Below are 55986 nucleotides of genomic sequence, written 5' to 3'. Positions count from 1 at the left end.
GGCCCTTCAACCACCGGGCGACGGCGGTGTGTTCGTAGCGCAGGGCGAGACCCCGGGCGCGGCCCGCCCGGTTCACCTGGGCGGCCAGGCCGGCGTGGGACATGCCGGCCTCGTCCAGGACGGCGTCGAGCAGGGTGTTGGGCAGCATGGGCCCCTCCGGTGGCTCAGTGGCGCTCAGATTAGTGGAGGGCGGTTTCGCACGGGGTGTGAATGAAGTGCCCGTTTCTCCCGTCCGCGTACTCTGCCGCCGTACGTCCCGGACCGGTTGACTGATCGTCTCGCCGCAAGGCGACCGGGCCGCCGACTCCCCCTCTGGCAAGTGCGGCGGCCCGCCCGCGCCGCCCGCCCCGCCGATCTGCCCGACACTCCGTGGCGGGGCGGGTGGCGCCGGCCCACCGAACCCTCCTCCCGCCGGGTGCTCACCGGTGGGAGGTGGGCGCGGGCCGGGTACGGCGCAGCCCGGGTTCGGCGGGCTGCGCCGGCACCCGGGCACGGTCGTCGCGGACGACCGACAGGACCATGTCGTCGACGAGTCGGCCGCGGGTGCGCCGGAGCAGGGCGCTCCCCGCACGCCGGAGGGGGCCGCCCCCGTGCGTGGTGCACCGGGGCGGCCCCCTCCGGGGGTGGTTCACCGTCAGGCGCCGCGCAGGGTGGCGCCCGTGCGTTCGGCGGCGAGGGAGACCGCCGCGTCGCGGGCGGCGGTGGCCTCCTCGACGGTGAGGGTGCGGTCCGTGGCGCGGAACTTCAGGGCGTACGCCAGGGACTTGCGGCCCTCGCCGAGCTGGTCGCCGGTGTAGACGTCGAACAGGCGGATGGCCTCCAGGAGTTCACCGGCGCCCTCGCGCAGCGCGGTCTCGACCGTGGCGGCCGGGACGGCGGTGTCGACGACCAGGGCGACGTCCTGGGTGGCGACCGGGAAGGAGGAGATCCGGGGGGCCTTCAGCGGGCCCTCGGACGCCCGCTCCAGCAGGTCCAGGTCGATCTCCATCGCGCAGCTGCGCGCCGGCAGACCGAACGCCTTCACCACGCGCGGGTGGAGCTCGCCGGCGTGGCCGACGAGGACCTTCTCGCCGTCCACCTCGACGTGGAACGCGGCGCAGCGGCCCGGGTGCCACGGGGCGTGCCGGTCGGCGCTGATGATCAGCTCGACCCCTGCCTCGGCGGCCACGGTCCGGCCGGCCTCGACCGCGTCGGCCCAGTCGGACGGACGGCCCTTGCCCCACCAGCCGGCCTGCTCGCGCGCGCCGGTGAGGACGACGGCGGCGCGGCGCGGCTGCGCGGGCAGCGCGGCGTTGACCTCGGCGATCTCCTCCTCGGTGGGGCGGCGGTCGACGGGCAGCCGGACGGCGACGCCGGGCTCACCCTCGGGGCGGAAGACCGTACCGGTCTCGAAGAGCGCCAGGTCGTGGCTGCCCCGGCTGTCGTTCCGGCGGAGCGCGGCGAGCAGACCCGGGAGCAGGGTCGTGCGGAGCGCGGGCTCCTCGTCCGAGATCGGGTTCACCAGCTTCACGAGGCGGCGACGGGCGTCGTCCGCGTCGAGACCGAGGTGGTCGAGGGCCTGCTCCCCGATGAAGGGGTAGTTCAGCGCCTCGACGTAGCCGGCGCCGGCCAGGGCGCGGCCCACCCGGCGGTGGGTGCGCTGGCGCTCGGTGAGCCCGCGGCCGGCCGGCGGCTTGGGCAGCGTGGAGGGCAGGTTCTCGTACCCCTCCAGGCGGATGACCTCTTCGGCGAGGTCGTTCGGCTCGTTCAGGTCGGGGCGCCACGTCGGGACGGTGACGACCAGCTCGTCCTGGCCGTAGACGTCGCAGCCGATCTCCTGGAGGCGGCGGACGACGGTCTCGCGGCCGTAGCCCACGCCCGCCACCCGGTCCGGGTGGTCCGCCGGCATGGTGACCGTGCGGGGCGCGGACGGTGCCAGGATCTCCGTGACGCCGGCCTCGGCGGTGCCGCCCGCGAGGAGCACGAGCAGGTCGACGGTCCGCTGCGCGGCGGCGGCCGCCGCCTGCGGGTCGACGCCGCGCTCGAAGCGCTTGGATGCCTCGGAGGCCAGCTTGTGGCGGCGGGCCGTGCGGGCGATGGAGATCGGGTCGAAGTGCGCGGCCTCGATGACGACCTCGGTGGTGGCGCCCGCCTCGTCCGCGTGGTCGGCGATCTCGGTGTCGGCGCCGCCCATGACGCCCGCGATGCCGATCGGCCCGCGGCTGTCGGTGATGACCAGGTCGGCGCCGTCGAGGACGCGCACGGCGCCGTCGAGGGTGGTGATCTTCTCGCCGTGCTCGGCGCGGCGGACCCCGATGGGCCCGTCGAGCCGGGTGCGGTCGTAGGCGTGCAGGGGCTGGCCGAGCTCGAGCATCACGTAGTTGGTGATGTCGACGGCGAGCGAGATCGGACGCATGCCGGCCTTTTGCAGACGACGCTGCATCCAGATCGGCGTACGCGCCTCCGGCTCCAGGCCGACGACGGTGCGCGCGGTGAAGCGGTCGCAGCCGATCGGGTCGGCGATCTGCACGGGGTAGCCGTACGAGTTCGGCGCGGGCACGTCGAGGAGCGCCGGGTCGCGCAGCGGCAGGCCGTAGGCGATGGCGGCCTCGCGGGCGACACCGCGCATCGAGAGGCAGTAGCCGCGGTCGGGAGTGACGGCGATGTCGAGGACCTCGTCGTACAGCTCCAGGAGGACGGTGGCGTCGATGCCGATCTCGTGCTCCGGCGGCAGCACGATGATGCCGTGGGTGCCGTCGTCGCCCATGCCCAGCTCGTCGCCGGAGCAGATCATGCCGCGGGAGACCCGGCCGTACGTCTTGCGCTCGGCGATCCGGAAGTCACCGGGGAGCACGGCGCCGGGCAGGGCCACGACGACCTTGTCGCCCTCGGCGAAGTTCCGGGCGCCGCAGATGATCTCCTGCGGCTCGCCGGTTCCGTTGGCCTGGCCGACGTCGACGGTGCAGAAGCGGATGGGCTTCTTGAACTCCGTCAGCTCCTCGATGGTGAGGACCTTGCCGACCACCAGCGGGCCGGTCAGTCCGTCGCCGAGCCGCTCGACGGTCTCGACCTCGAGTCCTGCCGAGATGAGCTTGGCCTGGACGTCACGTCCGGTCTCCGTCGCCGGCAGGTCGACGTACTCCCGCAGCCAAGAAAGCGGGACCCGCATCAGATCTCCATCCCGAACGGCCGGGTGAACCGGACGTCACCCTCGACCATGTCTCGCATGTCATCGACGTTGTGGCGGAACATCAGCATCCGCTCGATTCCGAACCCGAAGGCGAAGCCGCTGTACTTCTCCGGGTCGACACCGCAGGCGACGAGCACCTTGGGGTTGACCATCCCGCAGCCGCCCAGCTCGATCCAGCCCTCGCTGCCGCAGGTGCGGCAGGGCCGGTCGGCGTTGCCGACGGACTCGCCGCGGCAGACGTAGCAGAGCATGTCCATCTCGGCGGACGGCTCGGTGAACGGGAAGAAGTTCGGGCGGAGCCGGGTCTTCATGTCGGGCCCGAAGAGCGCCTGGACCATGTGGTCGAGGGTGCCCTTGAGGTCGGCCATGGTCAGGCCCTCGTCCACGGCGAGCAGCTCGATCTGGTGGAAGACCGGGGTGTGCGTGGCGTCCAGCTCGTCGGTGCGGTAGACCCGGCCGGGGCAGACGACGTAGACCGGGGGCTCCCGGTCGATGAGCGTGCGGGCCTGCACCGGGGAGGTGTGAGTGCGCAGCACGACACCGGACTCGTCGCCGGTGGTCCCCTCGGGGCCCTGGACGAAGAAGGTGTCCTGCATCTGGCGCGCCGGGTGGTCCGGCACGAAGTTGAGGGCGTCGAAGTTGAACCACTCCGCCTCGGCCTCGGGGCCTTCGGCGACCTCGTACCCCATGGAGACGAAGACGTCGGCGACCCGCTCCATGAGCGTGGTCAGGGGGTGGCGGGCGCCGGCCGGGGTGCGGTCGTACGGCAGGGTGACGTCGACGGCCTCCTCGACGAGGACGCGGGCGTCGCGCTCGGCCTCGAGCTCCGCCTGGCGGGCGGCGAGGGCCTTGGAGACGACGCCGCGGGCCTGGCCCACGAGCTTGCCGGCCGCGGCCTTGGCCTGCGGCGGCAGGGCGCCGATCTCACGGTTGGCCAGCGCGAGCGGCGAGGTGCCACCGGTGTGCGCGGTCTTCGCGTGTGCGAGCGCGTCGAGGTCACCCGCGGCGGCGAAGGCGGCGAGCGCCTCGTCCCGCATGCGCTCGATCTCTTCCGGTTTCAAGGCCTCGACCTCGACCGGGTCGTACGACTTATTGGGTGCGGACATCTCTTCCCGTGCTTCCGTTTGGCTGGCTGGGCGGCCCCGCTCGACGACAAGGGCGCAAACGTGCCAAAGGTCGAGTCTAACGGGGTGCGAGGACGCGGATGAGCCCGTGGGCGGGCCGGGCGGCCGATGATCTCGTCAGGCGAGATAGGCCGGGGCACCCACGGGCAGGATAAATCGGAACTCGGCGCCGCCCCGGGGGCCGCGCCCGACGGTGATGGTGCCGCCGTGGGCCTCGACGATGCCCTTGACGATGTAGAGGCCCAGGCCGGTGCCCCCGCGCTTGCTCCCCCGCCAGAAGCGGGTGAAGACGCGTCCCATCGACTCTTCGGGGATGCCGGGGCCTTCGTCGCTCACGGTGACCGCCGTTCCCTTCTCTCCGTCGGTGGTGGCGCGGGTGGGTGCCACCTCGATGGTGACGGTTCCCTCGCCGTGGCGCACCGCATTTTCGAGGAGGTTGCCGAGGACCTGGTCGACCTTGTCGGGGTCGGCCCACAAATCGGGCAGCTGCGGCCGTACGCGGACGAAGAAGCGGTCGGGCGACTGGCCGCCGGCGGTGAGGGCCTGGATGTGGCGGCCGACGGCGGCGGCGATGTCGACGGGCTGGCGGCGGACCTCCAGGCGGCCGGAGTCGATCCGGGAGATGTCGAGGAGTTCGGCGATGAGCCGGGTGACGCGGTTGGCGTCGGCGTCGACGGTCTCCAGCATGAGCCGCTTCTGGTCGTCGGTGAACCGCTCCCACTTGGCGAGCAGGGTCGCCGTGAAGCCCTTGACGGAGGTCAGGGGCGAGCGCAGCTCGTGGGCGACCGTGGCGATCAGCTCGGCGTGGCTGAGTTCGGTGCGCCGCCGGGCCTCGGTGCCGCGCAGCGAGACGACGACGCGGCGCACGGGCCCGGTGGGGTGCTCGCGGACGTAGCGGGCGGAGACGAGGATCTCGCGGCCGCCGGGGAGGAGCAGGTTGCGCTCGGGCTGGCCGCGGCGGGTGGCGAGTCCGCCGTACGGGTCGGTGAGGGTCCACCAGCGGCGGCCCTTGAGGTCCTCCAGGGGCAGGACCTGCTCCAGGGGGGCGCCGATGGCCTCGTCACGGGGGACGGAGGTGAGGCGGGCGGCGGCGGCGTTGAAGCAGACGACGCGGCCGGTGGCGTCGGCGACGACGAGACCGTCGGGCAGATCGTCGGGGTCGACGCAGGTCCGGGCGCCGTGCTCGGAGGCACGCGGGCCGGAGCCCCGCCCGTCTGTGGACCTGTCCGTGCCGACCGTCATCCCCGTCCCCCACCCCTCCGTGTTGCGCAGTGGGCCCCCCGAGCCCGTCACCCTACTAGGTGGAGGTGACGGAGTGGACCCCCTCAGGCGGTGGTTCGGGGCCGCTGGGCCCGTGCGGAGGCGTACAGGCACACCGCGGCGGCGGTCGCGAGGTTGAGGCTCTCGGCCTTGCCGTGGATCGGGACGCGGACGACGGCGTCGGCGAGGGCGCGGGTCTCCTCGGGCAGACCCCAGGCCTCGTTGCCGAAGATCCAGGCGGTGGGCCCGCCCATGGTGCCGGCGTCCAGTTCGTCGTCGAGGTCGTCCTCACCGGCCCCGTCGGCGGCCAGGATGCGGACGCCCGCGCTCTTCAGACCGGCGACGGCCTGCTCGACCGGGACGCCGACGGCGACCGGGAGGTGGAAGAGGGAGCCGACGGAGGCGCGGACGGACTTGGGGTTGTAGAGGTCGACGGAGGCGTCGGTGAGGACGACCGCGTCGGCTCCGGCGGCGTCGGCGCAGCGCAGGACGGTGCCGGCGTTCCCGGGGTCGCGGACGTGGGCGAGGACGGCGACCAGCTTGGGCCTGGCGGCCAGGATCTCCTCGAACGGCGAGTCGAGGAAGCGGCATACGCCGACCAGGCCCTGGGGGGTGACGGTCTGGGAGACCTCGGCGAGGACCGCGTCGGAGGCGTGGTGGACGCGGGCTCCGGCCTCGCGGGCCGCGTCGACGATGCCGGCGTACCGCTCGGCGGCCTCGACGGTGGTGAAGAGCTCGACGAGGGTGGGCTCGCCCGCGCCGCCGCGGTGTTCGACGGCCTCGCGGACGGCCTGCGGGCCCTCGGCGATGAAGAGGCGGTCCTTGCCCCGGAAGTTGCGCTTGGCGAGCCGCCGGGCGGCGACGACGCGCGGCGAACGCGGGGAGATCAGCTCGGGGGTGCCCATGGGGTCGGCGGCTCTCTTTTCGTCCGTACGAGAGGGGTGCGAGGCGGGGTGCGGCGGCCGGCGGCGGTCCGGGACGCGGGCTCAGCGGGCCCGGGCGGGCCCGGCGCTCCCGGAACGCGCCGGACCCGCAGGCGCGGGGCCTGCGGGTCCGGGCGGAAGTACTGCGGCCTGGAAGATCAGGCGGCGGCCTTCGGGGCGTTGACGTCGGCCGGCAGAGCCTTCTGCGCGACCTCGACCAGCGCGGCGAACGCGTTGGCGTCGTTGACGGCCAGCTCGGCGAGGATCTTGCGGTCCACCTCGATGTTGGCGGCCTTCAGACCCTGGATGAGGCGGTTGTACGTCATGCCGTTCTGGCGGGCAGCGGCGTTGATGCGCTGGATCCACAGCTGACGGAAGTCGCCCTTGCGCTTCTTGCGGTCGTTGTAGTTGTAGACCAGCGAGTGGGTGACCTGCTCCTTGGCCTTGCGGTACAGGCGCGAACGCTGACCGCGGTAGCCGGAGGCCGCCTCGAGGATCGCCCGGCGCTTCTTGTGGGCGTTGACTGCCCGCTTGACGCGTGCCACTTGTTAACTCCTTGTAGCGGGGCCGTGGTTGGACTCACACGACCCGGAAACGAATGGGGCCCGGACTGGGCCGGTGGCTCCCGGTCACCGGGAGCCGGAGATCAGTCAGATGCCCAGCATCTTCTTGATCTTGGCCGCGTCGCCCGGGGCCATCTCGGCGTTGCCGGTGAGGCGGCGCGTCAGCTTGGACGACTTGTGCTCGAGCAGGTGGCGCTTGCCGGCGCGCTCGCGCAGCACCTTGCCGGAGCCGGTGATCTTGAAGCGCTTCTTGGCACCGGAGTGCGTCTTGTTCTTCGGCATCGCGCCGTATCTCCTCGTCAGTGGCGCTCCCCCCGGTGCGGGCACCGGACGACCGGGAGCGTCAATTCTTGGTGTGGTGGTTCCGGGCGAAGCCCGGGGCTGCCTGGCGGGCAGCCCCTCGGGTCACGCCTCGGGGTTCTCGGCCGGGGCCTCGGCGGAAGCCTCGACCACGGTCTCCTCGGCCGGAGCCTCGGCGGACTCGTCGGACGAAACGCCCTGACGCTCCGCCTTGCGCGCGGCCTGAGCCTCGCGCGCCTCGGCCATGGCCTCGGTCTTCTTCTTGTGGGGGCCGAGAACCATGATCATGTTCCGGCCGTCCTGCTTCGGGTTGGACTCGATGAAGCCAAGCTCCTCGACGTCCGAAGCCAGTCGCTGCAGCAGACGGAAGCCAAGCTCCGGGCGGGACTGCTCACGACCACGGAACATGATCGTGATCTTGACCTTGTCGCCCTGCTTGAGGAACCGGACGACGTGACCCTTTTTGGTGTCGTAGTCGTGCGGGTCGATCTTCGGCCGGAGCTTCATCTCCTTGATGACCGTGTGCGCCTGGTTCTTGCGCGCCTCACGGGCCTTCATGGCCGACTCGTACTTGAACTTCCCGTAGTCCATGAGCTTGCACACGGGCGGACGGGCGGTCGCCGCGACCTCGACCAGGTCGAGGTCGTACTCCTGTGCGAGCTCCAGGGCCTTGGCAAGCGGAACAATCCCGACCTGCTCGCCGCTGGGTCCGACAAGTCGCACCTCGGGAACGCGAATCCTGTCGTTGATGCGGGGCTCGGCGCTGATGGATCCTCCTCGGTAGCACCACGCGACCGCCTGGCGGACGGACGCGCATGTCTGTTTCTGTGAGACCAACCGCGCCGGAACGTGAAAAACGCCCCGGACGGGACACAGGCGGGGCTCCGCGAAAATACCGGAGCACCGCCGCGGTCAACCGCGGGGCGCACATCGGGCGGCTCCATCGTCCGTACGGAACGATGGGCGCCACCTGACCGGTGACCCGCCGCCCGCGAGGGCGGCCAGGTGGGAAGTCGGAGCCTCCACTTGTGGGCCGGGCACACACGTGTCCGGCCGGTCGTTACACAAGGTTAGCACCGACCGGGGCGGTTTGCTAACGGAGGACCGGGACCGCTCCCCCGCCCGCCGCGGCTTATCGTGTGGGGCATGAGCGAAACGCCCCACACCGAGTCCGCGGACTCCCCCGACTTCGACGCCATGACCCGCGACATCGCGGAGGTCCCGGCCGTCGAGGTGATCGTGACGGTCGCCGTCAACCTGATGAGCGCCGCCGCGGTGAAGCTCGGGCTCACCGAGGAGGGCGAGGAGCACAAGGACCTCGACGAGGCCCGCAAGCTGATCCACGCGCTGGCGGGTCTGCTGGACGCCGGCGCGACGGAGATCAGCTCGTTCCACGCGGCGCCGCTGCGGGACGGTCTGAAGTCCCTGCAGCTCGCCTTCCGCGAGGCCTCCTTCGTCCCGGACGAGCCGGGCCAGGGCCCGGGCGAGAAGTACACCGGTCCGGTGTACGGCTGAGTCCACCGCTCGATCCAGGGCCCGCCGGTGGCGGGCCGCACCGCTCCGCCACTGTGCGGCGGAAAGCCACGCCGAGGGGCGGGCGCCGGTTCCGGCCGGCGCCCGCCCCTCCGTCGTCCGCGCGCTCAGTCCGCGTGGGCGCTGATGTAGAAGGGCTCGCCGGGCGGCGTGGCCGTGGCGGGCAGGAGCGCCAGGTCGAGGCCGCGTACGAGGCGGGCTCTGAGCGTCTCGTCGGCGGCGAGCAGCCGGGCGACCCGCTGGGCGGCTTCCGCCGGGGCCGCGTCCGGCGCCAGGACGAGGGCGAGGGTGCCGTCGGCGCTGCCGGGGCCGAGGTGGGCGCGCAGGACGGCGGGCTCGGCGGCGACGGCGGCGCGCACCGCCTCGCGTACCGCCGGGTCGTCCAGCGGGTCCGCGCTCCGGCGGCCCTCCGCGAGGGCGAGCAGGGCCGGGCCGGTCACCTGGTACGGCACGGGCCCCGCCAGGTCCAGGACGAGGGTGTCCGCCTTCTCGTGGGCGAGGGCCTGGAGCGCCTGGTGGAGGGGGACGGCGACGGGGCGGGCGGCCGGGTCCCAGAGGGCGAGCGCGGCGAGGGAGGTGAAGGCGGGGAGCGCGCGCCGGTCGCCCGCGGTCAGCGTCGGCACGGCCATGTCGCTGGTCTTCTCGCGGCGCAGACCCGTCTCGGGGTCCTCCTCGACCTCGCCGAGGACGGCCACGACGGGCACGAGCAGACGCGCGTCCCGGAGCGCCTCCAGGACGGGGCCGTGCGCGGTTCTGTCCGCCGCCCAGGCGGCCAGGGCCTGGGAGAGCCGCGGGTCGGCGGTGCCGTCGTCGTCGGAGAAACCGGGGTCAGGGATGTTCTTGAGCGCCACGCGACGAGCCTAGCCGCCGCGGTCGGGGGGTTGTTCCCCGGCCGGGGAACGGGAGCGCCTGCGGCCGGTCCGCGAGCCGGGCCTGGCGGTCGGGCCGGGGAGCGCCTGCCGGTCCGGTCCGCGAGCCGGGCGGGGCGAGTCGGGCCGGGGAGCGCCTGCCGACCGGCTCGCGAGCCGGGTGAAGTCCGGGCGGGCCGGGGAGCGCCTGCCGACCGGGTCCGCGAGCCGGGTGAAGTCCGGGCGGGCCGGGGAGCGCCTGCCGACCGGGTCCGCGAGCCGGGCGGGGCGGTCGGGCCGGGTGTCTCGGCGCGGGACCGTCAGCGGGGTGGGCGGGGGCCGGTGAGGCCGGTGCGCCAGAGGACGGCCGCGGCCACGAGCAGCAGCACGCCGACGCCGCCGGCGACGGGGGCGAGCAGGCCGGTCGGTTCGCCGTCGTCGGCGGCGGGGCTCGGCCCGGGGCCGAAATAGCGCCCGCCGAAGCCGGCGGCGGCGTTCTTGGGGTCGGCGCCCCGGAGTGCGGCCCCGGCCTCGATGGCGGCGGCGGGGTCGACCGTCCCGTACCCCTTGGCGTCGCTGCGGCCTGCCTTGGGCCGGTTGCGGGCGGTGTCCGTGAGGAGCTTCTTGACCTGGGCCGGGGTCAGGTCGGGGTGGGCGGAGCGGACGAGCGCCACGGCGCCGGAGACGAACGCGGCGGCGGCGCTGGTGCCCCAGCCCTGGTAGTAGCGGCGGTCGGGGTCGGCCATGACGATGTCGACGCCGGGCGCGCTGACGGTGGCGTACCAGCGGCTGGTGGAGAAGGAGGCGTGGGTGCCGTAGCGGTCGACGGCGGTGACGGCGATGACGCCGGGGTAGGCCGCCGGGAAGGAGATGTGGTCGCCCTTCTCGCCGCCGTTGCCGGCCGAGGCCACGACGGAGACGCCCTTCGCGAGGGCGTACTGCACGGCGGCGTCCTCGCCGGCGTCGGGGTGCGCGGACTCGGAGTCGTCGCCGAGGGAGAGGTTGATGACGTCGGCGCCGTGGTCGACCGCCCAGCGGATGCCTTCGGCGAGGGCGGTCCCCCGGGACTTGCGGGCCTTGTCCCGGGCCTTGTCGGTGCCTTCGAGGATGACCCGGACGGGCAGGATCCGCGCCTGGGGCGCGACGCCGAGGACGCCGTCCTGGCGGTCGGGGCCGTGGCCGTGCCCGGCGATGATGCCGGCCATGGCGGTGCCGTGGCGGGCCCAGGCGCGATCGCCTTCCCGGGCGCCGAAGCCGATGAGGTCGGTGCCGGTGAGGACCGAGCCGGCGAGGTCGGGGTGGTCGGCGTCGACGCCGGTGTCCAGGACGGCGACGGTGACGCGCTCGCCCCGGGTGGTGCGCCACGCCTCCTCGGTGTGCAGGGCCTCCAGGCCCCACTGCTGCCCGCGGATGGTGTCGGCGTGGGCGGGCGCGGCGGTGGCGGGGAGGACCGCGAACGCGGCGGCGAGGAGGGCCGCGGCGGCGGCGCGCGCGCGGGTACGGCGCCGGACGGGGCTCCGGGTGGGGCGTGCGGTCACCGGTCGTCGTCCTTCTGGGCGGCCGCGGCGACGGTCGCGCGCAGGCCGCGCTCGATGCCGTCGGCGACGCCCTTGGCCTCGTGGCCGAGGCCGGCCTGGGCGGGGGCGGTGGTCCGGTCGGCCGCCATGGCCTCGGCGGCGGGCTCGGGGCTGACCGGGCGGCCGTCGGCGAACCCGGAGACCGAGAAGACGACGACGGGGAGGTCGGGCAGGGCGCGCGTCCACCAGCTGGCGCGCTGTCCGGCGCCGAAGCGCTCGGCGACCGTGCCCGGGGCGGAGAGCGGTGGGGGCGCGTCGTCGCCGATCAGGGGCCCGTCGAGGGAGCGCATGGTGGCGGGGTCGGCCGGGGTGAACGCCAGGCCGACGGTGATGACGCTGGTGGCGGTCGCGTCGGTGTACGTGGCGCGCAGGACGCGGTCGCAGCCGGGGGGCCGCAGGGCGGTGAGGACGCTGGCGGGCAGGACGGCGGGCGTGCAGGGGGCGTCGGGGGCGACGACGACACGCGTCCAGGAGCGGGCGGCGTCCCCGGGTCCGGCTTTCGGGCCGGCGAGGGTACGGGGGAAGAGGGTGTCCACCGGGGCGTTGTGCCAGAGGGCCCTGGCCTGCGAGAAGCCGGGGGGCTCGGGGGGCTCGCCCACGTGGCCGGCGGCGAGGACGGTCCCGGCGACGGCGCCGCCGATGAGTCCCAGTCCGACGACGAGGCACACCCCGGCCGCGATCAGGCGTCCGGTCCGGCGCTCCTGGACGGGCCGGAGCCGCGTGGTCGTCTCGGCGGGCGTCTCGGGCGGCACGGTGTACGCCTGGTAGGCGCCGTACGTCCCGTAGGCCTGCCGGGACCGCCCGGCGGCCGCGGCCCATGTCGCCTGCGCCGCCGCTTCGGTCCCCGTCTCCGGTCGGGAGCCGGCCCGGTCGCCGTGCGCGGGGTCGGCGTGCGGGCCCCTCGGCGGGGCCGGGCGGCGCGGGTCGCCGGTGGCGGGGGCGGGCAGGGGGTGGCCGGCGCGCCGGGGCGCGGGTACGGAGCCGTTGGCCGGGGCCGTACGCGGGTCCCGGCCGGTGTCGCGGATCGGGCGCAGCCGGGCGGTCGTCTCGACGGAGGGGGCCTCGGCGGGGCGGGGCGGTATGCCGCGTCCGCGGTCGCCGGGAAGGGGGCCGCGGGCGTCGCCGCCGGCGGCCGGGGGCCCGGCGGGGCGGGGCGGGACGGGGGCGTCCAGGGCGGCCGTCGCACGTGCGGTGCCTGCCGGGGCGGGGGCGCCGGGCGCCGGAGCCTGCGCGGACCGGTTCGGCGAAGGGGCCTGGGCGGACGTGCCCGGCACGGAGGGAGCGGCGGACCGGCTCGGCGCCGGGGCGGCGGACGTGCCCGGTGCGGGGGTGCTCGGGGCGGGGGGCGTCTGGGGGAGCAGCGCCTCGCTGATCCGGGACCTGGGAGGGTGCGCGTCGGTGGTCATACCCGTCCCCCTGGTCGTTCTGGCAATGGCCGTCACTCTACGGGCTGTTCCCCCCTGCACGGGAACCGAGGGGCTACCCTGCCGTAAACCTGTCTGGCAAGCTCGGCCCATGACTCCCCGCGCCGCCGACCGGGCCCGGTACGACCGGGCCACCGCCCATCTCGACGCGCCCGTGGCGATCGTCGATCTGGAGGCGTTCGACGCCAATGCCGAGGATCTCGTCCGGCGGGCCGGCGGCAAGCCGATCCGGGTGGCGAGCAAGTCCGTGCGGTGCCGGGCGCTGCTGGAGCGGGTCCTGGCGCGCGAGGGCTTCGCCGGGATCATGTCGTTCACCCTCGACGAGTCGCTGTGGCTCGCCCGCGCCGGGTTCGACGACGTGCTGCTCGCCTATCCGTCCGCCGACCGGACCGCGTTCGGCGAGCTGGCGAACGACCCCAAGCTCGCCGCCGCCGTCACCGTCATGGTCGACGATCCGGCGCAGCTCGACCTGGTCGACCACGCCCGCGCGGGCGGCGAGGAGGAGATCCGGGTCTGTCTGGAGCTCGACACCTCCCTCCGGCTGTTCGGCGGGCGGATCCGGGTCGGGGCCCTCCGCTCCCCGCTGCGCGAGCCCGCCCAGCTGGCCGAGCTGGCCCGGTCGGTGGCCCGCCGTCCGGGCTTCCGGCTGGTCGGGATCATGGCGTACGAAGGTCATGTCGCCGGGGTCGGGGACGCGGTCGCCGGGCGGCCGCTGCGCTCCCGGGCGATCCGGCTGATGCAGTCCGCCGCCCGCAGGGAGCTGGCGGAGCGGCGGGCCGCCGTGGTCCGTGCCGTGCGGGCGGTCGCGCCGGACCTGGAGTTCGTCAACGGCGGCGGGACGGGCAGCGTGCAGCACACGGCGGCCGAGGAGGCGGTGACCGAGATCGCCGCCGGGTCGGGGCTCTTCGTGCCGCGCCTCTTCGACAACTACACGTCCTTCTCCGGCCGCCCCGCCGCCCTCTTCGCCCAGCCGGTGGTGCGCCGCCCGGGCGTCGGCGTGGTGACCGTGCTCGGCGGCGGCTACCCCGCGTCCGGCGCGGCGGGGCCGGACCGGCTGCCCGTCCCGTACCTTCCGGAGGGGCTGCGGTACGACCCGCAGGAGGGGCCGGGCGAGGTGCAGACCCCGCTGCTCGGCTCCCCCGCCGACGATCTGCTCATCGGCGACAAGGTGTGGTTCCGGCACGCGAAGGCCGGTGAGCTGTGCGAGCGGTTCGACAACCTGCGGCTGGTCGAGGGCGACCGGGTCACGGCGACCGTACCGACGTACCGGGGCGAGGGCCGCACGTTCCTCTAGGAGGCCGTACGTTCCTCTCGGACGTGTGCTGCGGGGGGTGTCAGGAGCCCGGGGTGATCGGGGCGCCCACGCCTCCGTTGGTCGTGCTGCCGAGGGGGAGGATCCCGCGCACGATCTCGTCCATCGCGGCGAGCGGCGGCCCGGCGGGCCCCGCGTCGAAGGCGAAGCGGACCAGGACCGGGGACTCGCTGCCCAGCGGGGAGGGGAAGGCCACGGACTGGACGTAGGCGCCGGGGCCCTTGCCGGTGGTGACCTGCCAGCGCACCAGGTAGCCGGTGCGGCCGGCGACGACGGTGGGGCGGGCGGCGACCTGCCGGTGGGAGACGATCCCGCCGTAGGGGTGGTTGCCGTAGACGTCGTCCTCGAGGAAGGCGTCCGCGGCCAGGGCGATGTCCTCCTTGGCGAGGGCCTCCGGGGTGGCGGCGTCCGTACCCGACGCCGTGCGGGAGTCGACGGTGCCGCGGCGGCAGTCGACGCTGGGCGCGCCGGGGCAGGTGTAGGTGCCGGCGGTCGTGACCGTCGGCATACCGCCGGCGGTGTACCGCGGCTTCTCCCATCCCTTGATGACGGGGAGGCTGATGCCGTTGAGCTGGTCGACGACCCGCGTCGGGTCCTCGTCCTCGTCGTCGGTCGCCGGGCCGCTGGAGGAGGTGGTGGTCGGCGCGGCCGAGGTGGTCGTCGGGGTCGCCGGGGGCGGTCCCGCCTTCTCCGGGCCCTCCTCGTCGCCGCCGAGGACGACGCCCACGACCACGCTCGCCGCGACGGCGGCGACCGCCACCGCGCCGAACACGACCGCCCGGCCCCGTCGTGCGGGTGCGGGAGCGACGACCGGCATCGGAGCGGTGACCGGCAGGGGCCGGGTGTGGGCGCTCCAGGTCGTACCGTCCCACCAGCGTTCGACGGAGGGCGTGGTCGGGTCCGGATACCAGCCGGGAGGGGTCATCATGCTCATCCGGCCACCCTAGAGGTCGTGTTCGAGGGGCCGTACACGGAGTCCGCCGGGCCGGCCGCCACCGCTGTGCGTACCCGGGACAGCCGGGCGTCGTGGGACGCCCGGCTGTCCCGTCGGCAGGACATCCCCTAGAGCGGGGTGACGTACGCGCCCGAGATGCCGCCGTCGACGAGGAAGTCGGTGGCGTTGACGAACGACGAGTCGTCGCTGGCGAGGAAGGCGACGGCGGCCGCGATCTCCTCGGCCTCGGCGAACCGGCCCACCGGGATGTGCACGAGGCGGCGCGCGGCGCGCTCCGGGTCCTTGGCGAACAGCTCCCGCAGGAGCGGGGTGTTGACGGGCCCGGGGCAGAGCGCGTTGACCCGGATGCCCTCGCGGGCGAACTGCACGCCCAGCTCGCGGGACATGGCGAGCACGCCGCCCTTGGAGGCGGTGTACGAGATCTGGCTGGTGGCGGCGCCCATGACGGCGACGAAGGAGGCGGTGTTGATGATGGAGCCCCGGCCCTGCCGCCGCATGTAGGGCAGGGCGGCCTTGCAGCAGAGGTAGACGGAGGTGAGGTTGACGTCCTGGACGCGCTTCCAGGCCTCCAGGCCGGTGGTGAGGATGGAGTCGTCGTCGGGCGGGGAGATGCCCGCGTTGTTGAAGGCGATGTCGACGGAGCCGTAGGTGTCGAAGGCGGTCTTGAAGAGCGCCTCGACCTGCTCGGGGTCGGTGACGTCGACCTGGACGAAGGTGCCGCCGACCTCCTCGGCGGCGGCCTTGCCCGCGGTCTCGTCGATGTCGCCGCAGACGACGTGGGCGCCCTCGGAGGCGAGGCGGCGGGCGGCGGCCAGGCCGATGCCGCTGCCGGCCCCGGTGATGACGGCGGTACGGCCGACGAGGCGCCGGCAGACGATCGGGTCGGTCATGGGGTTCAGGCCTCCGTGCTTTCCGTGCTGATGAAGACGTTCTTGGTCTCGGTGAAGGCGGTGAGGGCGTCGGGGCCCAGTTCACGGCCGAGGCCGGACTGCCGGTAGCCGCCGAACGGGGTCCAGTAGCGGACGCTGGAGTGGGAGTTGACGGACAGGTTGCCGGCCCGGACGCCCCGGGAGACGCGCAGCGCGCGGCCGACGTCCCGGGTCCAGATCGAGCCGGACAGGCCGTACTCGGTGGCGTTGGCGAGCCGGATCGCGTCGGCCTCGTCCTCGAAGGGCAGGACGACGGCGACGGGGCCGAAGACCTCCTCGACGGCGCAGGGGGCGTCCTCGGGGACACCGGTGAGGACGGTCGGCGGGAACCAGAAGCCGGGGCCCTCGGGCGCCGTGCCGCGGAGGGCGGGCGCGGAGTCGGGGACGTACCCCCGTACGCGCTCCAGTTGGGCGCGGGAGATGAGCGGGCCCATCTGGGTCTTCTCGTCGGAGGGGTCGCCGACGACGATCTCCTCGATCGCGGGGGCGAGCAGGTCGAGGAAGCGGTCGTGGACGGAGCGCTGGACGAGGATGCGGGTGCGGGCGCAGCAGTCCTGTCCGCTGTTGTCGAGGAAGGACATCGGCGCCGCCGCCACCGCCGCTTCGAGGTCGGCGTCGGCGAAGACGATGTTGGGGCTCTTGCCGCCGAGTTCGAGCGTCACGCGCTTCACCTGGTCGGCGCACTTCGCCATGATCGATTTGCCGACGCGCGTCGAGCCGGTGAAGACGATCTTGGCGACGCCCGGGTGTCCGACGAGCGCGTCGCCCGCGACGGCCCCCTCGCCCGGCAGGACCTGGAAGAGCCCCGCGGGGAGCCCGGCCTCAAGGGCGAGTTCGGCGAGCCGGAGCGCGGTGAGCGGGGTGGTCTCGGCGGGCTTCAGGATCACGGCGTTGCCGGCGGCGAGGGCGGGGGCGGTGGCCCAGGCGGCGATCGGCATGGGGAAGTTCCAGGGCGCGATCACGCCGACGACGCCGAGGGGTTCGAGGAGGGTGAGGTCGATCCCGCCGGCGACGGGGATCTGGCGGCCGTTGAGCCGCTCCACTCCCCCGGCCGCGTAGTCGAGCAGGTCGCGGACGTTGCCGGCCTCCCAGCGGGCGTTGCCGAGGGTGTGTCCGGCCTCGCGGACTTCGAGGAGGGCCAGCTCCTCGGTGTGGGCGTCGACGACGGAGGCGAAGCGGCGCAGCAGCCGGGCCCGGTCGGCGGGGGCCGCGGCGGCCCAGCCGCGCTGGGCTTCGGCGGCCCGGGTGACGGCCGCGTCGACGTCTTCGGCGGTGGCGGCCGGGACGGTCGCGACGACCTCTTCGGTCGCCGGGTTCAGGACAAGCAGTTCGTGCGGCAACTCGTTCCTCACATGCGTTCGAAGGAGCGGCGCAGTTCCCAGTCGGTCACCGCGGCGTCGTACGCGTCGAGTTCGACGCGGGCCATGTTGCGGTAGTGGGCGACGACCTCGTCGCCGAATGCGGCCTTGGCGATGGGGCTGGTCTCCCAGAGTTCGGCGGCCTCGCGCAGGGTGGTGGGGACGTGCGCGTAGTCGGCGGTGTAGGCGTTGCCGTCGCAGGCCGAGGGCAGTTCCAGGCGCTGCTCGATGCCGTACAGGCCGGCGGCGACGAGGCCGGCGACGGCGAGGTGGGGATTGACGTCTCCGCCGGGGAGGCGGTTCTCGAAGCGGATCGAGCGGCCGTGGCCGACGACGCGCAGGGAGCAGGTGCGGTTGTCGACGCCCCAGGCGACGGCGGTGGGGGCGAAGGAGCCGGGCTGGAAGCGTTTGTAGGAGTTGATGTGGGGGGCGTAGAGGAGGGAGAAGTCGCGCAGGGCGGCGAGCTGTCCGGCGAGGAAGTACCGCATGACGTCCGACATGCCGCCGGGTCCGTCCCCGGCCATCGCGTTCCGCCCGTCCGCGTCCTGGAGCGAGAGGTGGATGTGGCAGGAGTTGCCCTCGCGCTCGTTGTACTTCGCCATGAAGGTGAGCGAGACGCCTTCCTGGGCGGCGATCTCCTTGGCGCCCGTCTTGTAGACGGCGTGCTGGTCGCAGGTGACGAGGGCTTCGTCGTAGCGGAAGACGATCTCGTGCTGGCCGGGGTTGCACTCGCCCTTGGCGGACTCGACCGTCAGCCCGGCAGCCGCCATCTCGTTGCGGATGCGGCGCAGCAGGGGCTCGACGCGGCCGGTGCCGAGGACGGAGTAGTCGATGTTGTACTGGTTGACCGGGGTCAGCCCGCGGTAGTTCGCGTCCCAGGCCTGCTCGTAGGTGTCCTTGAAGACGATGAACTCCAGCTCCGTGCCGACGTGCGCGGTGAAGCCGTGTTCGGCGAGCCGCTCCAGCTGGCGGCGGAGGATCTGGCGGGGCGCGGCGACGACGGGTGAGCCGTCGTTCCAGGCGAGGTCGGCGATGAGCATCGCCGTACCCTCGTTCCAGGGGACGCGGCGCAGGGTGGCGAGGTCGGGGATCATGGCGAAGTCGCCGTAGCCGCGGTCCCAGGAGGACATCTCGTATCCGTCGACCGTGTTCATCTCGGTGTCGACGGCCAGGAGATAGTTGCAGCCCTCGGTGCCGTGGTCGAGGACGTCGTCGAGGAAGAACGGTGCGGCGAACCGCTTGCCCTGGAGCCGCCCCTGCATGTCGGGGAAGGCCAGGACGACTGTGTCGATCTCACCGCTCGCGACGAGGGCACGCAGCTCCTCGACGGAGAGCGGGGCTTTGCGGTCTGCCACGGGATTACTCCTCCTTCGGCCAGCCGGGATCCATAAGGTATTGCCGGAGACCATTGCTTGGGAAGGGGAAACCGCGACGTGGCGAAGATCGGTGGGGAGACGGACGCGGCCTCGGCCGCGGTGGCGCACGTGCCGGACCGGCTGACGCCCGTGCTGCGGCCGGTGCGGGCGGGCAACGGATTCGAGGAGGCGCTGGAGCAGATCCTCCAGGTGGTGCGGCTCGGGCTGGTGCCCGGCGGGGAGCGGCTGCCGGCGGAGCGGGAGCTGGCCGACCGGATGGGGATCAGCCGGGTCACCCTGCGCGAGGTCCTGAAGGTGCTCCAGGAGCAGGGTCTGGTGGAGAGCCGGCGGGGGCGGTACGGCGGAACGTTCGTGCTGCACCGGCCGCAGACGGGGGGCGAGGACGAGCTGCGCCGCCGGATCGCCTCCGTCGACGTCGAGGACACCCTGCGCTTCCGCGAGGTCCTGGAGGTCGGCGCGGCGGGGCTGTGCGCGGCGCACGGGCTGACGAGCGAGGGCGCGGAGCGGCTGCGCGCGGCCCTGGCGGCCACGCACGACGCCCCCCTGGCCGACTACCGCCGCCAGGACACCCTGCTCCATCTCACCCTGGCCGAGCTGTCCGGGTCGGCGACGCTCACCGCGCAGTACGCGGGCGTCCGGGCGGCCGTGAACGACCTGCTCGACTGCATCCCGCTGCTGGTGCGCAACCTGGAGCACTCCCAGCACCAGCACACCGCGCTGGTGGAGGCGGTGCTCGACGGCGACGCGGACGCGGCCCGCGAGGTCATGCGCGAACACTGCGGCGGTACGGCGGCCCTGCTGCGCGGTTTCCTCACCTGAGGGCCCACGGCGGCAGTCGGGGCCGGCGCGGTCCGTCGGTGTGGGGCGTCGGCGTAACCCGAAAGTAACGCACGGGGGTTGCGTTCCCGCCGACCCGGCGCAAAGGTATGGCACCAATCCATTGGGCCCGCTGCGGGGAGCTGACGCTGCCATGACGCTCGAAGACACCACCGGGGACACGGCCGGAGCCACGACCGCGCCCGACGACTATCTCGACCGCCGCGCCCTGCGGCGCGGCAGCGCCGGCTGGCTGCTGCTCACCGGACTCGGCGTCGCCTACGTCGTCTCCGGCGACTTCTCCGGCTGGAACATCGGCCTGTCCAAGGGCGGCTTCGGCGGGCTGGCCATCGCCACCGTCCTGATGGGCGCGATGTACGCCTGTCTCGTCTTCGCGCTCGCCGAACTCTCCGCCATCCTGCCCACCGCCGGCGGCGGATACGGCTTCGCCCGGCGGGCCCTCGGCACCTGGGGCGGGTTCCTCACCGGCACCGCGATCCTCATCGAGTACATCCTCGCGCCCGCCGCGATCTCCATCTTCATCGGCGACTACGTCGAATCGCTCGGCCTCTTCGGTCTCGAGTCCGGCTGGCCGGTCTACCTCGCCTGCTTCGCGGTCTTCATCGGGATCCACCTGTGGGGCGTGGGCGAGGCGCTGCGGTTCAGCCTCATCGTGACGGCGATCGCGGTCGCGGCGCTCGTCGTCTTCGCGCTCGGCGCGCTGAGCGGCTTCCACGTCGACGGACTGAACGACATCCCGGTCGACGGCGAGGCGTTCGGCGCCAACTCCTGGCTGCCGTTCGGACTCCTCGGGATCTGGGCGGCCTTCCCCTTCGGCATGTGGTTCTTCCTCGGCGTGGAGGGCGTGCCGCTGGCGGCGGAGGAGGCCAAGGACCCGGTCCGCTCCATGCCGAGGGCGCTCGCGATCTCGATGGGCGTCCTGGTGCTGCTCGCCGTGGTGACCTTCTTCGCCGCGACGGGGGCCCGGGGCTCGGCCGCCATCCAGGAGGCGGGCAACCCGCTCGTGGTGGCCCTCCAGGGCGACGGGGAGCCGACGGCGCTCAGCCGGTTCGTGAACTACGCCGGGCTCGCGGGGCTCGTGGCCTCGTTCTTCTCCCTCATCTACGCCGGTTCCCGGCAGCTCTTCGCCCTCTCCCGGGCCGGCTACCTGCCCCGCTTCCTGTCGCTGACCAGCCGCCGCAAGTCGCCGTACCTGGGCCTGCTCATCCCCGGCGCGATCGGCTTCGCGCTCGCGGCGGGCACCGGGAACGGGGCGCGGATGCTGAACATCGCGGTGTTCGGCGCCACCATCTCGTACGCCCTGATGGCGCTCTCGCACATCGTGCTGCGCCGCCGGGAACCGCAGCTGCACCGGCCGTACCGCACCCCGGGCGGCGTCCTGACCTCGTCGGTGGCGTTCGTGCTCGCCCTGTCGGCGCTGGTGGCCACCTTCCTCGTCGACAAGGACGCGGCCTTCATCGCCCTCGGGGTGTACGTGATCGCCCTCGCCTACTTCGCGTTCTACAGTCGGCACCATCTGGTGGCGAAGGCGCCGGAGGAGGAGTTCGCGGCGCTGGCGGCGGCCGAGGCCGAACTCGAGCGCGACTGAAGTACCGTCCCCCTATCGCAGGAGTGTCCCCCGTGCCCAAGCCGCTCATCGGCGTGACCACCTATCTCGACCCGGCCCGCTGGGGTGTGTGGGAGATGCCGGCGGCGCTGCTCCCCGCGCAGTACCCGCGCCTGGTCCAGGCGAGCGGCGGTCTCGCGACGATGCTCCCGCCGGACGATCCGTCGGCGGCTGCGGGGGTCGTGGCCCGGCTCGACGGCGTGGTGGTGGCGGGCGGCGCGGACGTCGAGCCGGTACGGTACGGGGCCGCGCCCGACCCGCGTACCGGACCGCCGGCCCGGGCCAGGGACGCCTGGGAACTGGCCCTGATCGAGGCGGCGCTCGCCTCGGGGACGCCGCTGCTGGGCATCTGCCGGGGCATGCAGCTGCTGAACGTGGCGCTCGGCGGCACGCTGGTGCAGCACCTCGACGGCCATGTGGAGGCGGTCGGCGTGATCGGCCACCACGCGGTCAAGCCGGTCCCGGGGACCCGCTACGCCTCCCTGGTGCCCGAGCTGACGTCCGTCCCGACCTACCACCACCAGGCGGTGGACCGCCTCGGCGACGGCCTGATCCCGTCGGCGTACGCGGAGGACGGCACGGTCGAGGCGGTGGAGCTCCCGGAACCGGCGTGGGCCCTCGGCGTCCAGTGGCACCCGGAGATGGGCGAGGACCTCCGGGTCATGCGCGGCCTGATCACGGCGTCGAGCGCCGGGGGTGTGGTGAGGGGCGGGGAGGCGAGCTCCCGGACCCGCTGAGGAGCGCGGCCTGATCACGGCGTCGAGCGCCGGGGCGTGGTGAGGCGCGGGGAGTCGAACGCCCGGACCCGCTGAGGGCCCTTGCGGGGGCGCGGGGGTCTGCGCGCGCACCCACGAGCACCCACGAGCACCCGCGGGCACCCCGGTCGTCTCACCCCGTCGGCGTCGCCCGCGTCAGCGACAGCAGGTCCCGCGCCGGGCCCGTGGGCCGGTGCCCCGTCGGCCAGACCGCGCGGAGGTCGCGGCGGAGCAGGGCGCCCGCGACGGGGATCGCGACCAGGCGGCGGGAGGCCAACTCCTCGGCGACCGCCAGTTCGCTCAGGACGGCCGGACCCGCGCCGCTCACCGCCGCCGCCTTCACCGCCGTCGTGGAGGCCAGCTCCATGAGCGGCTTGGCGAGCCCGCCGTGGGCCGAGAGCGCCGAGTCGAGGACCTGCCGGGTGCCCGAGCCGCGCTCGCGCAGGATCAGCGGGGTCGCGGCCAGCTCGGCCGGGTCCAGCGGCCTGCGGCGGCGGGCCCAGGGATGGGACGGCGCGGCGACCACGGCGAGCCGGTCGTGGGCCACGACCGCCCCGTCCAGGCCGTCGGGCACGGCGAGCCCCTCCACGAACCCCAGGTCCGCCTCGTCCGCGAGGAGCCGCTCCGCGACCACCGCCGAGTTCCCCGCCAGCAGGGACACCGCCGTGTCCGGCCGCTGCGCCCGCAGGGCGATCAGCCACCCCGGAAGCAGGTACTCCGCGATCGTCATCGACGCGGCGACCCGCAGCCGCGAGTCCCGGCGTCCGCGCAGCGCCTGGGCGCCCGCGTCGAAGGCCTCCGCCGCCTCCACGATCCGCCGCGCCCAGTCCGTCACCAGCGCCCCCGCGTCCGTGAGCCGCGAACCCCGCGGCGAGCGGTCCACCAGGGCCACCCCGAGCTGCCGCTCCATCGAACGGATCCGGCTGCTCGCCGCGGGCTGGGTGATCCCGACCTCGCGGGCCGCCCGTCCGAGGCTCCCGTGGCGGGCGACGGCCAGCAGGAGTTCGAGCGCCCCGAGGTCCGGGACCCGGTGGGAGAGGGGCGCTCCCCCGTCGGAGGGGTGCTCGCCGCTGGCGCTGTGCATCTGGCCGGTCATAAATCCAGCTTATGGCGTCATAGGCTCATGATCCCTGGTGGGGCGGCCCCGGCCGGACGACGGTGGACGCATGGCAACACTCGCACCCTCCCGTCCGGCCCCCCTCGCCACCACCCCCGGCGTGCGGGCGGCCGCGGTCCGTCACCTCGGCCCCAACTGGTACGCCTCCGTGATGGGCACCGCCGTCGTCGCCACCGCCGGAGCGAACCTTCCGGTGCACGTTCCGGGACTCCGCACCGCCTGCACGGCCGTCTGGGCGCTCTCCTCGGTCCTCCTCCTGGCCCTGCTCACGGCCCGCGCCCTGCACTGGATCCACCATCGCGACCGGGCCAGGGAGCATCTGCTCGACCCGGCCGTGGCGCCTTTCTACGGCTGCCTGTCGATGGCCCTGCTGGCGGTCGGCGGCGGCACGCTGCTCCTCGGCAGGGACTGGATCGGCCTCCCGGCGGCCCTCGCGATCGACACGGTCCTCTTCACCGCCGGCACGCTGATCGGCCTGGCCGCCGCCGTGGCGATCCCGTACCTCATGGTGGTGCGCCACCACATCGAGGCCGCCTCTCCGGTGTGGCTGCTCCCCGTCGTCGCGCCGATGGTCTCCGCGGCCCTCGGCCCGTTGCTGCTGCCCCATATGCCCGCGGGGCAGGCCCGCGAGACGCTGCTCATCGCCTGTTACGCCCTGTTCGGCATCAGCCTGCTCGCCACCCTCACCATGCTGCCGCTCGTCTTCGGCCGGCTGGTCACCGGCGGCCCGCCGCCCTTGGCGCTGACCCCCACCCTCTTCCTGGTCCTCGGCCCGCTCGGCCAGTCGACGACCGCCGCGAACACCTTCGCCGACGCGGCTCCGGGCGTCCTGCCCGCCCCGTACGCCCACGGCTTCGGCGCGTTCGCCGTTCTCTACGGCGTGCCCGTGATGGGCTTCGCGCTGCTGTGGCTGGCGCTCGCCGGCGCCCTCGTGCTGCGGGCACGGCGCAGGGGCATGGGGTTCGCGCTGACCTGGTGGGCGTTCACCTTCCCCGTCGGCACGTGCGTGACCGGCGCGGAGGGGCTGGCACGGCACACCGGGCTCGACGCCTTCCGCTGGCTCGCGATCGCGCTGTACGCGGTCCTCGTGGCGGCCTGGCTGGTGGCCGCCACGCACACCCTGCGCGGGCTGGTCAGCGGCGCGCTGCTCGCAGGGCCCGGGTCAGCACGGTCGGCGCCTCGGCGAGCGAGGGTCCGTACCACGTGAGGTGCCGTCCGCTAACGAGGGCTGCGGGCAGGCCGGGGAAGGCCTCGGGCCCGTCGTCGGGCGTGAAGCGGTACGGCTCGTCGGGCAGCACGACGAGGTCGGCACCGGCGGCGCGGAGTTCGTCGAGGGGGAGGCGGGGGTAGCGCTCGGCGTGGTCGGCGTACAGCTGACGGACGCCGAGCCGGGCGAGCACGGCGCCGGCGAAGGTGTCCCGGCCGAGGACCATCCAGGGGCGGCGCCAGATCGGCACGACGGCGGCGGGCCGCGCGGACCCGTCGGCGGGGCCCCCGTCGAGCGCCCGCGGGTCCACGGCCGCCCACGCCTCCTCCGCCTCGGCGAGCCAGCGCGGGCGCGGGTCGGCGCCGCAGGCCCGCAGGACCCGGGCCAGCTCGGCGAACGCCTGGTCGAGGTCGCGGATCTCGGTGACCAGGACGTCGAGACCGGCGGAGCGCAGGGCGGCCAGGTCGGGGGCCCGGTTCTCCTCCTCGTTGGCGATGACGAGGTCGGGGCGCAGGGCGGTGATCGCGGGGACGTCGGGGTTCTTGGTGCCTCCGACGCGGACGACGTCGAGGCCGGCCGGGTGGGTGCACCAGTCGGTGGCGCCGACCAGCAGGCCGGGGGCGGTGACGGCGATGGCCTCGGTCAGGGAGGGGACCAGGGAGACGACGCTGCGTACGCCGCGCGGGGGTCCGGCCGCGGTCATGCGTCGCTGGCCTCGATGTGTTCGGCGACGGCGACGACCAGCAGCCGGGTGCCGGCCTCGGTCGCGCGCCACCGGTGCCGCACGCCGCCGGAGAGGTAGAGGGTGTCGCCGCGTTCGAGCCGGTACGCGCGGCCTTCCGCCTCGACCTCGGCGGCGCCGTCGGCGACGTACAGCAACTCGTCGTTGCGGTGCAGGAATTCGCGGCCGGCGTCCTGCTCGCCGGTGAACTCCAGGGCGTGCAGCTGGTGGCGGCCCCGGACCACGGACCGTACGCCGGGGGGCAGCTCGCCGGCGGACTCGTGCGAGCGGACGATGTCGACGGTGCGGGCGGCCTCGGCCGCGGCGAGCAGTTCGCCGGCCGTGGTGTCCAGGGCGCCCGCGACGAGCTGGAGGGAACGGGTGCTGGGGCGGGCCCGCTCGTTCTCGATCTGGCTGAGGAAGGGCACGGACAGCCCGCTGCGGGAGGCGACGACGGCGAGGGTGAGCTGGAGCGCTCTGCGGCGCCTCTTGACGGCCGCGCCCACGCGCAAGGATTCCTTGTCGTCCATGCCGGCTCCCTCCCTCGTGCCTCGGGCTCGTACCCCGTACGGGCGGGTCGCCTCGTACTCGTCGGTTACCTGCACCTTACGCAGCTTTGGGGCAGGGTTTCGCGTCGTGGCGAAAAGGGGTGGCCGCCGAATACGCTCGGCGACCACCCCTTTTCGGACAGCAGTCGTAAATCCCGTTCCGGTGCCCGTCCCGGACCCTCCGAGGAGATCCCGTACGGGTCCGTCACGCTCCCGGGCGACCCCTACTGCGGGGTCAGCTTCTCGGCGAGACCGGGGTTCTTCTCCAGCCAGCCGCGGACCGCATCCTGTTCCTTGCCCTTGCCGGTCTTCTGGATGACGGCTTCGAGGTCCGTGAGCTGCTTCTCGGTCAGCTTGAAGTTCTTCAGCCAGGCGCCGACCTCGGGGTTGTCGGAGGAGAAGCCCTTACGGGCGAGGGTGTGGACGCCGTCGCCCTTGCCCCAGCTGCCCTTGGGGTCCTCGAGCTTCTTCAGGTCGTACGTCGAGTACGCCCAGTGCGGCGACCAGAGCGTGACGACGACCGGCTCCTTCTTGTCGTACGCGCGCTTCAGCTCCGACAGCATGCCGGGGGTCGAGCCGTCGAGGACCTTGTACTCGCCCTCGAGGCCGTAGTCGTCCAGGACCTTGTCCTTGAGGATGCCCATCATGCCGGCGCTGGGCTCGATGCCCACGATCCGGCCCTTGAACTGTCCGGCCTTGCCCTTGAGGTCGTCGAGGGAGTCGACGCCCTTCATGTAGGAGGGCACGGACAGCTCCAGGGAGGTGGGTCCGTACCAGGAGCCGAGGTCCTCCAGCTTGTTCCGGTACTTCTCCCAGTACTGGGCGTGGGTGACGGGGAGCCAGGCGTCGGTCTGGAAGTCGATCTGACCGCCCGCGAGGCCGGTGTAGAGCGCGCCGGCCTCCAGCTGCTTGGTGTCGACCTCGAAGCCGCGGCGCTCCAGCAGTTCCTTCCAGAGGAAGGTCGAGGCGATGCCCTCGTCCCAGGGGATATAGCCGAGGCTGATCTTCTTGCCCTGGCCGACGTTCTTGCCGCCGTCGGCGGTGGTCGTCGACTCCCCGGCGCCGAAGAAGCCCATGCCGCCGGCGACGAGCGCGAGGATCACGACGCCCACGAGGGCCGTGACGGGCTGCGGCCGGTGGCTCCAGATCTTCGCCCCGGTGCGGGAGGCGACCGCGGCGCGGGCCTTGGCCAGCGCCCGGCGGCCGAGCGGCGAGACCTGACGGCCCAGCGCGCCGGTGATCCGGTCCAGGTACATGGCGAGGATGACGATGGAGATGCCCGCCTCGAAGCCGAGGCCGATGTCGACGTTGCCGATGGCGCGGTAGACCGCGCCGCCGAGCCCGCCGCCGCCGACCATGCCGGCGATGACGACCATGGAGAGGCCGAGCATGATCACCTGGTTGACGCCGGCCATGATCGTGGGCAGGGCGAGCGGCAGCTGCACGCGCAGCAGCGTGTTGCGCGGGGTCGTGCCGAACGCCTCGGCCGCCTCGACGAGTTCGCCGTCGACCTGGCGGATGCCGAGCTCGGTCATCCGCACGCCCGGGGGCAGCGCGAAGACGATGGTGGCGATGATGCCGGGGACGACGCCGACGCCGAAGAAGATGATGCCGGGGATGAGGTAGACCATCGCCGGCATGGTCTGCATGAAGTCCAGGACCGGGCGCAGGACGGCGCTGACGGTCTTGGAGCGGGCCGCCCAGATGCCGAGCGGTACGGCGATCACGAGGGTGACGAGGGTCGCGACGAGCACCAGGGAGAGGGTCGACATGGCGTCGTCCCACAGCTCGATGGAGTCCACGAGCGCGAAGCCGGCGAAGGCGAGCACACCGGCGGTGAGGCCGCGCAGCCACCAGGCGACGACGGCGAGGATGCCGGCGAAGAGCAGCGGTTCGGGAGCGGCGAGGACCGCGTCGATCCCGTCGTAGAGACCGGTGACGCCGGTGCTGATGGCGTCGAAGAGCCAGGAGAGCTGGATCTGGAGCCAGTCGACGGCGCTGTCGACCCACTGGCCGAGGGGGAGCCTAGGCATGGGCGGGCACCTCCTCGACGTCGGCGGCCGGGGCGTCGCAGGCGGTGGGGGGCCTCTGCTCGTCACCGATGAAACCGATGAGACGGGACTGCGGTACGACACCGAGGAGGGTGCCGTCGGCGTCCTTGACGGCCACGGGGTGCGGGACGCGGGCGCTGACGGCGCACAGGTCCGCGACCAGCGTGTCGGGGCCGACGGTCTCGCAGCCGCAGGCGTCGGCGGCGGCCCGACGGGTACCGGCGGGGGCGGCCGCGGGCTCGGCGGCGTCGGCGGTGGACGCGGCGGGACCGGGCACGGTGGGTGCGGCGTCGGCGGTGGACGCGGCCGGACCGGGCACGGCGGCCGTGGGCTCGGGGTCGGTCATCACGGCGGCGGCCGTGAGCACGCGGGAGCGGTCGACGTCCTGGATGAAGGAGGCGACGTAGTCGTTGGCGGGGCGGAGCAGGATGTCCTCGGCGGAGCCGAGCTGGACGATCCGGCCGTCCCGCATCACCGCGATCCGGTCGCCGAGGCGCATGGCCTCGTTGAGGTCGTGGGTGATGAAGACGATGGTCTTCTTCAGCCGCTTCTGCAGTTCCAGGAGCTGGTCCTGCATGTCACGGCGGATCAGCGGGTCGAGGGCGCTGAACGACTCGTCCATCAGAAGCAGGTCGGTGTCGGTCGCGAGCGCGCGGGCGAGGCCGACGCGCTGCTGCATACCGCCGGACAGCTCGTCGGGCCAGGAGTCCTCCCAGCCGGCGAGACCGCACAGCTCCAGCGCCTCGGCGGCGCGGGCGAGGCGCTCGGTGCGCGGGACGCCCTGGACCTCCAGGCCGTAGGCGGCGTTCTCCAGGACGCTGCGGTGCGGGAAGAGCGCGAAGTGCTGGAAGACCATGCTGATCTTCTGCGAGCGCACGGCGCGCAGGTCGCGGGGGCTCAGCGCGGTGAGGTCCTTGCCGTCGAACAGGACACGGCCGGCGGTGGGCTCGAGCAGCCCGTTGAGCATGCGCAGCAGGGTGGACTTGCCGGATCCGGACAGACCCATCACGACGAAGATCTGGCCCGGCTCGACGACGAAGGACGCGTCGATCACGGCCGCGGTCGTGCCTTCCGCACGGAGCTCGTCGCGGTTCGCGCCGTCGGCGAGCTTCTTGACGGATTCATCGGGTCGTCTGCCGAACACCTTGTACAGGTGATCGGCCTGGAGCCTGGACACATATACCTCACGCGTAGCAACGAATACGGCCCTCCCCCGAGGACTCCGTCCTGGGGGACCCCCACCCCGCGGCCGGGCCGTGGAGCGGGACGGGTTCGGCCCGCGTCCCCCTGCACACGGGATTCGATCGTTGAATCCCGTACCGGGTCCGCTCCGGGCCCGCGCCTGCCCGGGCCCCCTGACACCAAACGCAAAGGTGACGGGCGTCACGACGGAAACCGGCTCCGGGCGGGAACCGCGTGGTGGGGTGGGGGTCGATGTCGTCACGGGGTCGATGTCGGTGGGGTGCGGCATGATCGGGGGGTGACGACGCCACGCCTGATGCTTCTCGACACCGCCTCCCTCTACTTCCGCGCGTACTTCGGCGTGCCGGACTCCGTCCGGGCCCCGGACGGCACCCCGGTCAACGCCGTACGCGGACTCCTCGACTTCATCGGCCGGCTCGTACAGGACCATCGCCCCGACGAGCTGGTGGCGTGCTGGGACGACGACTGGCGTCCGCAGTGGCGGGTGGACCTGATCCCCTCGTACAAGGCGCACCGGGTGGCCGTGGAGACGGAGAAGGGCCCGGACGAGGAGGAGATCCCGGACACGCTGTCGCCGCAGGTGCCGGTGATCGAGGCGGTCCTGGCGGCGTTCGGCATCGCCCGGATCGGGGCGGCCGGCTACGAGGCGGACGACGTCATCGGGACGCTCGCGGGCCGGGCGAAGGGGCCGGTGGACATCGTCACCGGCGACCGCGACCTGTTCCAGCTCGTCGACGACGAGCGCGGCGTGCGCGTGCTGTACCCCCGCAAGGGCGTCGGCGACTGCGACCTGGTCGACGACGAGATGATCCGTACGAAGTACGGGGTGCGGCCCGACCAGTACGCCGACTTCGCGGCCCTGCGCGGGGACGCCAGCGACGGACTGCCCGGCGTGAAGGGCATCGGCGAGAAGACGGCCGCTCAGCTGATCACCGAGTACGGCGATCTGGCGGGCGTCCGCGCGGCCGCAGTGGACCGCACGTCGAAGCTGACGCCGGCGAAGCGGCGCGGGATCGTGGAGGCGGCGGCCTATCTGGACGTGGCCCCGACGGTCGTCCGGGTCGCCGGTGACGTACCGCTGCCGGAGTTCGACCCGGCCCTGCCGAAGGCGCCTCACGACCCGGCGATGCTGGCCGCGCTGGTGGAGCGGTGGGGGCTGGGCGGGGCGGTGGGCCGGCTGCTGACGGTGCTGGAACGGTGACGAAAGCTCCTGGGCGGAGATCCCGGAGGATGCTAGCTTAGGTAAACCTAAGTTCATCTCGGTACACCGAAGCCAGGGAGACGTCGTGGCAGAGCAGCCGGCGCGCAAGGCACCGAAGGCCCACGAGGCACGTGTCGTGCGCACGGAGCGGATCACTCCGCACATGGTGCGGGTGGTGCTGGGCGGGGCCGGACTCGACGCGTTCGAGGTCGGCGACCACACCGACCACTATGTGAAGCTGCTCTTCGCCCCCGAGGGCGTGAGCTATCCGGAACCGTTCGACATGGACCGCATCCGCGCGGAGTTCCCGCGCGAGCAGTGGCCCACCACCCGGACCTACACGGTACGGAACTGGGATCCGGTCCAGCGCGAGCTGACGATCGACTTCGTGGTCCACGGCGACGAGGGCCTGGCCGGCCCCTGGGCGGCGCGGGCCCAGGCCGGCGAGATCATGCGGTTCCTCGGACCGGGCGGCGGATACGCCCCGGACCCGGCCGCCGACTGGCACCTCCTCGTGGGCGACGAGAGCGCGCTGCCGGCGATCGCGGTGGCTCTCGAACGGCTCCCGGAAGGGGCGGTCGTCCAGGCCTTCCTGGAGGTCGCCGACGCGACGGAGGAGCAGAAGCTCGCGACCGGCCCGGGAGTGGAGCTGACCTGGCTCCACCGGGGTGACCGCCCGACGGGCGAGGCCCTCCTGAAGGCGGTGCGCGGCCTGGAGTTCCCGCCCGGCGACCTCCACGCCTTCGTCCACGGCGAGGCGGGCTTCGTCAAGGACCTCCGCCGCCACCTCCGCCTGGACCGCGCCGTCCCCCGCGAACGCCTCTCGATCTCGGGCTACTGGCGCCTGGGCAAGACGGACGAGGCCTGGCGCGCGATCAAGCGCGACTGGAACGACCAGGTCGAACGCGAACAGGAATCCTGACCCGCCAGGGCCCCGCGAGACTCGGACCGCCTCAGGGGGCCCTCCCCCTCCCCCTCCCTCCCCTCCACCTCCACCCGCCTGGGTCCCCGGCTTCGCGGCGGGCCCCTTCCCCTCCTCGATCACCCCTCCCCGACCGGGAGTTGGCGACGGTAAGGCCGCAGGTCCCGACTTGTGAAGCCACGGTCCGGACGTCACCTAGGCTGACGCGATGAGCCCCACGCACCCGATGCCCGCGATCGACCGAGCCGTAGGGGCCGTGCTGGGCTCCGCCGTCGGGGACGCCCTCGGCGCTCCCTTCGAGTTCGGGCTGCCGGGGGGCTTCAGCGCACGCTTCCCCGAGGGTGTCGGCACGATGTGCGGAGGCGGCGGCTGGGACCCGGGCGAGGCCACCGACGACACCCAGATGGCCGTGCTCGTCGGAGAGTCGCTCCTCGACCGGGGCGGCCTCGACCTGCCGGACGTCTTCGACCGGTTCCGCACGTGGGCGGCGGCCGAACCCAAGGACATCGGGCTCCAGACGGAGGACGTCCTCACGAGCGGCGACCCGTGGGACACGGCGGCCGCCCTCCACTTCCAGACCAACGGCCGCGCAGCGGGCAACGGTTCCCTCATGCGCGCCTCCACCTCCGCCGTGTACTTCGCCTCCGCCGGCCGCGAGGCCACGATGGACGCGGCCCGCCCCCTCGCCGCTCTCACCCATGGCGATGGCGCCGCCTGGGAGGGCACCGCCATCCTCCACGAGCTCGTCCGTGTCGCGCTCCTCGGCGAGGACCCCCTCGAGGTCCTGCCCGCCACCCTCGCCGCGGTCGCCCCGCCCCACCGGGAGCGCTGGTCGCGCGTTCTCGCCCCTTCCTGGCACCCGGACGACGCCACGGAGTTCAACGGCGCCGTCTGGCCCTGCCTCGCGTCTGCGGTGTGGTCCCTGCGCACGACCACCTCCTTCGAGGCGGCGCTGTCCGTCGCGATCGACCTGGGCGGGGACACGGACACCGTGGCAGCGGTCACCGGCATGCTGGCCGGCGCGGTGCACGGCCCTTCCGCGATCCCGCCCCGCTGGACGGCGCCCCTCCACGTCCCGCTCCCCGGATTCGGCGACCGCGTCCTGCGCGCCCCCGAGCTCGGCGACCTGGCCGTGTCCCTGGCCCGCGCGGGAGCCGCACGCTGACGCTGTCTCCCCCGCCACCCCGGGAGCCCCACGTCGGCACCGCTCCCCCGTTCCCGCAGCTCAGTGCTCGGTCGTGCCGCTGCCGGTCGCACGGGCCCGCACCGTCGCCAGGACCTCGCGGTCCGGTTGGAGGGTGAGGCTGGGCACGGGGCGTATCTCCCCCGGGTCGACGGTGACGGTGAACCTGCGGGCGAGGACCGCCAGGACGAGGACGGCCTCGACCATGGCGAACCGGGTGCCGAGGCAGACGCGCGGTCCGCCGCCGAAGGGGAACCAGGCGTATTCCGGTATATCCTCGGCGGCCCCGCCCTCTGTGGTGTCCCAGCGCTCGGGGCGGAACTCCTCCGGGTCGGGGAACCAGCGCCCGTCGCGGTGGGTGGCCCACTGGCTGCTCCACACCCGTGTGCCGGCGGGTATCGGCATGCCGCCGAGTTTCGCGCCTTCCTTGGCGATGCCCGTGAGGAGCCAGATCGTCGGGTAGAGCCGCAGGGTCTCCTTGACGACGGCCTGGGTGTAGGTCAGCCGGGCGTAGTCGTCGAAGCCGGGCTCCCGGTCGCCGAGGACCTGGTCCAGCTCCTCGGTGAGGGCGTCTCGGACTCGCGGGTTCTGCGACAGGAGCTGCCAGGCCCAGACGAGGGTGGAGCTGGTGGTCTCGTGGCCGCCGATGTAGAGCGTGACGGTCTCGTCGCGGATCTCCCGGTCGGAGAGGCGGGCCCCGGTCTCGTCCTGGGCGGTGAGGAGCCGGCTGAGGAGGTCGGGCCGCTCGCCGTCCCCCTCGCGGTGGCGTGCGACGATCCGGCTCACCTCAGCGTCGATGACGGCGGTGGCCCGCTTGATCCTGGCCCGCCCCGGGGTGGGGACCCAGTCGGGGAGCAGGGCGCCCAGGCCGCTGAACTCGGCGCCGATCTCCTTCTGCGCGATGTCCATCGCGCTGCCGATGGCCTCGGCGTCGGCGGCGGTGTCGACGCCGAAGATGGTGCGGACGGCGATGAGTTGGGTGAGGGCGGCCATCTCCTTCTTGATGTCGATCCGCCGGCCATCGGCCCACCGGTCGGCGAGGTCGACCGCGCACTCCGCCATCGTGGCGGCGTAGGAGCGCACCTGCTTGGGGCGGACGGAGGGCTGGACGAGGGAGCGCTTGCGGCGCCAGTCGGCGCCTTTGGCGACGACCACGCCGTTGCCGAGGAGGGTGCGGAAGGCAATGCCGAGGTCGGGCTGGTCGAAGGTCCGCTCGACTTCGGTGAGGAGTTCGCCGATGGTGTCGGGGTGGGCGATGAAGAGGGCGCGCCCGCGGCCGAACTGCCAGCTGACGAAGTCTCCGCGCTCGCGCAGCCGCTCGAAGAAGGCGAGCGGGTCCTTGCCGAACTCGGGGAGGTTCCCCAGCAGCGGCACGCCCCGTGGCCCCGACACGATCGTAGGTCCGTCGGTCGCCCTGTCGGCGGCGGCCGGACCGGCTTGCGTGGTCACGAGCGTTCCCTCCCCCTGGTGTTGCCCGGTGTGTGTCTCCATGGAATCGGAGAGGACCGACCCTCCGCCACCCCTGTGGACAACTGCCTGTGGATGACGGGTGGGCAGAAAGCCGGAGGGGCCCGTGACGTCAACCACGGGCCCCTCCCGGCTACTTCGGCGTCCCGCGTACAGCGGTCTTCGTGCCCTTGGGCGTCAGCTCACGGAGCTGTACGCCACGACACCTCTCAGCAGCGCCTCGACGGCCTTGCGCGCGTTCTTGGAGACGGTGCTGTCGCCGTCCTTCGGCGCTGCCGCCGCGATCTGTCCCAGGACGTCGATGACCTGCTTGCACCAGCGCACGAAGTCGCCGGCGGGCATCTCGGCTTCCCGCAGCACCTCGTCGAGCCCCCGGTCGGACGCCCACTGGTGCGCGGCCCAGGCGAAGCCGAGGTCGGGCTCGCGCTGGCCGACCCCCTCCGCCTGGTTGATCTTGAACTCTTCCTCCAGGGCGTCGAGCCGCCCCCAGATCCGCACCATCTCGCCGAGGGCGGCCTTGGCGTTGCCGGTCGGCAGCTTCGGCGGGACGGCGTCGTCGGCCTGCCGCGCCTCGTACACCAGGGCCGAGACGCAGGCGGCGAGTTCGGCCGGGTTGAGCCCCTCCCAGACGCCTTCGCGGAGGCATTCGCTGGCGAGCAGGTCGAGTTCGCCGTAGAGGCGGGCGAGCCGCTTGCCGTTGTCCGTGACGTCGTCGCCCCGGAGGTAGTCGAGCTCGGTGAGCAGCGCGACGATCCGGTCGAAGGTGCGGGCGATGGTGTTGGTGCGGCCTTCGATGCGCCGCTCCAGCTGGCGGGTGTCGCGCTGGAGGCGGTGGTAGCGCTCGGCCCAGCGAGCGTGGTCCTCGCGCTCGTCGCAGCCGTGGCAGGGGTGGGCGCGCAGCTCGGTCCGCAGCCGGGCGATCTCGCGGTCGTCGGCGGCGGGCGAGCGGTCCCTGCGGTGCCGCTCGGGGTTGATGTGCCCGGCCTTGGTGCGCAGGGCGGAGGCGAGGTCGCGGCGGGACTGCGGGGAGCGCGGGTTGAAGGACTTGGGGATCCTCATGCGGTCCAGGGCTTCGACCGGAATGGGGAAGTCGATCGAGGCGAGCCGCTTGACCTGCCGCTCGGCGGTGAGGACGAGCGGGCGGGGCCCGTCGTGGTGCTCGAAGCCGCGGTGGCCGTTGGTCCGGCCGGCGGGGATGCCCGGGTCGAGGACGAGCGCCAGCCCGGCGAACTTCCCGGTGGGGACGTGGATGACGTCGCCGGCCTTGAGGCGTTCCAGGGAGGCGGCGGCCTGGGCGCGGCGCTGTGCGGCGCCCTGCTTGGCCAGCTCCGTCTCGCGGTCCTTGAGGTCACGGCGCAGCCGTGCGTACTCCTCGAAGTCCCCGAGGTGGCAGGTCATGCCCTCCCGGTAGCCCTCCAGGCCCTCTTCATTCTTCTGGACCTGCCGGGAGATGCCGACGACGGACCGGTCGGCCTGGAACTGCGCGAACGACGTCTCGAGGAGTTCCCGGGAGCGGTGCCGCCCGAACTGGTCCACCAGGTTGACGGCCATGTTGTACGACGGCTTGAAGCTGGAGCGCAGCGGGTACGTGCGGGTGCCGGCGAGGCCGGCCAGGTGGCCGGGGTCGAGGCCGCGCTGCCAGAGCACGACCGCGTGGCCCTCGACGTCGATGCCGCGGCGGCCCGCGCGGCCGGTGAGCTGGGTGTACTCACCGGGGGTGATGTCGGCGTGCTGCTCGCCGTTCCACTTGACCAGCTTCTCCAGGACCACGGACCGGGCGGGCATGTTGATGCCGAGGGCGAGGGTCTCGGTGGCGAAGACCGCCTTGACCAGGCCGCGGACGAACAGCTCCTCGACGACCTCCTTGAACGTGGGCAGCATGCCGGCGTGGTGGGCGGCGATGCCCCGCTCCAGCGCCTCGAGCCATTCGTAGTACCCGAGGACGTGCAGGTCCTCGGTGGGGATGGAGGCGGTCCGCTCCTCGACGATCTCCCGGACGCGTCGGCGGGCGTCGTCGTCGTTGAGCCGCAGGCCGGCGTGGAGGCACTGCTGGACGGCGGCCTCGCAGCCGGCGCGGCTGAAGATGAAGGTGATGGCCGGCAGGAGCCCCTCGGCGTCGAGCCGGTCGATGACCTCCGGCCGGCCCGGCGTCCAGATGCGGGAGCGCTGGCGGCGCTCGCGCTCCCGGTCGGCCTCGCGGATCATCTTGCCGCGGCGCCGGTCGCGGGGGTTGTACGTCCGGGAGTTCTCGGTGTGGGCGAGGCGCAGCAGGTCGGGGTTGACCTCGCGGCGGGACGCGCCGCGGCCGCCGTGGTCGGTCTCCTCCTCGAAGAGGTCGTACATCCGCCGGCCGGCCAGGACGTGCTGCCAGAGCGGCACGGGGCGGCTCTCGGAGACGATGACCTCGGTGTCGCCGCGCACGGTGTCGAGCCAGTCGCCGAACTCCTCGGCGTTGGAGACGGTCGCGGAGAGCGAGACGAGGGTGACCGATTCGGGGAGGTGGATGATCACTTCCTCCCAGACGGCGCCGCGGAAGCGGTCCGAGAGGTAGTGGACCTCGTCCATGACGACGTACCCGAGGCCGGAGAGCGCCTGGGAGCCCGCGTACAGCATGTTGCGGAGGACTTCGGTGGTCATCACGATGATCGGCGCGGCGGCGTTGACGCTGTTGTCGCCGGTGAGCAGGCCGACCTTGTCGTTGCCGTACCGCTTGACGAGGTCGGCGTACTTCTGGTTCGACAGCGCCTTGATGGGTGTCGTGTAGAAGCACTTGCGCCCTTGGAGGAGGGCGAGGTGGACGGCGAACTCGCCGACGATGGTCTTGCCCGAGCCCGTGGGTGCCGCGACGAGCACGCCTTTGCCCGCCTCGAGTGCCTGGCACGCCTCGATCTGGAAGGGGTCCAGATCGAACTCGTACATCTCGCGGAAGGGGGCCAGCGCGGTGGCCTGCTCGGCATTGCGGGCCCGGGCGGCTGCGTACGCTTCGGCTGGTGTGAGGTCCTCTGTCATCTTGTCGTCGAGCCTACCCGCCACCTCTGACAGTGACGCGATCTTTAACGACCTGCCGTGCGGAGCACGGGAAGCGGAGGCGCGGGGGCACGGAGCGCCGTCGTCGTACGACGTTCCGTGAGCGCCGACGGCCGGGGACCACCCCCGGAGACGGGTCTCCCCCCGGACGCCTGTCCGGGGGGAGAGGACCCGGTCGGTCAGGTGATGTCGTCGTAGCCGATCTGCCGGTGCGCCCGGGCGCCGTCCGAGTCGCCGGTGGCCTGCTCGGGAAGGGCGGGCGCGGCGCTGACCGGCTCGACCGCTGCGACGGCCTCGGGGTTGAGGTCGAGGACGGAGGCCTCGTCGTCGTCGAGTTCGGCGTCGGGGTTGTTGCGCCTGCGGCGCCGGTCGTTGAGGAGCGAGAAGCCGACGGCCGCGAAGTAGAGGATGGTGATCGGCCCGGCGAGGGCCAGCATGCCGATCGGGTCCGTGGTGGGGGTGATGACGGCGCCGAAGACGAAGACGCCCATGATCACGCCACGCCACCAGCCGGCCATCCGTCGGCCGGTGAGGACGCCGGTGAGGTTCAGCATCACCAGCACGAGCGGCAGCTCGAACGCGAGGCCGAAGACGAGCACCATCCGCAGGGTGAAGTCGAGGACGTCACCGAGCGAGAGGATGTTCGCGGATCCACCGGGCGTGAGGCTGATGAGCACCTTCACGCTGATGGGGAGGATGAGGTACGCGAGGTAGGCGCCGGCCGTGAAGAGCGGGACCGCGGCGCCGACGAAGGCGTAGGTGTACTTCTTCTCGCTCCTGTGCAGGCCGGGCGCGATGAAGGCCCAGAGCTGATACAGCCAGACCGGGCTCGCGACGACGAGACCCGTGACGAGGCTGACCTGGATCGTGGTGCTGAAGGGCGCGATCAGCGTGTTGAAGGAGACGATCGCGCAGTTTCCGCCGTCGCTGGTGACGCCCGACGGGCACTTGGGCACCGACCTCGTCAGGAACTGCATCAGGTCCTCGCTGTACACGAGGGCCACGACGGTGACCGCGGCGATGGCCAGCAGGCCTTTCGCCATGCGGTTGCGAAGCTCACGCAGGTGTTCCACGAGGGGCATGCGGCCCTCGGGATCCTTCTCCTGCTTGCGGGCAGACTTGAGCAACCCACGTCCTCATCTCGTGCGGCAGCCGCCGCTCGGTGCGGCGGCCGCGGCGGACCGGGTCAGCGCTTGGTGGTGTCCGTCGGCTCGGCCACCGGACGCGCGCTGGTCACGTCGCCGGGCGCGGCCTGGATGGTCCGGGGCACGGCCTGGTCCGGGGCGCCGGGGTGCGGCGGGTCCGCGGGGGCGCTCTGCTGGTCGTCCGACTTCATCGCCTTGGCCTCGCTCTTGAGGATGCGGGCCGACTTGCCCAGCGAACGGGCCATGTCGGGCAGCTTCTTCGCGCCGAAGAGCAGGATGATGACGACGAGGATGAGAATGATCTCGGTGGGGCCGAGCCTACCCATAGCGTTTACCTTCTTCACCGAGGCGACATTGAGTGCGTGTCCGGCGGGTCGGACATGCGTCCGGCCACCGCGCTGTCTGCGATCGTAACCCGCAGGAGTAAACGCCGGGCAATGCCTGTGCATACTCACCATTGCGGCCCCCGCTGCCTCGCGAAGCCGCTTCGTGCAGCGTACGGCAGGGATCAGCGCAGCGTGTCGCCGGTACGGGCCAGGTCGGCGGCCGCCTTCTCGAGGTCTTCCGCCGCGCGATTGATGCGCTCCGTGGTGCCGGCGACCTGGCGGCCGAGCCGCTGGGCCTCCACGAAGACCTTGATGCCGAGGACACCGAGGACGGCGATCCCGAGGAATCCGAGTGCGATGGCGAGCATGGGCCAGAACATGGGGCGAGCCTAGGGGTAGTACGGACGCCGCGCCGGACGGTACCGCCGCGGGGACGGGAACCGGCCGGCCACGGCGGGAAACGGAACGCGCGGGGCCGGGCCCGGTCTCAGACGGTGGAGTGCAGACGCAGGGTCCGCACCCCGCCGCCGGTGAGGAGTTCGATGATCCGCTCGCCGGCCGGCTTGCGGACCGCGCTGCCGCACTCGGGGCAGGTGAAGGAGTAGAAGGTGGTGCGACGGCTGGCCCCGATCGCGAGGCGCAGCGCGCTCGCGGAGAGTTCGCAGCGGGAGCGGCAGTCGGGGCAGGCGGCCTTGAAGAAGACCGGTGCGATCGACGCCGTCATTCCGTGCATCACGGACATGTCCCTCTTCTCTCATCCTTCTGGGGGGAATGTCACATTCCCCTCGATTCCCGGCCTTCCCCCGTCGCCCCCGGGGGCGGGGGTCACTCCACGCCGTCGTAGGCGGCCAGTGCGGCGGTCGCGGCCGCCCTCGCGCTGTCGGCCAGTTCGGGCGGGGAGACGATCCGCCCGTCGCTGCCCAGCCGCAGCGCGAGCCGGCGCAGCGAGGCGGGAGCGGGGGTCCGGAGGGTGATCCGCAGCCCGCCGTCGGCCAGCTCCTCGGCCCGGTCGTGCGGGTAGTACTCCGCCACCCAGCGGCCGCCGGGACCGACCTCCACGACGACCTCCGGGTCGTCGGCGGACGGCTGGACCAGACCCTCGGAGAGGTCCCGGAGCTCCAGCTCCGGGGGCGCCGCGTGCTCGTCGAGGATCCGGATCTCGGCGACGCGGTCGAGCCGGAAGGTGCGCCGCGCCTCGGAGAGCCGGCACCACGCCTCCATGTACGTGTGCCCGACGGCGAAGAGCCGGATGGGGTCGACCTCCCGCTCGGTCAGCTCGTCCCGCGCGGGTGAGTAGTAACGCACCCAGAGCCGCCGCCGCTCCGAGATGGCCCGGTCGACCTCGGCGAAGACCCCGCCTTCGGACTCGAAGGTCACGGAGAGGCGGGAGCTGGCGCCCGCGGCCTCCCCGGCCGCCGCCTCCAGCTTGGCGGTGGCCCGCAGCAGCGCCTCGCGGTCGCTCTCGCGCAGGCCGGGCAGGGTGGACACGGCCCGGGCGGCGACCAGCAGCGCGGTGGCCTCGTCGGCCGCCAGCCGCAGCGGGGCCGCCACGTCGTCGGGGTTGTGCCACCAGATCCGGTCGCCGTCCGTGTCGATGTCGAGCAGGTCGCCGCCCCGGAAGCTGGTGCCGCACATGGGCAGCACGTCGAGGTCGGAGATCAGCTCGTCCTCGCTGATGCCGAAGGCGCGGGCGACGTCGGCGACATGGGCACCGGGGCGTTCCCGTAGGTAGGTGACGAGGGAGAGCATCCGCCTCGTCTGGTCGATCGCGTTCGCGGCCATGCCGTACGTCTCCCCTTCAGCCCTTGGCCACGGCGCGCAGCCGGTCCATCACATCGGCCCGCAGATCCGCGGGTTCCCGGACGACGACATCGGGGCCGAACTCGACGAGCCAGGCGTCGAGGCCGTGCCCGTACGGGATCTCCAGCTCGTCCCAGCCGTCCGTCCCCTCCTGTACGGACTGGGCGCGGGCCCGCAGCGGATAGCCGCAGCCGGCGCGCAGCCGGATCCGTGCGGAGCGGGTGGCGGTCTCGCCGGCCCAGCTCTCGACGGTCTCGCGGACGGTGACGACGTCGGGAACGGGCGCGGTGAAGGCGCCGGCCCGCGAGCGGACCTTGCCGGTGATGCGGGAGAGGCGGAAGACCCGCTCGGCGCCGCGTTCGCGGTCCCATCCGGCGAGGTACCAGTGGCCGCGCCAGCATTCCAGCGTCCATGGTTCGACCTGGCGCGTCTCGGGGCGGGCCGCGGTGGCCTTGCGGTAGTCGAAGACCACGGGCCGCCGGTCGCGGCAGGCGAGCATCAGGGGCTCGAAGGCGGCCTCGTGGACGGGGATCCGCGGTTCGAGGGCGCTGTGCTGGATGTCGTACGAGTCCTCCGCCTCGGGCATCCCGGCGGCACGGAGCTTCTGCAGGGCGCCGCTGGCGGCGCCGGCGAGGCGGGCCTGCTGCCAGACCTTGGCGGCGAGGCCGAGCGCGGCGGCCTCCTCGGCGTCGAGGGTGATGGCCGGCAGGCGGTTGGAGTCGCGGCGGGCGAGGTAGCCCGTCTCGCCCTCCAGGTTCTCGACGGTCTCGATGACCAGGCCGAGTTCGCGCAGATCGTCCTTGTCGCGCTCGAACATCCGGTTGAAGGCGTCGTCTCCGCCGGCTTCGAGGTAGGCCTCGATCGAGCCGCGCAGCTCGCGCTTGCTCAGCGGGCGGCGGGTTCCGAGCAGGCACAGCGCCAGATTCATCAGCCGCTCGGCCTTGGCAATCGCCATCGACGCCCTGCACCTCTTCTGCCGGATTGACTTCTCGGACGTCCGACCGTACCGCCCCGGGGTGTCGCGGCAAAAGCCGAGGGCCCATGCCGGACGGCATGGGCCCTCGTGGTGATCGGTTCCGGGTCAGGATCCGGTCACACCGGGTCCGATCAGACCGCGACCAGGTCGCAGACGAAGATCAGCGTCTCGCCCGGGGCGATCTTGCCGCCCGCGCCACGGTCGCCGTAGGCGAGGTGGGCGGGGATGATCAGCTGGCGGCGGCCGCCGACCTTCATGCCCTGGACGCCCTGGTCCCAGCCGGCGATGACCTGGCCGGCACCGAGCTGGAACTGCAGCGGGGTGCCGCGGTTCCAGGAGGAGTCGAACTCCTCGCCGGTGGAGAAGGAGACGCCGACGTAGTGGACGGAGACGGTGGCTCCGGCCTTCGCCTCCGGGCCGTCACCCTCCCAGATGTCCTTGATCTCCAGGTCCTTCGGCGGCTCGCCGCCCGGGAAGTCGACCTCGGGCTTGTCGATGCTCACTGCAGTGTGCTCCTCAAACTGATGAACTGGACAACCGGGACAGTCTTACATCCCCGCCCCCGCTTACTTGGCAAGGATGTCCACGGTGAAGACGAGGGTCGACTTGGCGGGGATCTGCTCGTTCGCCTGGTCGCCGTAGGCCATGTCCGGCGGCACGACCAGCAGCACCCGGCTGCCGACCTTCTTGCCTTCGAGGCCCTTCTGCCAGCCGGGGATGACCTGGGAGAGCGGGAAGCTCACCGGGGCGCCGCGGTTGTAGCTGCTGTCGAACTGCTTGCCGTCCTTCCAGAGCACGCCCTGGTACTGCGCGGTCACGGTGTCCGCGACGGTGACGGCCGGTCCGGTGCCCTCGATGATGTAGTTCGACACCAGCTTGGTGGGGGCCGGCTTCTTCGGGACCGTCAGCGAGGGGGCCTTGCCGTCGGTGTTGGTGCCCACCTTCGGCAGGTCGACGTTGTCCTGCGCGACGACGGTGCCCTTGGCGGAGACGGGCACGGTCTTGCTCTTCACGATGTCCATGACGAAGACGAGCGTGGCGTTGGCCGGGATGTCGCCCTGTCCCTGGGCGCCGTAACCGAGGTTCGGCGGGATCGACACCTCCAGGCGGCTGCCGACCTTCTGGCCGTCGAGGGCCTTCTGCCAGCCCTCGATGACGCCGCCGCCTCCGATGTTCACGGCGAACGGCTGGCCGCGGTCGAAGCTGTTGTCGAACGGCTTGTCGCCGTCCCACAGTTGCCCGAGGTAGTTGACGTCGGCCTGGTCGCCCTTCTTCAGGACCGCGCCCTTGCCCTCGCTGATGACGTTGACCTTGAGGTCCTTGGGCGGGGTGCCCTCCCCCTTGGCGAGGGTGGGCTTCTCTCCGAACTTCTCGCCCGCCGTGATGGCGGGGAGACCGTTCTTCATCGAAGCAGCATCGGAGCCCTTGTCGTCGCTGCCGCACGCCGCTGTCGAGAGCAGCAGCAGCGGGACGACGAGTAGGCCGGCAAGTCGGCGCACGTGTTCCTCAGATCTCAGACGGCACAGTAGTTGCACGACACTCTAGGGCGTGTTTCGGAAGTAGCGTCGTCCGCCCGCAGGGCGGGGCCGGGGGCGTCTGGTGCGTGCGATCGCAAGGCGGAGGAAGGAGAGCGCAGCGGGCTGCGCCGACGACCGACAACGCAGTGTGGGGGCACCTCCCGTGCCCGAAGGGCTACGGGGGAGTGCGTGCCAGGCGTTCCCGGCCAGACGGGACTTTCGAAACACGCCCTAGGGGACCTCCCGGGCATGCCGAGGGCCCCGCACGTGGACGTGCGGGGCCCTCGGGGGATCCGGCCGGACCGGCCTTACATTCCGGCGATCAGCTTTTCCACCCGGTCGTCGACCGACCGGAAGGGGTCCTTGCACAACACCGTGCGCTGTGCCTGGTCGTTCAGCTTGAGGTGGACCCAGTCGACGGTGAAGTCCCGTCGCTGCTCCTGGGCGCGGCGGATGAAGTCGCCGCGCAACCGCGCCCTGGTGGTCTGTGGGGGCACGGACTTGCCCTCGAAGATCTTCAGGTCGTTGCAGATCCGCGCGGTCTGGCCCTTCTTCTCCAGGAGGTAGTAGAGCCCGCGGCGGCGGTGGATGTCGTGGTAGGCGAGGTCTATCTGCGCGACCCGGGGGTTCGACATGGTCATGTTGTGCTTGGCGCGGTACCGCTCGATGAGCTTGTACTTCATGACCCAGTCGATCTCGGTGCCGATGCGGTCGAGGTCCTCGGCCTCGATCGCGTCGAGCGTGCGGCCCCACAGCTCCAGGACCTGGGCCACCGTGCCCGTGCGGATGCCCCGGCGGTCGACGAAGTCCGCCGCCTTTTCGTAGTACTCCCGCTGGACCTCCAGGGCGGAGGCCTCGCGGCCGCTGGCGAGGCGGACCTTGCGCTGTCCGGTGATGTCGTGGCTGACCTCGCGGATCGCCCGGATGGGGTTCTCCAGCGTCAGGTCGCGCATGACCGTGCCGGCCTCGATCATGCGCAGCACGAGGTCGGTGGCGCCGACCTTGAGGAGCATGGTCGTCTCGGACATGTTCGAGTCGCCCACGATGACGTGGAGCCGGCGGTAGCGCTCGGCGTCGGCGTGCGGCTCGTCGCGGGTGTTGATGATCGGCCGGGAGCGGGTGGTGGCCGAGCTGACGCCCTCCCAGATGTGCTCGGCCCGCTGCGAGACGCAGTAGACCGCGCCGCGCGGGGTCTGCAGCACCTTTCCGGCGCCGCAGATGAGCTGTCGGGTGACGAGGAAGGGAATGAGGATGTCCGCGAGCCGGGAGAACTCTCCGTGGCGGGCGACGAGATAGTTCTCGTGGCAGCCGTAGGAGTTTCCCGCCGAATCGGTGTTGTTCTTGAAGAGATAGACGTCGCCGGCGATTCCCTCCTCGTGCAGGCGGCGTTCGGCGTCGACGAGCAGGCCTTCGAGAATGCGCTCGCCGGCCTTGTCGTGCGTGACCAGTTCGGTCACGTTGTCGCATTCGGGTGTTGCGTATTCCGGATGCGAACCCACGTCGAGGTACAGGCGGGCGCCGTTCCGCAGGAAGACATTGCTGCTGCGGCCCCATGACACGACACGGCGGAAGAGGTAGCGCGCCACTTCGTCAGGTGACAGTCGGCGCTGTCCCCTGAACGTGCACGTGACGCCGTACTCGTTCTCCAGCCCGAAAATGCGGCGGTCCATGTCTGAACATTACGCCTGATGGCCTGAGCTGAAACCGGGTTGGGCGGCCCCGTTTCGATCATTTTCCGATGAGTGCGTGTTCTTTTCGGTGTGTCCGGCGTGACCGCCGACGTCGCTGACGGCGTGTCGCACGCTCCGGCCTGGGGCGGCGAGGGCCCGGCCGGTGGCGAGCAGCACCAGGAGGGCGGTGAGACCGCCGGCCGCGGCCACCGAGAAGCCCGCGGTGATCCCGGCCAGTTCGACGACCGGACCGGCGACGGCGGAGCCGAGGGCGGCCCCCACGCCGAACGTGGTGACGAGCCAGGAGAAGGCCTCCGTGACGGTCCCGGTGGGGGCGTGCCGGTCGACCACGATGAAGCCGCAGGCGAGCGCGGGGGCCAGGAAGACACCGGCGAGGGCGGCGAGGGCCGTCATCGGGACGACACCGGGGGTGAGCATCAGCGGCACATAGCCCAGCGCGAGCAGCCCGACGATCACCGTCAGGCGCTTCTCGGGGGACCCGGACCAGTGGCGGGCGCCGTACAGGACGCCGCCGACGAGGGCGCCGAGGCCGACGGCGGCCATGATCCAGCCGTAGGCGGCCGCGTGGCCCCGGTCGTCGGCGTAGGCGAGCCCGGCGACCGTGATGGAGCCGAGCGCCAGGCCGACGAAGAAGAACGAGCCGAGCAGGGCGAGCAGGCCCGGTGAGCGCAGCGCGCCCAGCCAGTGCGCCTCGCGGGGCTCCGAGCGCCAGGCGCGCGAGGGCTCGGAGAGGACGACGGAGAGGGCGCCGAGGACGCCCAGGACGTTGATGACGAGGAGGGCGGCGGCCGGGGACCACACGGCGACGAGCAGGGTCACCAGGAGCGGGCCGACGGTGAACATCACCTCTTGGGCGACGGCGTCCAGGGCGTAGGCCCGGTGGACCCGGTCCTCGCGGCCCAGGACGCTCGGCCAGAGGGCCCGCAGGCCGCCTTCGAGCGGCGGGGTGAAGAGTCCGGCCACGACGATGGCGGCGTAGGCGAGGGCGATGTTGCCGATGCCCGCGACCGCGAGGGCGGCCATGCCGAGGGCGGAGAGGACCGCGGCGGGCAGCTGGACCCGGGGCTGGCCCTTCAGGTCGACCGCGCGGCCCAGGAGCGGCTGTCCGACGGCGGTGGCGACGCCGTAGGCGGCGACGAGGCCGCCGGCGAGGCTGTAGCTGCCGCCTTCGGCGCGGGTGAAGACCACCGTGGCGATCGGGCCGGTGCCGTTGGGGAGTCGGCCCACGAGGGTGCCGGTGAGCAGCCGGAGGGCGTGCGGCGCCCTGAGTATGTCGCGGTAGCCGCCGCTCGCCTGGGCCTCGGTGGCCATGTCCGTCTCCTCTCCCCCGGTGCCCGAGCCGAGGTTTTACGTATAACTTCCTGCGTCATACGTACCATGGCTCCAGCCCCAGGGTCCACCTCGCGGGCCCCGACCGCATCCACGGAGGCACGCGTGCGCACCCCGGAACCGCCCGGCGCGGCCAGGCCCACGAGCCGGGACGTCGCCCGCGCCGCCGGGGTGTCCCAGGCCACCGTCTCCCTGGTCCTCGGCGACAAGTGGCGCGGCCGGGTCTCCGAGCGCACCGCCCAGTCCGTACGCGACGCCGCCCAGGGCCTCGGCTACCGCCCCAACCTCGCCGCCCGCAACCTCCGGCTCGGCCGCACCCGCACGGCGCTCCTCGTCGTCCCGGCCCTCACCAACGAGTTCTTCGCGCGCGTCTACACCGGAGCGGCCACCGTCGCCGCCCGGCACGACTTCGGCGTGGTGCTCTACCCCTCCCCCGACGGCGTCGGCCCCGCCAGGGACCCCTTCGCCTCCGCCCGCGCCGCCCTGGACGGCGTCATCGCCTCCTCGATGGCGGCCGACGCCCTCACCGCGATCCGCGGCACGGACCTGCCCCTGGTCATGCTCGACAGCGACCCCTCCGACGCCGGGGCGGCCGCGCACGTCAACCTCGACATCGCGGACGGCATGCGCCAGGTGGCGGAGCACCTGCTCGGTCTCGGCCACCGCCGCCTCGTCCACCTCGCGTCGGCCGTGCCGTCCTGGACCTTCGACGTCCGGGCCGCCGCGCTCGCCGAGGCCCTGCGCGACGTCTCCGTACGCACCGTCCGCGCGCCCCTCGACGTGGACGGCGCCCGGGCCGCCGCAGAAGCGGCCCTGACCGCCCCCGGGCCCCGGCCGACCGCTCTCGTCTGCGACGACGACATCCTGGCCGCCGGGGCGTGCAAGGCCGCCCGCCGGCTGGGTCTGCGCGTGCCCGAGGACGTGTCCGTCACCGGCTTCGACGACCTGGCGCTGGCCACCGCCGTCGAACCCGAGCTGACCACCGTCCGCCTCCCCGCCGAACGGGTCGGCGAGGACGGCATGACGGCCCTCCTCGCCGTCCTCGACGGCCGTGCCCCGGACTCCGGCGGCCTGCCGGTCACCCTGGTGGTCCGCGGCTCCTCCGGCCCGCCACCGGCCCCCTAGGTCGTTGTGGCGACCTGATCGCCAGAGACCGCCTAGGGCCCCGGGACAACGCGACGGCCCCGGACCGCCTGCGCGGGCCGGGGCCGTCGTCCGGGTCGACGGAGGAGCTACTCCTCGGTCTCCTCCGGGATCTCGTCCGAGGGGTCGTCGGTCTTCGCGATCGCCGCGTTGTCCGCCTCCATCAGGCGGACCAGCTGCCGTCCGACGATCCGCTTGAACTTGCGCTGCTGTGGCCGCGTGCGGTCCAGGACGGCCACCTCCAGGCGCTCCGCGGGGATCTCCCGCTCGCTGCCGTTGGTGTCGCGGGACAGCGCCTGCACGGCCAGCTTCAGCGCCTCGGCCAGGGACATGCCGTCGCGGTGCCGCTGGTCGAGGAAGCTGCCGATCTGCTCGGCGTTCCCGCCGACCGCGACGGAGCCGTGCTCGTCGACGATGGAGCCGTCGTGCGGCAGCCGGTAGATCTGGTCGCCCTCGGGCTCGGTGCCCACCTCGGCGACGACCAGCTCCACCTCGTAGGGCTTCTCCCCCGCGCTGGAGAAGATCGTGCCCAGCGTCTGGGCGTAGACGTTGGCGAGGCCCCGGGCCGTCACGTCGTCCCGGTCGTAGGTGTAGCCCCGCAGGTCGGCGTAGCGCACACCGCCGATCCGGAGGTTCTCGTACTCGTTGTACTTGCCGGCGGCCGCGAAGCCGATCCGGTCGTAGATCTCGCTGAACTTGTGCAGCGCGCGGGACGGGTTCTCGCCGACGAAGACGATGCCGTCGGTGTACTGCAGGACGACGAGGCTGCGGCCTCGGGCGATGCCTTTGCGGGCGTACTCCGCCCGGTCGGCCATGGCCTGCTGGGGTGAGACGTAGAACGGGGTCGACACCGGCTATCCGTCCCTTTCTTCTGGGCGGCTGAGGGTCCCCCGGACGGAGTCGGGGGAGGAAGGACGAGCGGAGACTCAGAGCAGCGCGGCGCGCGGTCCGTCGGGCTGCTCCAGGCGCCGGTCGGTGACCGAGCGGGCGAGCGCCGAGGACTCCTCCTCGCTCAGCCTGCGGAAGCCCTCGTCGGAGATGACGGTGACGATCGGATAGATGTTGCGGTAGAGGTCCGGGCCGCCGGTCGCCGAGTCGTCGTCGGCGGCGTCGTACAGCGCCTGGACGACCAGCGTGGTGGCCTGTTCCTCCGTCAGGCCGGGGCGGTAGAGCTTCTTCATGGAGCCCCGGGCGAAGATCGAGCCGGAGCCGGTGGCCGCGAAGCCGTGCTCCTCCGAGCGGCCGCCCGTCACGTCGTAGGAGAAGATCCGGCCCTTCTCCTTGCCCTCGTCCCAGCCGGCGAAGAGCGGGACGACGGCCAGGCCCTGCATCGCCATGCCGAGGTTGCCGCGGATCATCGTGGAGAGACGGTTCGCCTTGCCCTCCAGGGAGAGCGTCGTGCCTTCGACCTTCTCGAAGTGCTCCAGCTCCAGCTGGAAGAGCTTGACCATCTCCACAGCCAGGCCGGCGGTGCCGGCGATGCCCACGGCCGAGAACTCGTCGGCCGGGAAGACCTTCTCGATGTCGCGCTGGGCGATCATGTTGCCCATGGTCGCCCGCCGGTCACCCGCGAGCACGACGCCGTCGGCGAAGGTGGCGGCCACGATGGTGGTGCCGTGCGGCGCCTCGACGATCCCGTCCGGGAGCTTCCGGTTGCGCGGCAGGAGCTCCGGCGAGTGGTCGGACAGGAAGTCCAGGAACGAGGACGACCCCGGCGTCAGGAAGGCAGCTGGTAGACGCCCGGTGCTACGAGTGTTGGCTTCCACGCGTGTCCCTCCAAATATTGAGATGGCCCGCCGCAGAGTGTCGGGATCGTCTCCCGACGTGCCGATGGCCGAATTGCAGTTGAAGCACAGTACGCCACGGACCCTACCCGCCAAGTGACGGTGATCCACCTGAATCCGGCGGGGGATGCCGGACGGATCGGCGGGCCTGCGCGGCGGGCCGTTCCGGCCCGCGCTCGGCTTCGGTGGTGCCCTCTCGCCCCCCCATGGCCGCGCACCCGCCGCACGGGACGGCGCGCGGGCGTCCTTTTCGGACCGCACCGCGCGCGTCGCTCCGTCACCTGGGTGTGCCGCCCCGCTCCACCTTCGATGTGAAGGTGGAGCGCTCTTACTGGCCGCCCTTTTGCACGAACGACCGCACGAAGTCCTCGGCGTTCTCCTCCAGGACGTCGTCGATCTCGTCGAGGACGGAGTCCACGTCGTCCGAGAGCTTCTCCTGGCGTTCCTTGAGGTCGGAGCTTTCCTCCGCGGTCGTCTCCTCGACCTCCTCCGTGGAACGCGTCGCCTTCTGCTGTCCGCCGCCGGTGTCCTTGGTCGCCATATCCCTCACCCCGCTCGAATCGGCCCGCTCGGTTGGGTCTCTCTCAAGATCAGACCCTACAAGCCAGGTCTGACATCGGCCCTGTGGTCGCCGCAACGTCCGGGCACTAGTTCCATGATTCCCAGTGCCCGGCCATTTCAGCCGTGCAATCAGTTGCCGGACAGGAAACGGACCAGTTCCTCCGCGGTCCGGCACCGGTCGAGCAGTTCCTTGACGTGGTTCCTGGTGCCCCGCAGGGGCTCCAGCGTGGGAACGCGCTGGAGGGAGTCCCGGCCGGGCAGGTCGAAGATCACGGAGTCCCAGGAGGCGGCCGCGACGTCGTCCGCGTACTGCTCCAGGCAGCGGCCCCGGAAATAGGCCCTGGTGTCCTCGGGCGGCTTCGTCTCGGCCCGCTGGACCTCGTCCTCGGTCAGGAGCCGCTTCATGCGTCCACGGTCCACCAGGCGGTTGTAGAGGCCCTTCTCGGGCCGCACGTCGGCGTACTGCAGGTCCACGAGGTGCAGCCGGGCCGCGTCCCAGTCCAGGTTGTCGCGGCGGCGGTAGCCCTCCATCAGCTCCCGCTTGGCGATCCAGTCCAGCTCGCCGGCGAGGCTCATCGGATCGTTCTCGAGGCGGTTGAGGGTGTCCTCCCAGCGGACCAGGACGTCCTTGGTCTGCTCGTCGGCGTCGGCGCCGAAACGCTCCTCCACATACTTCCTGGCCAGCTCGAAGTACTCCATCTGGAGCTGCACGGCGGTCAGCGTGCGACCGCTGCGGAGCGTGATCAGATAGCTCAGGCCCGGGTCGTGGGAGACGTCGTGCAGGGTGCGTACGGGCTGGTCGACGGCGAGGTCCACGTTGATGAACCCGTCCTCGATCATGGACAGGACCAGGGCGGTGGTCCCCAGCTTGAGGTAGGTGGAGATCTCCGAGAGGTTGGCGTCCCCGATGATCACATGGAGGCGGCGGTACTTCTCGGCGTCGGCGTGGGGCTCGTCCCGGGTGTTGATGATGGGCCGCTTCAGCGTGGTCTCGAGGCCTACCTCGACTTCGAAGTAGTCAGCGCGCTGACTGATCTGGAAGCCGTGCTCCCGGCCGTCCTGGCCGATGCCGACGCGGCCGGCGCCGGTGACGACCTGGCGGGAGACGAAGAACGGCGTCAGATGGCGCACGATGTCCGAGAAGGGGGTCTCCCGCTTCATCAGGTAGTTCTCGTGCGTGCCGTAGGAGGCGCCCTTGTTGTCGGTGTTGTTCTTGTAGAGGTGAATCGGCTGGGCGCCGGGGAGCTGGGCGGCTCTCTCGGCGGCCTCGGCCATGATCCGCTCCCCGGCCTTGTCCCAGAGGACGGCGTCGCGGGGATTGGTGACCTCGGGGGCGCTGTACTCGGGGTGGGCGTGGTCGACGTAGAGCCGTGCTCCGTTGGTGAGGATCACATTGGCCAGGCCGATGTCCTCGTCCGTGAGCTGGCTGGAGTCGGCGGCCTCGCGGGCGAGGTCGAAGCCTCGGGCGTCCCGCAGGGGGTTCTCCTCCTCGAAGTCCCAGCGGGCGCGGCGCGCCCGGTGCATCGCCGCCGCGTAGGCGTTGACGATCTGGGACGAGGTGAGCATGGCATTGGCGTTGGGATGCCCCGGAACGGAGATCCCGTACTCCGTTTCGATGCCCATTACTCGCCGTACGGTCATGCGGCCCTCCTTGCCCGGCGGCGCGCCCATTCGGGTGCGGCGCTCAAGTACCGCGCTTTCTCGTGCGTGTGCGGTGCCCGTCCCCGCACTGCGCGATTCGGCGGTACCGAAGAGCCTAGAGCGACTCCGCGTCGGTGGGGAGATCGATTACGTCATTGTGTACGTCGGTGGTGGCGAAAAGCGACGGCTGCGGATGTCCGACTTCCGGACATCCGCAGCCGGTGTGCGTTCCTACAGATACTGACCGGTGTTCGCCACGGTGTCGATGGAGCGACCCGTGTCGGCGCCCTGCTTTCCGGTGACAAGGGTGCGGATGAAGACGATCCGCTCGCCCTTCTTTCCGGAGATACGGGCCCAGTCGTCGGGGTTGGTGGTGTTGGGCAGGTCCTCGTTCTCCTTGAACTCGTCCACGCACGCCTGGAGGAGGTGGGAGACGCGGATGCCCTTCTGGTCATGGTCGAGGAAAGCCTTGATGGCCATCTTCTTGGCCCGGTCGACGATGTTCTGGATCATCGCTCCGGAGTTGAAGTCCTTGAAGTAGAGGACTTCCTTGTCGCCGTTGGCGTACGTCACCTCGAGGAAGCGGTTCTCCTCGGATTCGGCGTACATCTGTTCCACGACCGATTGGATCATGGCGTGGGCGGCGGCCGGCTTCGACCCGCTGTGCTCGGACAGGTCGTCCGCGTGCAGCGGGAGGGTCGACGTGAGGTACTTGGCGAAGATGTCCTTGGCCGCTTCCGCGTCCGGACGCTCGATCTTGATCTTGACGTCGAGCCGGCCGGGCCGCAGGATCGCGGGGTCGATCATGTCCTCGCGGTTGGAGGCGCCGATGACGATGACGTTCTCCAGGCCCTCCACACCGTCGATCTCGGCGAGCAGCTGCGGGACGATGGTGTTCTCCACGTCCGAGCTGACACCGGATCCGCGGGTGCGGAAGAGGGATTCCATCTCGTCGAAGAAGACGATGACGGGGGTGCCCTCGCTCGCCTTCTCCCGGGCACGCTGGAAGACGAGGCGGATGTGCCGCTCGGTCTCTCCGACGTACTTGTTGAGCAGCTCGGGACCCTTGATGTTCAGGAAGTACGACTTCCCGGCGGGCTGCCCGGTCACCTCCGCGACCTTCTTGGCAAGGGAGTTGGCGACGGCCTTGGCGATGAGCGTCTTGCCGCAGCCGGGCGGGCCGTAGAGCAGGATGCCCTTCGGCGGCCGCAGTTCGTGCTCCTTGAAGAGGTCCGGGTAGAGGTACGGAAGCTCGACCGCGTCGCGGATCAGTTCGATCTGGTTGCCCAGGCCGCCGATCTTGTCGTAGTCGACGTCCGGGACCTCTTCGAGGACGAGCTCCTCGACCTCGCTCTTCGGGATCACTTCGTAGACGTAGCCGGACCTGGGCTCGAGCAGCAGGGCGTCGCCGGGGCGGATGGTGATGTCCAGCAGCGGCTCGGCGAGCCTCACCACCCTCTCCTCGTCGGTGTGCCCCACGACCAGGGCGCGCTCGCCGTCCTCGAGGATCTCCTTGAGGGTGACGATGTCCCCGGCCCGCTCGAATTCCATGGCCTCGACCACGTTGAGCGCTTCGTTGAGCATGACTTCCTGGCCGCGCCGGAGCTCTTCGAGCTCGACGCTGGGGCTGACGTTCACCCGGAGCTTGCGGCCCCCGGTGAAGATGTCGCAGGTGCCGTCCTCGTTGTCCTGCAGAAAGACACCGAAGCCCGCCGGCGGCTGCGCGAGCCGGTCGACCTCCTCCTTGAGGGCCACGATCTGGTCGCGGGCCTCACGGAGCGTGTTGGCGAGCCGCTCGTTCTGTGCGGATACGCCGGCCAGGTTGGTCTGCAGCTCGACGATCCGCTCTTCGAGAATCCTCGTATGACGCGGAGAGTCGGCGAGCTTGCGGCGCAGGACGGCGATTTCCTGCTCGAGATAGGCAACCTGGCCGGCGGGGTCTTCAGACCCCCGCCCCGGCCGGATGCCGCGGTTGATGTCGTCGTCGTGGGCTGCCACGGTCCTCACCTCCTCCAAGGGGAGCTGGACGCTTCCTGACCCTACCTGCGTGGGTGGTGATTGAAACCCCTAGATCACAAAGACATCGGGGTGTGTCCGATCTTCACCCTTGCGCTTCCCCTCACGCCAAGGGAATACCCACCCATCAACATCGGAAAGCCGACGGTTGTATCGTCATCGGTGGTCAACACCCGTCAGGCTTGGCCGGACTTAGCAGGAACGCTCACTTTCACAGCTCAGGATCGGCAGGAGACATGACCGTGCGGCACGAGGTCCCGACGGCGGGCGCCGGTGAGGCGCTGGAGGTCTGGATCGACCAGGACCTCTGTACCGGGGACGGGATCTGCGTGCAGTACGCGCCGGAGGTCTTCGAGCTGGACATCGACGGGCTCGCCTACGTGAAGAGCGCCGACGACGAGCTGCTGCAGGAGGCGGGGGCCACGACGCCGGTGCCGCTGCCGCTGCTGACCGACGTGGTGGATTCGGCCAAGGAGTGCCCGGGCGACTGCATCCACGTCCGCCGGGTCGCGGACGGGGTCGAGGTCTACGGTCCCGACGCGGAGTGACGGTGCGCGCACGGCACGTGGGTCAGAGGGCGACCGGATCGGTGTGGGCGGTGCGGACGAACGCGCTGCCCTTCCAGCGCCATTCGACGCGTTCCCGCTGGTCGGGGCAGCAGCTCGGGACATCGAGCGAGGAATAGCCGAGGACGGTGGCGACGACCGCCCCGTCCCGTACGGCGAGGTCGGCGACGGTGCTCCGCCGCGCCGGGTCCAGGAGCGTGGCGACCACGCGCGCGGTGGCGTCCTTGGCGCGGGTGAGGACGTAGATCCCACTGGGAGGCGTGCCGGAACCGGCTTCGCAGTGCACGACTGCGACGGTCTCGGGGTTCCCGTCGCCGTCGAGGTCCCCGCGGCTCTGCCGGGCGACGGTGGTGGGCGCGCGTCCGCAGTCCAGGGGGTAGTCGGCCGCGGCGGCGTCCGGGGCGGGCGCGGCGGCCGGGGCGGCCTGGGGTCCGGCCGCGGTGGTGGCGGTCGCGGGGCCGGGTTGCAGCAGGCCGGCGGCGGCGACGACGGCGGCCATGGCGGTCGCGGTGGCCAGCCAGTGCACCGGCCGGGCGTGGGTGTGCGCGAGGTCCGGGACGGCGGAGGGCTGCACGCGAGAAGTCTCCTGTGAGGGTGGCGCGGAAGGAGTTGCGGGCATCGTGCCACACGTCACAGGAGGGGGGAACAGCCGGGGTGGAAACGGTCTTCGATGCGGAAGCGAACACTCGAACATAAGGATGCCGCCGTCGAGTTCCCCGCCGTGGGGCGGGAACTCGGCGGCGGCACGCCTGCGTTGCCGGGGCGTCGGGCCCCGGGTCGTGTCGGGGGGCGTCAGCCCTTGTTGGGGCCTTCGTAGTCCTCGCCGTAGGCGCCCTTGGCGGGGCGGCGGCGGCGCATCGGCGGCTCGACGCCGTCGGCGAGGCGGCGGGCGGTGACGAGGAAGCCGGTGTGGCCGATCATCCGGTGGTCCGGGCGGACGGCGAGGCCCTCGACGTGCCAGTTGCGGATCATGGATTCCCAGGGCTGCGGCTCGGCGTAGCAGCCGAACTCGCGGATGGACTCCACGGTGCGCGCGAGCTGGGTGGTGGTGGCCACGTAGCAGCAGAGGATGCCGCCGGGGACGAGCGCCTTGGAGACGGCCTCCAGGCACTCCCACGGGGCGAGCATGTCGAGGATGACCCGGTCGACGTCGGTGTCGGAGAGGTTGTCCTGGAGGTCGCCGACCGTCAGCTGCCACGCGGGGTGCGGGCCACCGAAGTAGCGCTCGACGTTGCCCTTGGCGATCTCGGCGAAGTCCTCGCGGCGCTCGTAGGAGTGCAGCATGCCGCTGTCCCCGATGGCGCGGAGCAGGAAGCTGCTGAGCGATCCCGAGCCCACGCCGGCTTCGACGACGCGTGCGCCGGGGAAGATGTCGGCGAAGGCGAGGATCTGCCCCGCGTCCTTCGGGTAGACCACGGCGGCGCCGCGGGGCATGGACAGGACGTAGTCGGGGAGCAGGGGGCGCAGCGCGAGGTAGGCGACGTTTCCCGTGGTACGGACAACACTGCCCTCGGGAGCACCGATCAGCTCGTCGTGGGGGAAGGAACCCTTGTGGGTGTGGAAGTTCTTCCCGGCCTCGAGCGTGAACGTGTAGTGGCGTCCCTTGGGGTCGGTGAGCTGGACCTGGTCCCCGACCTTGAAGGGCCCGCGACGGCGGGCGGCACCGGTCGGTTCGGACATGTGACCAGAGTACCGGGGTTACGAGGACGGTCTTGCCATGGCCTTGACGAAGGCGCGCTCCACGTCGGCGGTGGAGAGCACGCCGTAGATCTCCCCGGTCTCCTCGACGACGAGGTACTCGGTGGCCGGGCTGGTGCGGAGGTGGTCCAGGAGGGGCTGGCCCGCGAGCTCGCTGGGGACCCTCATGCCGTCGTTGAGGTCCTGGGCGAGGCCGCTGACCGCGACCCAGGGGCGGCGGTGCTGCGGGACGCCGGCGATGGCGCTCTCGCGGACGAGTCCGGTGGGGACGCCGTGGGCGTCGACGACGACGAGGGCGCGGGCTCCCGCTTCGTTGGCCCGGCGCAGGGCTTCGGAGAGGGGTGTGGCGGGTTCGACGGGGATGGCGCGGCGGGTGAGGCTGCGGGCGCGCAGGTCGGGGAGGTGTTCGCGCAGCCGGGCCATGCGCAGGCTGTTGCCGGCGCCGGTCCAGATGATGGCGGCGAGGATGGCGGCGAGGAGCGCGTCGGTGACGGTGCTCATGCCGCTGATGTCGTCGGTGGAGTTGCCCAGGAGGCCGGTGCGGGTGAGCAGGGGCAGGCCGATGAGGACGGCGACGGCGAGGGCGCGTCCGACCCAGGCGGCGGCGACGGTGCCGCTCATGGGCTTGCCGGTGATCTTCCAGATGACGGCGCGGAGCATGCGGCCGCCGTCGAGGGGCAGGCCGGGCAGCAGGTTGAAGACCGCCACGATGAGGTTGGAGATCATCAGGCCGGCGAGCAGGACGCCGGGGACGGTGCCGGGTTCGACGGCGTACAGGGAGACGTAGAAGAGCCCGGCGAGGACGAGGGAGAGGAGCGGGCCGACGAAGGCGAGGACGAATTCGCGGCCGGGGGTCTCGGTCTCCTTCTCGATCTCGGAGACGCCGCCGAAGAACTGGAGCTGGATGCGGCGGACCGGGAGCTTGAAGCGGAGGGCGGCGAGGGTGTGCGCCAGCTCGTGGACCAGGACGGAGGCGTAGAAGGCGATGGCGAAGAAGAGGGAGACGAGATAGCGGGCGCCGCCGAGGTCGGGCAGGACGCGCTCGATCTGGTCGCCGAAGACCCAGGTGATCAGGGCGGCGACGAGGAACCAGCTGGGGGCGACGTAGACGGGCACGCCGAAGGGGCGGCCCATGAGGAGCCCGCCGCCGGGTTCGTCGGTGCGCCGGGGCCTGCCCTTGCCCGTGCCGGAGGGGCCTCCGGCGGGGCCGGGTGCGGCGGGCTTCGCTTCCGGTTCCGTTTCGCCGGACTGCGGCCGGTGGTTCTCGCCGCGCTCGTCGTCCTGGTTCACGGGTTCC

Annotated in this window: 51 protein-coding genes and 1 pseudogene (1 of these 52 only partly in view); 11 read left to right on the top strand and 41 right to left on the bottom strand. The window is 72.3% G+C overall.

What is annotated here, in order from left to right:
• The 8 genes from ACFZBD_RS28410 to infC form a co-directional block, all read right to left on the bottom strand.
• A protein-coding gene (locus tag ACFZBD_RS28410; RefSeq protein ID WP_391144866.1) for a transcriptional regulator crosses the window boundary here: on the bottom strand, positions 1-148 show its start. It extends 1193 nt beyond the left edge of the window; only the first 148 of its 1341 coding nucleotides appear in the window; it begins with the start codon at positions 146-148; the stop codon falls past the left edge of the window.
• A 486-nt stretch (positions 149-634) separates the two neighbouring features.
• Complete coding sequence (gene pheT, locus ACFZBD_RS28405; protein WP_391144864.1) at positions 635-3148, bottom strand: phenylalanine--tRNA ligase subunit beta; 2514 nt, start codon at positions 3146-3148, stop codon at positions 635-637.
• A complete protein-coding gene (gene pheS, locus ACFZBD_RS28400; RefSeq protein ID WP_391144861.1) occupies positions 3148-4275 on the bottom strand; it encodes a phenylalanine--tRNA ligase subunit alpha in 1128 nt (375 codons plus the stop codon). The genes pheT and pheS overlap by 1 nt, the downstream gene beginning before the upstream one ends.
• Positions 4276-4410: 135 nt before the next feature.
• Positions 4411-5535 (bottom strand): ATP-binding protein, encoded by a 1125-nt coding sequence (locus tag ACFZBD_RS28395; RefSeq protein ID WP_391144859.1) that lies wholly within the window; start codon positions 5533-5535, stop codon positions 4411-4413.
• 83 nt (positions 5536-5618) lie between these two features.
• A complete protein-coding gene (locus ACFZBD_RS28390; protein ID WP_391144856.1) occupies positions 5619-6458 on the bottom strand; it encodes a TrmH family RNA methyltransferase in 840 nt (279 codons plus the stop codon).
• A gap of 176 nt (positions 6459-6634) precedes the next feature.
• Positions 6635-7021, bottom strand: coding sequence for a 50S ribosomal protein L20 (gene rplT, locus ACFZBD_RS28385; RefSeq protein ID WP_125652405.1), 387 nt, complete (start codon positions 7019-7021; stop codon positions 6635-6637).
• Between the two features lie 105 nt (positions 7022-7126).
• A complete protein-coding gene (rpmI, locus tag ACFZBD_RS28380; protein WP_019884943.1) occupies positions 7127-7321 on the bottom strand; it encodes a 50S ribosomal protein L35 in 195 nt (64 codons plus the stop codon).
• A gap of 123 nt (positions 7322-7444) precedes the next feature.
• The gene (gene infC / locus ACFZBD_RS28375) at positions 7445-8176 is read right to left on the bottom strand and encodes a translation initiation factor IF-3 (RefSeq protein ID WP_391144854.1); all 732 of its coding nucleotides are present in this window, start codon (positions 8174-8176) and stop codon (positions 7445-7447) included.
• Positions 8177-8485: 309 nt separating this feature from the next.
• On the opposite strand from infC, the gene ACFZBD_RS28370 reads away from it, so the two are divergent.
• Positions 8486-8854 carry a DUF1844 domain-containing protein gene (locus ACFZBD_RS28370; RefSeq protein WP_365719564.1) on the top strand — a complete coding sequence of 123 codons (369 nt, stop codon included), beginning with the start codon at positions 8486-8488 and terminating at the stop codon, positions 8852-8854.
• A 125-nt stretch (positions 8855-8979) separates the two neighbouring features.
• On the opposite strand, the gene ACFZBD_RS28365 is transcribed toward ACFZBD_RS28370, so the two are convergent.
• The 3 genes from ACFZBD_RS28365 to ACFZBD_RS28355 form a co-directional block, all read right to left on the bottom strand.
• Entirely contained in the window at positions 8980-9723 is a 744-nt protein-coding gene (locus ACFZBD_RS28365) for an SseB family protein (protein WP_391144850.1), read from the bottom strand.
• Positions 9724-10040: 317 nt separating this feature from the next.
• Positions 10041-11258 carry a type VII secretion-associated serine protease mycosin gene (gene mycP, locus ACFZBD_RS28360; RefSeq protein WP_391144847.1) on the bottom strand — a complete coding sequence of 406 codons (1218 nt, stop codon included), beginning with the start codon at positions 11256-11258 and terminating at the stop codon, positions 10041-10043.
• Positions 11255-12703 (bottom strand): hypothetical protein, encoded by a 1449-nt coding sequence (locus ACFZBD_RS28355; RefSeq protein ID WP_391144844.1) that lies wholly within the window; start codon positions 12701-12703, stop codon positions 11255-11257. Before ACFZBD_RS28355 ends, mycP begins: the two co-directional genes overlap by 4 nt.
• 109 nt (positions 12704-12812) lie before the next feature.
• On the opposite strand from ACFZBD_RS28355, the gene ACFZBD_RS28350 reads away from it, so the two are divergent.
• Positions 12813-14015, top strand: coding sequence for an alanine racemase (locus ACFZBD_RS28350; RefSeq protein WP_391144840.1), 1203 nt, complete (start codon positions 12813-12815; stop codon positions 14013-14015).
• Positions 14016-14055: 40 nt separating this feature from the next.
• Here ACFZBD_RS28350 and ACFZBD_RS28345 read toward each other — a convergent pair whose 3' ends face one another.
• From ACFZBD_RS28345 to ACFZBD_RS28330, 4 genes are all read right to left on the bottom strand, one after another.
• Entirely contained in the window at positions 14056-14967 is a 912-nt protein-coding gene (locus ACFZBD_RS28345; protein WP_391144839.1) for a DUF2510 domain-containing protein, read from the bottom strand.
• 128 nt (positions 14968-15095) lie between these two features.
• Positions 15096-15878, bottom strand: a complete 783-nt coding sequence (locus ACFZBD_RS28340) for a 3-oxoacyl-ACP reductase (RefSeq protein ID WP_391144836.1) — start codon at positions 15876-15878, stop codon at positions 15096-15098.
• A gap of 5 nt (positions 15879-15883) precedes the next feature.
• Positions 15884-17257, bottom strand: coding sequence for an aldehyde dehydrogenase family protein (locus ACFZBD_RS28335; RefSeq protein WP_391144833.1), 1374 nt, complete (start codon positions 17255-17257; stop codon positions 15884-15886).
• An 8-nt stretch (positions 17258-17265) separates the two neighbouring features.
• Positions 17266-18630 carry a glutamine synthetase family protein gene (locus tag ACFZBD_RS28330; RefSeq protein WP_391144830.1) on the bottom strand — a complete coding sequence of 455 codons (1365 nt, stop codon included), beginning with the start codon at positions 18628-18630 and terminating at the stop codon, positions 17266-17268.
• 78 nt (positions 18631-18708) lie between these two features.
• Here ACFZBD_RS28330 and ACFZBD_RS28325 point away from each other — a divergent pair, with 78 nt between their 5' ends.
• The 3 genes from ACFZBD_RS28325 to ACFZBD_RS28315 all read left to right on the top strand — a co-directional run bounded on the left by ACFZBD_RS28325 (position 18709) and on the right by ACFZBD_RS28315 (position 21831).
• Positions 18709-19470: an FCD domain-containing protein gene (locus ACFZBD_RS28325; protein ID WP_391144827.1), complete on the top strand. Its 762-nt coding sequence runs from the start codon at positions 18709-18711 to the stop codon at positions 19468-19470.
• 151 nt (positions 19471-19621) lie between these two features.
• Positions 19622-21076: an ethanolamine permease gene (gene eat / locus ACFZBD_RS28320; protein ID WP_391144825.1), complete on the top strand. Its 1455-nt coding sequence runs from the start codon at positions 19622-19624 to the stop codon at positions 21074-21076.
• A gap of 32 nt (positions 21077-21108) precedes the next feature.
• Entirely contained in the window at positions 21109-21831 is a 723-nt protein-coding gene (locus tag ACFZBD_RS28315) for a gamma-glutamyl-gamma-aminobutyrate hydrolase family protein (protein WP_391144822.1), read from the top strand.
• Positions 21832-21982: 151 nt separating this feature from the next.
• Here ACFZBD_RS28315 and ACFZBD_RS28310 read toward each other — a convergent pair whose 3' ends face one another.
• Positions 21983-22945, bottom strand: a complete 963-nt coding sequence (locus tag ACFZBD_RS28310; protein ID WP_391144819.1) for a LysR substrate-binding domain-containing protein — start codon at positions 22943-22945, stop codon at positions 21983-21985.
• A gap of 70 nt (positions 22946-23015) precedes the next feature.
• Between ACFZBD_RS28310 and ACFZBD_RS28305 the strand changes: the two genes are divergently transcribed.
• Positions 23016-24173, top strand: coding sequence for a TDT family transporter (locus tag ACFZBD_RS28305; RefSeq protein WP_391144817.1), 1158 nt, complete (start codon positions 23016-23018; stop codon positions 24171-24173).
• On the opposite strand, the gene ACFZBD_RS28300 is transcribed toward ACFZBD_RS28305, so the two are convergent.
• The 4 genes from ACFZBD_RS28300 to ACFZBD_RS28285 all read right to left on the bottom strand — a co-directional run bounded on the left by ACFZBD_RS28300 (position 24100) and on the right by ACFZBD_RS28285 (position 28670).
• A complete protein-coding gene (locus tag ACFZBD_RS28300) occupies positions 24100-24876 on the bottom strand; it encodes a helical backbone metal receptor (protein WP_391144814.1) in 777 nt (258 codons plus the stop codon). The genes ACFZBD_RS28305 and ACFZBD_RS28300 overlap by 74 nt on opposite strands.
• Positions 24873-25424, bottom strand: a complete 552-nt coding sequence (locus tag ACFZBD_RS28295; RefSeq protein ID WP_391144812.1) for a cupin domain-containing protein — start codon at positions 25422-25424, stop codon at positions 24873-24875. Before ACFZBD_RS28295 ends, ACFZBD_RS28300 begins: the two co-directional genes overlap by 4 nt.
• A 242-nt stretch (positions 25425-25666) precedes the next feature.
• Positions 25667-27475: a glycine betaine ABC transporter substrate-binding protein gene (locus tag ACFZBD_RS28290; protein WP_391144809.1), complete on the bottom strand. Its 1809-nt coding sequence runs from the start codon at positions 27473-27475 to the stop codon at positions 25667-25669.
• Positions 27468-28670: a betaine/proline/choline family ABC transporter ATP-binding protein gene (locus ACFZBD_RS28285; RefSeq protein ID WP_391144807.1), complete on the bottom strand. Its 1203-nt coding sequence runs from the start codon at positions 28668-28670 to the stop codon at positions 27468-27470. The genes ACFZBD_RS28290 and ACFZBD_RS28285 overlap by 8 nt, the downstream gene beginning before the upstream one ends.
• A gap of 321 nt (positions 28671-28991) precedes the next feature.
• Here ACFZBD_RS28285 and ACFZBD_RS28280 point away from each other — a divergent pair, with 321 nt between their 5' ends.
• The 3 genes from ACFZBD_RS28280 (at position 28992) to ACFZBD_RS28270 (ending at position 31984) form a co-directional block, all read left to right on the top strand.
• Positions 28992-29897 (top strand): 5'-3' exonuclease H3TH domain-containing protein, encoded by a 906-nt coding sequence (locus ACFZBD_RS28280; protein ID WP_391145341.1) that lies wholly within the window; start codon positions 28992-28994, stop codon positions 29895-29897.
• Positions 29898-29982: 85 nt separating this feature from the next.
• On the top strand, positions 29983-30819 hold the full coding sequence (locus ACFZBD_RS28275) for an SIP domain-containing protein (RefSeq protein WP_391144804.1): 837 nt from the start codon (positions 29983-29985) through the stop codon (positions 30817-30819).
• 208 nt (positions 30820-31027) lie between these two features.
• Positions 31028-31984 (top strand): ADP-ribosylglycohydrolase family protein, encoded by a 957-nt coding sequence (locus ACFZBD_RS28270; RefSeq protein WP_391144801.1) that lies wholly within the window; start codon positions 31028-31030, stop codon positions 31982-31984.
• Positions 31985-32044: 60 nt separating this feature from the next.
• On the opposite strand, the gene ACFZBD_RS28265 is transcribed toward ACFZBD_RS28270, so the two are convergent.
• The 12 genes from ACFZBD_RS28265 to ACFZBD_RS28210 form a co-directional block, all read right to left on the bottom strand.
• Positions 32045-33451, bottom strand: a complete 1407-nt coding sequence (locus tag ACFZBD_RS28265) for a cytochrome P450 (protein WP_391144799.1) — start codon at positions 33449-33451, stop codon at positions 32045-32047.
• Between the two features lie 195 nt (positions 33452-33646).
• Entirely contained in the window at positions 33647-36478 is a 2832-nt protein-coding gene (locus tag ACFZBD_RS28260; protein ID WP_391144797.1) for a DEAD/DEAH box helicase, read from the bottom strand.
• A gap of 197 nt (positions 36479-36675) precedes the next feature.
• Positions 36676-37578, bottom strand: coding sequence for a twin-arginine translocase subunit TatC (gene tatC / locus ACFZBD_RS28255; RefSeq protein WP_391145338.1), 903 nt, complete (start codon positions 37576-37578; stop codon positions 36676-36678).
• A gap of 104 nt (positions 37579-37682) precedes the next feature.
• A complete protein-coding gene (gene tatA / locus ACFZBD_RS28250; protein ID WP_391144794.1) occupies positions 37683-37967 on the bottom strand; it encodes a Sec-independent protein translocase subunit TatA in 285 nt (94 codons plus the stop codon).
• A 182-nt stretch (positions 37968-38149) separates the two neighbouring features.
• Positions 38150-38347 carry a hypothetical protein gene (locus ACFZBD_RS28245; protein ID WP_391144792.1) on the bottom strand — a complete coding sequence of 66 codons (198 nt, stop codon included), beginning with the start codon at positions 38345-38347 and terminating at the stop codon, positions 38150-38152.
• Positions 38348-38454: 107 nt separating this feature from the next.
• A complete protein-coding gene (locus ACFZBD_RS28240; protein WP_391144790.1) occupies positions 38455-38709 on the bottom strand; it encodes a hypothetical protein in 255 nt (84 codons plus the stop codon).
• 83 nt (positions 38710-38792) lie between these two features.
• Positions 38793-39749, bottom strand: a complete 957-nt coding sequence (locus tag ACFZBD_RS28235; RefSeq protein ID WP_391144787.1) for a WYL domain-containing protein — start codon at positions 39747-39749, stop codon at positions 38793-38795.
• Positions 39750-39765: 16 nt separating this feature from the next.
• Positions 39766-40722, bottom strand: coding sequence for a WYL domain-containing protein (locus ACFZBD_RS28230; protein ID WP_391144784.1), 957 nt, complete (start codon positions 40720-40722; stop codon positions 39766-39768).
• A 152-nt stretch (positions 40723-40874) separates the two neighbouring features.
• On the bottom strand, positions 40875-41246 hold the full coding sequence (locus ACFZBD_RS28225) for an FKBP-type peptidyl-prolyl cis-trans isomerase (protein WP_391144781.1): 372 nt from the start codon (positions 41244-41246) through the stop codon (positions 40875-40877).
• A gap of 63 nt (positions 41247-41309) precedes the next feature.
• Positions 41310-42242 carry an FKBP-type peptidyl-prolyl cis-trans isomerase gene (locus ACFZBD_RS28220; protein WP_391144778.1) on the bottom strand — a complete coding sequence of 311 codons (933 nt, stop codon included), beginning with the start codon at positions 42240-42242 and terminating at the stop codon, positions 41310-41312.
• 326 nt (positions 42243-42568) lie between these two features.
• Entirely contained in the window at positions 42569-43930 is a 1362-nt protein-coding gene (pafA, locus tag ACFZBD_RS28215; protein WP_391144775.1) for a Pup--protein ligase, read from the bottom strand.
• A 9-nt stretch (positions 43931-43939) separates the two neighbouring features.
• Complete coding sequence (locus ACFZBD_RS28210) at positions 43940-45262, bottom strand: MFS transporter (protein WP_391144772.1); 1323 nt, start codon at positions 45260-45262, stop codon at positions 43940-43942.
• A gap of 123 nt (positions 45263-45385) precedes the next feature.
• Here ACFZBD_RS28210 and ACFZBD_RS28205 point away from each other — a divergent pair, with 123 nt between their 5' ends.
• The gene (locus ACFZBD_RS28205) at positions 45386-46405 is read left to right on the top strand and encodes a substrate-binding domain-containing protein (protein ID WP_391144770.1); all 1020 of its coding nucleotides are present in this window, start codon (positions 45386-45388) and stop codon (positions 46403-46405) included.
• A 107-nt stretch (positions 46406-46512) separates the two neighbouring features.
• Here ACFZBD_RS28205 and prcA read toward each other — a convergent pair whose 3' ends face one another.
• From prcA to arc, 6 genes and pseudogenes are all read right to left on the bottom strand, one after another.
• A complete protein-coding gene (gene prcA / locus ACFZBD_RS28200; protein ID WP_391144766.1) occupies positions 46513-47274 on the bottom strand; it encodes a proteasome subunit alpha in 762 nt (253 codons plus the stop codon).
• Positions 47275-47349: 75 nt separating this feature from the next.
• Positions 47350-48189, bottom strand: a complete 840-nt coding sequence (prcB, locus tag ACFZBD_RS28195) for a proteasome subunit beta (RefSeq protein ID WP_391145335.1) — start codon at positions 48187-48189, stop codon at positions 47350-47352.
• A gap of 75 nt (positions 48190-48264) precedes the next feature.
• A pseudogene (locus ACFZBD_RS28190) lies at positions 48265-48318 on the bottom strand (endonuclease domain-containing protein); the annotation flags it as partial.
• A gap of 217 nt (positions 48319-48535) precedes the next feature.
• Positions 48536-48748 (bottom strand): ubiquitin-like protein Pup, encoded by a 213-nt coding sequence (locus ACFZBD_RS28185; RefSeq protein ID WP_365719636.1) that lies wholly within the window; start codon positions 48746-48748, stop codon positions 48536-48538.
• A 149-nt stretch (positions 48749-48897) separates the two neighbouring features.
• On the bottom strand, positions 48898-50409 hold the full coding sequence (gene dop / locus ACFZBD_RS28180) for a depupylase/deamidase Dop (protein ID WP_391144763.1): 1512 nt from the start codon (positions 50407-50409) through the stop codon (positions 48898-48900).
• A gap of 231 nt (positions 50410-50640) precedes the next feature.
• Positions 50641-52407, bottom strand: coding sequence for a proteasome ATPase (gene arc, locus ACFZBD_RS28175; protein WP_391144761.1), 1767 nt, complete (start codon positions 52405-52407; stop codon positions 50641-50643).
• A 254-nt stretch (positions 52408-52661) separates the two neighbouring features.
• Here arc and ACFZBD_RS28170 point away from each other — a divergent pair, with 254 nt between their 5' ends.
• On the top strand, positions 52662-52973 hold the full coding sequence (locus ACFZBD_RS28170) for a ferredoxin (protein ID WP_391144758.1): 312 nt from the start codon (positions 52662-52664) through the stop codon (positions 52971-52973).
• A gap of 22 nt (positions 52974-52995) precedes the next feature.
• Here ACFZBD_RS28170 and ACFZBD_RS28165 read toward each other — a convergent pair whose 3' ends face one another.
• From ACFZBD_RS28165 to ACFZBD_RS28155, 3 genes are all read right to left on the bottom strand, one after another.
• The gene (locus ACFZBD_RS28165; protein ID WP_391144755.1) at positions 52996-53565 is read right to left on the bottom strand and encodes a hypothetical protein; all 570 of its coding nucleotides are present in this window, start codon (positions 53563-53565) and stop codon (positions 52996-52998) included.
• A 218-nt stretch (positions 53566-53783) separates the two neighbouring features.
• Positions 53784-54671 (bottom strand): tRNA (adenine-N1)-methyltransferase, encoded by an 888-nt coding sequence (locus ACFZBD_RS28160; protein ID WP_019884997.1) that lies wholly within the window; start codon positions 54669-54671, stop codon positions 53784-53786.
• Positions 54672-54689: 18 nt separating this feature from the next.
• Positions 54690-55979, bottom strand: a complete 1290-nt coding sequence (locus ACFZBD_RS28155) for a site-2 protease family protein (RefSeq protein ID WP_391144751.1) — start codon at positions 55977-55979, stop codon at positions 54690-54692.
• Positions 55980-55986: the final 7 nt, after the last annotated feature.

It is taken from the genome of Streptomyces sp. NPDC008121, assembly GCF_042957155.1.
In the GTDB taxonomy this organism is placed as follows: Bacteria; Actinomycetota; Actinomycetes; order Streptomycetales; family Streptomycetaceae; genus Streptomyces.
Note: the sequence above shows the minus strand (reverse complement) of the source record. Positions and strands in the feature narration are given on the sequence as shown.

Excerpts from the sequence above, each read along its gene's own strand:
- pheT (WP_391144864.1), bottom strand. The coding sequence starts at position 3,148 with ATGCGGGTCCCGCTTTCTTGGCTGCGGGAGTACGTCGACCTGCCGGCG.
- pheS (WP_391144861.1), bottom strand. The coding sequence starts at position 4,275 with ATGTCCGCACCCAATAAGTCGTACGACCCGGTCGAGGTCGAGGCCTTG.
- ACFZBD_RS28395 (WP_391144859.1), bottom strand. The coding sequence starts at position 5,535 with ATGACGGTCGGCACGGACAGGTCCACAGACGGGCGGGGCTCCGGCCCG.
- ACFZBD_RS28390 (WP_391144856.1), bottom strand. The coding sequence starts at position 6,458 with ATGGGCACCCCCGAGCTGATCTCCCCGCGTTCGCCGCGCGTCGTCGCC.
- rpmI (WP_019884943.1), bottom strand. The coding sequence starts at position 7,321 with ATGCCGAAGAACAAGACGCACTCCGGTGCCAAGAAGCGCTTCAAGATC.
- ACFZBD_RS28370 (WP_365719564.1), top strand. The coding sequence starts at position 8,486 with ATGAGCGAAACGCCCCACACCGAGTCCGCGGACTCCCCCGACTTCGAC.
- ACFZBD_RS28355 (WP_391144844.1), bottom strand. The coding sequence starts at position 12,703 with ATGACCACCGACGCGCACCCTCCCAGGTCCCGGATCAGCGAGGCGCTG.
- ACFZBD_RS28350 (WP_391144840.1), top strand. The coding sequence starts at position 12,813 with ATGACTCCCCGCGCCGCCGACCGGGCCCGGTACGACCGGGCCACCGCC.
- ACFZBD_RS28345 (WP_391144839.1), bottom strand. The coding sequence starts at position 14,967 with ATGAGCATGATGACCCCTCCCGGCTGGTATCCGGACCCGACCACGCCC.
- ACFZBD_RS28340 (WP_391144836.1), bottom strand. The coding sequence starts at position 15,878 with ATGACCGACCCGATCGTCTGCCGGCGCCTCGTCGGCCGTACCGCCGTC.
- eat (WP_391144825.1), top strand. The coding sequence starts at position 19,622 with ATGACGCTCGAAGACACCACCGGGGACACGGCCGGAGCCACGACCGCG.
- ACFZBD_RS28310 (WP_391144819.1), bottom strand. The coding sequence starts at position 22,945 with ATGACCGGCCAGATGCACAGCGCCAGCGGCGAGCACCCCTCCGACGGG.
- ACFZBD_RS28305 (WP_391144817.1), top strand. The coding sequence starts at position 23,016 with ATGGCAACACTCGCACCCTCCCGTCCGGCCCCCCTCGCCACCACCCCC.
- ACFZBD_RS28300 (WP_391144814.1), bottom strand. The coding sequence starts at position 24,876 with ATGACCGCGGCCGGACCCCCGCGCGGCGTACGCAGCGTCGTCTCCCTG.
- ACFZBD_RS28295 (WP_391144812.1), bottom strand. The coding sequence starts at position 25,424 with ATGGACGACAAGGAATCCTTGCGCGTGGGCGCGGCCGTCAAGAGGCGC.
- ACFZBD_RS28290 (WP_391144809.1), bottom strand. The coding sequence starts at position 27,475 with ATGCCTAGGCTCCCCCTCGGCCAGTGGGTCGACAGCGCCGTCGACTGG.
- ACFZBD_RS28280 (WP_391145341.1), top strand. The coding sequence starts at position 28,992 with ATGCTTCTCGACACCGCCTCCCTCTACTTCCGCGCGTACTTCGGCGTG.
- ACFZBD_RS28270 (WP_391144801.1), top strand. The coding sequence starts at position 31,028 with ATGAGCCCCACGCACCCGATGCCCGCGATCGACCGAGCCGTAGGGGCC.
- ACFZBD_RS28260 (WP_391144797.1), bottom strand. The coding sequence starts at position 36,478 with ATGACAGAGGACCTCACACCAGCCGAAGCGTACGCAGCCGCCCGGGCC.
- tatC (WP_391145338.1), bottom strand. The coding sequence starts at position 37,578 with ATGCCCCTCGTGGAACACCTGCGTGAGCTTCGCAACCGCATGGCGAAA.
- tatA (WP_391144794.1), bottom strand. The coding sequence starts at position 37,967 with ATGGGTAGGCTCGGCCCCACCGAGATCATTCTCATCCTCGTCGTCATC.
- ACFZBD_RS28245 (WP_391144792.1), bottom strand. The coding sequence starts at position 38,347 with ATGTTCTGGCCCATGCTCGCCATCGCACTCGGATTCCTCGGGATCGCC.
- ACFZBD_RS28240 (WP_391144790.1), bottom strand. The coding sequence starts at position 38,709 with ATGTCCGTGATGCACGGAATGACGGCGTCGATCGCACCGGTCTTCTTC.
- ACFZBD_RS28235 (WP_391144787.1), bottom strand. The coding sequence starts at position 39,749 with ATGGCCGCGAACGCGATCGACCAGACGAGGCGGATGCTCTCCCTCGTC.
- ACFZBD_RS28230 (WP_391144784.1), bottom strand. The coding sequence starts at position 40,722 with ATGGCGATTGCCAAGGCCGAGCGGCTGATGAATCTGGCGCTGTGCCTG.
- pafA (WP_391144775.1), bottom strand. The coding sequence starts at position 43,930 with ATGGACCGCCGCATTTTCGGGCTGGAGAACGAGTACGGCGTCACGTGC.
- ACFZBD_RS28210 (WP_391144772.1), bottom strand. The coding sequence starts at position 45,262 with ATGGCCACCGAGGCCCAGGCGAGCGGCGGCTACCGCGACATACTCAGG.
- ACFZBD_RS28185 (WP_365719636.1), bottom strand. The coding sequence starts at position 48,748 with ATGGCGACCAAGGACACCGGCGGCGGACAGCAGAAGGCGACGCGTTCC.
- dop (WP_391144763.1), bottom strand. The coding sequence starts at position 50,409 with ATGACCGTACGGCGAGTAATGGGCATCGAAACGGAGTACGGGATCTCC.
- ACFZBD_RS28170 (WP_391144758.1), top strand. The coding sequence starts at position 52,662 with ATGACCGTGCGGCACGAGGTCCCGACGGCGGGCGCCGGTGAGGCGCTG.
- ACFZBD_RS28160 (WP_019884997.1), bottom strand. The coding sequence starts at position 54,671 with ATGTCCGAACCGACCGGTGCCGCCCGCCGTCGCGGGCCCTTCAAGGTC.